The following is a 55675-nucleotide window of genomic DNA, read 5'->3' as shown; positions in this document are numbered from 1 at the left end:
GTCTCAGAGGCTTTGTTTGCGCGGATTTTGCGCAGAAGTCGCTGTCTGCAGAGGCGCAGCACATCCTGCTTTTGCGTGTCGCTGAAGTTTTGCCAGTTAAAACGCTCGTCACGGGTACGCATGCACCCGCGGCAATAACCACGTTCATCTGACTGACAAATCCCCCGGCACGGGCTCTGGATGGGGAAAAACTCCAGTTGCTCTGCCACACTCACCTCCGGTTAACCTCTCTCACCTACAGTGAAGACGCTAAAAGCGCCGCGTGCAAGGGCTTTACCACAGTTTTGTGGCATTAAGGTTTCACTAATCTTTCCTCTTTATACTCGCCACATCATGACAATGACAGGTTTTACGATCGATGTGGTTAAGTAAAAAGTTACAATGTAACGACATAAAATTTACTCTGGGCTGTGCACTCTTTTTTACTCTGCTTAACGGGCTGTTTATCCAGCGCAGCTGGGCTATTATTGCCCCTGCGCATCTGCACGATATTCTCTTCGCCGCATCCGTGCCGGTGGTGCTTTTTTGTGGCTGGGTCATTGTATTTAGCCTGCTCAATATCCCGTATATCCGTAAGCCGCTGATGATCGTCTTAACTGTCGGGTGCGCTGCGGCAACTTACTTTATGTTTACCTACGGCGCGGTCATCGATCAGAACATGATTGTGAACGTGTTCGAAACTAACTCCCAGGAAGCCACCGCGCTGGTGACCCCGCAGATGATTCTGTGGATTGTCATAGCCGGTCTTGTTCCATCCCTGGTGCTGGCGCTGACCCGCATTCGTACCGGTAAATGGTGGTACGCCCTGCTGACGCGTGTTGCCGCGATGCTCGGTGCCCTGCTGGTGATTATTCTTATCGCCGCGGTGTTTTATAAAGATTACGCGTCGCTGTTCCGCAATAACAAAAGCATCGTCAAAATGGTCACTCCGGCGAACTACGTCAGCGCCGTGGTGAAATACAGCAAGATGCGCTGGTTTGCCGGCGATCAAACGCTGGTGCGGATTGGCGAAGATGCGCACAAAGGCGCGCTGATTACGGGTCAGCAGAAGAAAACCGTTCTGGTGCTGGTCATCGGCGAAGCGTCGCGCGCGGCGAACTACTCCCTCAATGGCTACGGGCGTGAAACCAACCCCGAGCTGAAAAAGCAGGATGTGATTAACTTCCCGCAGGCCTCCTCGTGCGGCACTGAAACCGCTGTATCCGTTCCGTGCATGTTCTCCGGTATGACGCGCAGCAAATACGATGCCGACCTGGCGCACCATCAGGAAGGGCTGCTCGACGTGCTCAACCATGCGGGTATCAACCTCCTGTGGCGCGACAACGACGGTGGCTGTAAAGGTGCCTGCGATCGTATTCCCCATACCGACATGACGCAGTGGAAGCTGGATCAGTTCTGCAAAGACCAGTCCTGTATTGATGACGTGAATTTCTACCGCCTGGACAACGTGCTGGACGGTCTGAAGCAGGACACGGTGCTGGTTATCCACCTGATGGGCAGCCACGGCCCGGCGTACTATCGCCGTTACCCGGATAATTTCCGTAAATTCACCCCCACCTGCGACACCAACGAAATTCAGGATTGCGACCATCAGGCGCTGATGAACACCTATGACAATACCATCCTGTATACCGACAGCATGGTCAGCAAAACCATTGATGCGCTGAAAGCCCGTCAGGCGAACATGAACACCGCGCTGATTTACCTCTCGGATCACGGGGAATCGCTCGGTGAAAGCGGTATTTATCTGCACGGCACGCCGTACATGCTGGCGCCGGAGCAGCAGACGCACATTCCGTTTATGTTCTGGCTGTCCCCGGACTATGCGAAAAACTTTGGCATCAACGCGCAGTGTTTACGCGACCACGCAGCAAAAAATGCGGTTTCGCAGGACAATTTATTCTCGACGGTGCTGGGCATGATGGACGTTAAATCAAGCGTTTATCAGCAACAGTTGGACATTCTGAATGCGTGTCGCAGGTAACAGCGCTTGCATTAGACCGAACGGTCTATTAGAGTGAATCCATGAGCAGAAATACTGAACACGACACGCGCGAACATCTCCTGGCGACCGGCGAGCGGCTGTGCATGCACCGCGGCTTCACCGGTATGGGGTTGAGCGAGCTATTAAAAACCGCTGAGGTACCGAAAGGGTCGTTCTATCACTACTTTCGGTCCAAAGAGGCCTTTGGCGTGGCGATGCTGGAGCGGCACTATGCTGCTTACCACCAGCGCCTCGCGACCCACTTCGCCACGGGGGAAGGTAACTATCGGGATCGTGTTCTGAACTACTACCAGGAAACGCTGAACCAGTTCTGTCAGCAGGGCATTATCAGCGGATGCCTGACGGTTAAACTCTCTGCCGAAGTGTGCGATCTCTCAGAAGATATGCGCACGGCAATGGATAAAGGCGCCAGCGGCGTTATCGCCCTGCTGGCGCAGGCGCTGGCGAAGGGGCGCGAAGAAAATACGCTCGCCTTCCCCGGGGATCCCTTAACGCAGGCTCAGGTGCTCTACTCCCTCTGGTTAGGCGCCAACCTGCAGGCTAAAATTTCTCGCAGTGCCGTGCCGCTCGAAAGCGCGCTGGCACATGTGATAAGTACGATTACTGCGCCTGGCGCTTAGCAGGCGTTTTTATTTACGTTATTACTAGTCGACTGGTCTACTCAGGAGTCGTTATGTCAGCTGAAAAATTATTTACCCCCTTAAAAGTGGGTGCCGTCACCGCGCCAAACCGCGTGTTTATGGCTCCGCTTACCCGTCTGCGCAGCATTGAGCCGGGTGATATCCCAACCCCACTGATGGGTGAATACTATCGTCAGCGCGCCAGCTCTGGCCTGATCATCACTGAAGCCACGCAGATTTCTGCTCAGGCCAAGGGATATGCGGGTGCGCCGGGGCTGCACAGCCCGGAGCAGATCGCCGCATGGCAGAAAATCACCGCGGGCGTTCACGCTGAAGACGGTCGCATTGCGGTCCAACTGTGGCATACCGGTCGTATCTCCCACAGCAGCATTCAGCCTGGCGGTCAGGCGCCGGTTTCAGCGTCTGCCCTGAACGCGAACACCCGCACCTCCCTGCGCGATGAAAACGGCAACGCGATCCGCGTCGACACCTCTACGCCACGCGCGCTGGAGCTGGATGAGATCCCGGGTATCGTGAACGACTTCCGCCAGGCCGTTGCTAACGCCCGCGAAGCCGGTTTTGACCTGGTTGAGCTGCACTCCGCGCACGGTTACCTGCTGCACCAGTTCCTGTCACCGTCGTCTAACCATCGCACCGACCAGTACGGCGGCAGCGTCGAAAACCGCGCCCGCCTGGTGCTGGAAGTGGTTGATGCCGTTTGTCAGGAGTGGAACCCGGACCGCATCGGTATCCGCGTCTCCCCAATCGGTACGTTCCAGAACGTCGACAACGGTCCGAATGAAGAAGCGGACGCGCTGTATCTGATTGAAGAGCTGGCGAAGCGCGGCATTGCCTATCTGCACATGTCCGAGCCGGACTGGGCCGGCGGTAAGCCTTATACGGAAGCCTTCCGTCAGAAAGTGCGCGAGCGCTTCCACGGGGTGATCATCGGTGCGGGTGCTTATACCCCTGAGAAAGCCGAAGATCTGATTAATAAAGGGCTGATCGACGCCGTGGCGTTTGGCCGCGACTATATTGCCAACCCGGATCTGGTTGCTCGACTGCAGCAGAAAGCGGCCCTGAACCCGCAGCGTCCTGAGAGCTTCTACGGCGGCGGCGCGGAAGGCTACACCGACTACCCTTCTCTGTAATCTCGCCATTGTTCATTGATAGCGGCGACACTTCGCCGCTATACTAAAACATCGTTTCTGTTCAAAAAAATAGTCTATTCCATTGGTTAATGAGGAAATTATGCGCCTACTTCACACCATGCTGCGCGTTGGCGATCTGCAACGTTCTATCGATTTCTACACTAACGTCCTGGGCATGAAGCTGCTGCGCACCAGCGAAAACCCGGAATATAAATACTCGCTGGCGTTCGTGGGTTACGGCCCGGAAACGGATGAAGCGGTCATTGAACTGACCTACAACTGGGGCGTGGACAGCTATGAACTGGGCACCGCCTACGGCCATATCGCGCTGGAAGTGGACAACGCGGCCGAGGCGTGTGAACGCATTCGCAGCAATGGCGGTAACGTCACGCGCGAAGCCGGCCCGGTAAAAGGCGGCACCACCGTTATTGCCTTTGTAGAAGATCCGGACGGTTACAAGATCGAGCTGATTGAAGCCAAAGACGCGGGTCGCGGTCTGGGCAACTGATCCCTCAGGGCGCAACATGCGCCCGTAGTTTTACTGCATCACCCTGCAAAATTTGCCATAATGCGCACTGCTTTTTCCCCTTGTAAGAGACCCTGATGTCCGATAACGCTCAATTTAGCGGTCTGTGCGACCGTTTTCGTGGTTTTTATCCCGTTGTCATTGATGTAGAAACAGCCGGATTTAACGCTAAAACCGATGCGCTGCTCGAAATTGCCGCCATCACGCTGAAGATGGATGAACAGGGCTGGCTTACACCGGACACCACGCTGCATTTCCACATTGAACCTTTCGAAGGGGCAAACTTACAGCCGGAGGCGCTGGCGTTTAACGGTATCGATCCGCATAACCCGCTGCGTGGTGCAGTCAGTGAATATGATGCGCTGCACGCCATATTTAAAATGGTGCGTAAAGGCATGAAAGAGAGCAACTGCAGCCGCGCCATCATGGTAGCCCATAACGCCACCTTCGATCACAGCTTTACCATGGCCGCAGCCGAACGCGCATCGCTCAAACGCAACCCTTTCCACCCGTTCGTGACCTTCGACACCGCCGCGCTAAGCGGTCTGGCGCTGGGACAAACGGTTTTATCCAAAGCCTGCATTACGGCGGGTATACCGTTTGACGGTACCCAGGCGCACTCCGCCTTATACGATACGGAGCGCACCGCAGAGCTGTTCTGTGAGATCGTCAACCGCTGGAAGCGTCTGGGCGGCTGGCCGCTGCCGATGGGCGACAGTGAAGAATAAAAAAAAGCGACCTCTTCAGGTCGCTTTTTTATTAACGCAGAAAATTATTCAGCGTCCGGCTCTTCCGTTTTGTACTTCGCCGCCGTCTCTTTGATCAGCTGCTGCAGTTCGCCGCGCTGATACATCTCAATCAGGATATCGCAGCCGCCCACCAGCTCGCCGTCCACCCACAGCTGCGGGAAGGTCGGCCAGTTAGCGTATTTTGGCAGCTCAGCGCGGATATCCGGGTTCTGCAGGATATCAACGTAAGCAAAACGCTCACCACAGGCTGACAGCGCCTGAACCGCTTGCGCGGAGAAGCCGCAGCTTGGCAGCTTCGGAGAACCTTTCATATACAGCAGAATCGGGTTTTCAGCGATCTGGCGCTGGATTTTTTCAATAGTGGTGCTCATGTCTTGCTTCCTTTAACTTCTGTTACGGCATTAGTCTGACATTGTAGCGGGTCAGGCTGGCATCGGAAAATAACATTTTCGTCACGTTTATATATTTTACCCCGACTCCACAAAAGTTGCATTGCAAATGGTGTTTACCCCTTCGCCCGTCAGGGTTTTGCTTAGGGAGTGAACAATTGTGCGTCAGAACGATGAATTTTTTTGCACTTGCTAACGAAACACGTTTTTAGATTGAAAAATGCTATTAACTTCTCGGGTTTTTATGGATTAGAATCGACGGGCTTTGTAAATCACACGCGGGTATTATTGATGACCTGCATATATCAGGGGACTGCCCAGTGGCGCGGATAACTAAAATCTCGATCACGCTCTGTGCTTTACTGTTTACATCACTCACGTTAACGCCAGCGGCAAACGCCTCTCAGCAGGCGCGGCAATCTGCTGTACAAAAAAGCCATCTGGTGAAAGCCACAGAACGTAAGAAAAAAACCAGCAACAAGAACGACAAGAAAAAAACCACCGCTCAGACTAAACAAACCGCTTCCAGCAAGACGAAAACAAAATCTTCCCGCACTACCCGCACCGCCAAAAATAAAGCTTCGCAGACCGCCGCTAACCTCGTTACAGAAAAATGCATTACCCGTAAAGGCCATAAAGCAAAATGCACGAAGGTAACAAAGCTGGCGGATGTGCATAAAGTGCGTGTGCAAAAAGCGCAAAAAACCGCGATGAATAAACTGATGGGGCAGATTGGCAAACCTTATCGTTGGGGCGGCAGTTCGCCGCGTACCGGTTTCGACTGCAGCGGCCTCGTCTATTACGCCTATAAAGATCTGGTTAAATTCCGTATTCCACGTACCGCCAATGAGATGTATCACCTGCGCGATGCGTCACCGGTTAACCGGGGTGAGCTGGAAAACGGCGACCTGGTCTTCTTCCGCACGCAGGGTCGCGGTACGGCTGACCACGTGGGCGTCTACGTCGGCAACGGGAAATTCATCCAGTCTCCGCGCAGCGGTCAGGACATTCAGATCACCTCGCTCAGCGAAGATTACTGGGTACGTCATTACGTCGGCGCGCGTCGCGTCATGACGCCAAAAACCATTCGTTAATCCCTGCCCTGCCGCATCTGCGGCAGGGTAAGTTCCTCTTTTGCATACCCTTTCAATTTGCTATCCTGTCCTTGTTGTCTGTAGGGTTATTGGCAACACAAAATACAATAAGGAGAGAAGCAATGTCGTTCGAATTACCTGCACTACCGTATGCAAAAGACGCCCTGGCACCGCACATTTCTGCGGAAACCCTGGAATACCACTACGGCAAGCATCATCAGACGTACGTCACTAACCTGAACAACCTCATCAAGGGCACCGATTTTGAAGGCAAAACGCTGGAAGAGATCGTTCGCAGTTCAGAGGGTGGCGTTTTTAACAACGCGGCTCAAGTGTGGAACCACACTTTCTACTGGCACTGCCTGGCACCGAATGCCGGTGGCGAACCTGCCGGTGAACTGGCAGCCGTCATCAACGCCGCCTTTGGCAGCTTTGCAGAGTTTAAAGCGAAGTTTACCGATGCCGCCATCAAGAACTTCGGTTCTGGCTGGACGTGGCTGGTAAAAGAGGCGGATGGCAAACTGGCTATCGTGTCCACGTCTAACGCGGGTACCCCGCTGACCACCAGCGCTACGCCGCTAATGACCGTGGACGTGTGGGAACATGCTTACTACATTGATTACCGTAATGCGCGCCCGAACTACCTGGAGCACTTCTGGGCTCTGGTTAACTGGGACTTTGTCGCGAAGAACTTCGCCGCGTAAGAGACACGCAGAAGGGGTAACCCTTCTGCGTTTTTGCTTATTCAGCCGTGCAAACCGCTTCAGGCTGTTTACGGCCGGACATCATCACCAGCAGCAGGCCGAGCGCGGCAATAATCGCCCCCATCACCGGCACAAAACTGTACCCCAGACCGCCTGAAATTACGGCGCCTCCGGCGGCGGCGCCCAGCGCATTGCCGAGATTGAATGCCCCGATATTCACGGAAGACGAGAGACCCGGCGCCTCATGGGCGACACGCATCACGCGCATCTGCAGCGGCGGCACCACGGCAAAGGTGGCAGCGCCCCAGACAACCATCGCAATCGCCGCGCCGAATTCATTCTGCGCCAGCCACGGGATCGCGACCATAATGACAATCAGCAGGGTTAAAAAGCCCTTCAGCGTGCCGCTCACGGAACGGTCAGCAAATTTCCCGCCGAGATAGTTGCCAATCGAGAAGCCGACGCCAATCAGCACCAGCATCGCGGTAACAAAGAGTGGCGTTGCGTGGGTAATGTCGTGTAAGACCGGCGAAATATAGGTGTAGAGGGTAAACATCGCTCCTGCCCCCAGCACGGTGGTCAGCAGCGCGGAGAGTACCTGCGGGCGCATCAGCACCGACAGCTCTCTGCGTACATCAGGGCGTTCACCCGCACTGCCTTTTGGCAGGGAGAAGAATAACGCCACCATCGAGACCACGCCCAGTCCGGCCGTCGCCAGGAAGGACATCCGCCAGCCAATGACCTCGCCCAGCCAGGTTGCCGCAGGAACACCGCCGATGTTAGCGATGGTCAGCCCCATAAACATGGTCGCCACGGCGCTGGCCTGCTTGTGTTTTGGCACCACGCTTGCGGCCACGACCGAGCCCAGACCAAAGAAAGCACCGTGGTTGAGGCTGGTCAGAATGCGCGACAGCATCAGAGTGGTGTAATCCGGCGAAATGGCCGAAAGCACGTTGCCCAGGGTGAAAATCGCCATCAGGAAAATCAGCGCATTGCGGCGCGCACGGTGCGAAAGCAGAAGCGTCATCAGCGGCGCTCCCACCATCACGCCGATGGCGTAGGCGCTGATTAACATCCCGGCGGCCGGGATCGAGACGTCCACGCCCCGGGCGATAACGGGCAGTAACCCCATCGGGGAGAATTCAGTGGTGCCAATCCCAAAAGCGCCAATCGCCAGGGCCAGCAGGGGAAAATTGATTTTCATGCGTCAACTCCGGATGCCGTGTCATGTGGTGACACAGAACAAAGAAGCGGAAAGCATGACATCAATCACAAAAAATGAGAAGTTAACAAAATGGCAAAAGATTTTTGCCAGAGAAGTAACAATCGGAGCGTTCGGGAGGGAGAAGGCTCTCCCCCCGCGTAAATCAATGCAGCGCAGCCGTCAGGCCAGCCGCCACAATCAGCGCCAGCACAATAACGGTGGTGAACAGCGAAAACTTCAGATCGGAACTCATCAATTTTTCTCCTTTTAATCCCCCCACGAAAAGTGAGCTTGCTCATTTTTGCACAGTTTACGTCAAAAATCTTCCTGGATTTAAGCTGATAAACACTTTACCTCTTCCCCTTTTCATCAAGATAGGCCAAAATTCCACGCTAAATTTATTAGCGTACCGGCCATTGACCCCCTCCTGACGTCCCGTGTCGTTTTCCCGGCGTGCCGCAATTCAAAATTGCGTGATAAGGGTGAGAGAAGGCAAACGTTTACCTTCAAGTTTTTCAGGAGTTTAGGATATGGTCTGGAGTGACATTTAATGGCAACAATTAAAGACGTAGCAAAACGCGCAAACGTTTCCACTACAACCGTATCACATGTAATTAACAAAACCCGTTTTGTGGCGGAAGAGACGCGCAACGCCGTCTGGGCAGCGATCAAAGAGCTGCACTACTCGCCAAGCGCGGTTGCGCGCAGCCTCAAGGTTAATCACACCAAGTCTATTGGTCTGCTGGCGACCAGCAGCGAAGCGGCCTATTTTGCCGAGATCATTGAAGCGGTAGAAAAAAACTGCTTCCAGAAAGGCTATACCCTGATTCTCGGCAACGCCTGGAACAGCATTGAAAAACAGCGCGCCTACCTGTCGATGATGGCGCAAAAGCGCGTGGACGGCCTGCTGGTGATGTGTTCAGAGTACCCGGAATCCGTGCTGTCGATGCTGGAAGAGTATCGCCATATCCCTATGGTGGTGATGGACTGGGGCGAAGCGCGCGCCGACTTCACCGATTCCGTTATCGATAACGCCTTCGAAGGCGGTTACATGGCGGGCCGTTATCTGATCGAACGCGGCCACCGCGAGATTGGCGTGATCCCGGGCCCGCTGGAACGCAACACCGGTGCGGGCCGCCTGGCCGGTTTTATGAAAGCGATGGAAGAAGCGCTAATCACCGTGCCGGAAAACTGGATCGTGCAGGGCGACTTTGAGCCGGAATCAGGCTACCGCGCGATGCAGCAGATCGTCTCCCAGCCGCACCGTCCAACCGCCGTCTTCTGCGGGGGCGATATCATGGCGATGGGCGCCCTCTGTGCAGCCGACGAGCTGGGTCTGCGCGTACCGCAGGACATCTCCGTGATCGGGTATGACAACGTGCGCAACGCGCGCTTCTTCACGCCAGCGTTGACCACCATTCACCAGCCGAAAGATTCGCTGGGTGAAACCGCCTTCAATATGCTGCTGGACAGGATCGTCAACAAGCGTGAAGAGTCGCAGTCCATTGAAGTTCACCCTCGCCTCATCGAACGCCGTTCCGTTGCGGATGGCCCGTTCCGCGACTACCGTCGTTAATCTCATTGCGGAGCCAGTCAGTCTGGCTCCCGCAGCCACTCCCGGTTAAGCGTTTCGCTGTCCCCCAGATAGTCCAGCAGCCAGGCCATCGCCGGCGAGACATCATTTTGTTGCCAGGTGAGGCAGCAGGCCGCATCCGGGAACGGATTCTCCAGCGTTAGCTCAACCCACTCACCGGTATCGATTCGCGGACGTGCAAAATGGGCGGGCACCATGCCTACGCAGAGCCCGGCGCTGAGGCACGTCGCCGACGATCCCCAGTCAGGGGCGACAACCCGCCGCTGGTTGTCCAGCAGCCAGGTAATTCGCTTCGGCAGCGAGCGGGAGGTATCTTCCAGCACCAGCGACGGCCAGCTGCGCAGCATATCGTCGCTCAGCGGCCCTTCCGTCGCCGCCAGCGGATGATCGCTTGCCACCACGCATTTCCAGCTCAGCATCCCCATATCGCGAAAGGCGTAACGTCCCCCGACCGGGATTGCCTGGGTCGCGCCAATCGCCATCTCTACCCTGCCGTCCGCCAGCGCATCCCAGACGCCGTTGAACACCTCCTGCGAGACCCGCAGTTCTACGTCAGAGAAATGTCGATAAAAATCGACAATCATCTGCCGGGTGCGCTCGGGCTTAACGATGTTATCCACCGCAATGGAAAGGTGCCCCCGCCAGCCGTTCGCGATCTGCTGGCACTGCTCGCGGGTGATCTGCATTTTTTTGATAACAGAACGCCCTTCCTTTAAAAACCACGCCCCTGCGGGCGTTAATTCCACATCACGATGCCGCCGTTCAAACAGCGGTACCGCCAGCCACTCCTCAAGCTGTCGCACCGTATAGCTGATGGCTGAAGGGACGCGGTGCAACTCCTGCGCCGCTCCGCTAAAGCTGCCGTTACGCGCGACAGCATCGACCACTTCAAGAGAATAATCTGACCACATTTTCTGCCTGCAAAAAATTTGAATGCACCCGCCAAATATTAGCGTTTCACAAGCGGCTTTGCACTCCCTACACTCAGCGCCAACGTATACCTGCCTCCTCAGGAGAATAAAACAGTGCAACCCAGGAAAGGTTTTTTAGTCTGGCTCGGCGGCTTAAGCGTGCTGGGCTTTTTGGCCACCGATATGTACCTGCCGGCGTTTGCCGCCATGCAGGAAGATTTGCAAACCCCTGCTGCCGCCATCAGCGCCAGCCTGAGCCTGTTCCTGGCCGGTTTTGCCTTCGCGCAGCTGCTCTGGGGACCGCTTTCGGATCGCTTTGGGCGTAAACCGGTGCTGCTGCTGGGGCTGGCCATTTTTGCCGTGGGCTGCCTGGGGATGCTATGGGTGCGCGATGCCACCTGGCTGCTTGTGCTGCGGTTTGTTCAGGCGGTCGGCGTCTGTGCCGCGGCCGTGACCTGGCAGGCGCTGGTCACCGACTACTACCCCGCGAACCGCACTAACCGTATTTTCGCCACCATCATGCCGCTGGTGGGGCTCTCACCGGCCCTCGCCCCGCTGCTGGGAAGCTGGATCCTCGCGCACTTTGACTGGCAGGCCATCTTTGCCACGCTGTTTGCCATCACGCTGGTGCTGATGCTGCCGGCGTTCGCCCTCAAGCCCGCGCATAAAAAAGAGGCGCACGCAGACGCGAAGCCGATTACCTTCACCTCCCTGCTGAGCGCGAAAGCGTATCGCGGCAACGTTCTGATCTATGCCGCCTGCTCGGCGAGCTTCTTCGCGTGGCTGACCGGTTCGCCTTTTATTCTGCACGATATGGGCTATAGCCCGGCGGCCATTGGCCTGAGCTACGTTCCGCAGACCATCGCGTTCCTGGTGGGCGGGTACGGCTGTCGCGCGGCGCTGCAAAAATGGGAAGGCCAGCAGATGTTGCCGTGGTTGCTGGTGCTCTATGCGCTGAGCGTCATCGGCACCTGGGCCGTAGGGTTTATTCCGGGCGCGGGTCTGGCCGAAATATTGATTCCATTCTGCGTGATGGCCATAGCGAACGGGGCGATCTACCCTATCGTTGTGGCGCAGGCGCTGCGTCCGTTCCCGCAGGCGACAGGCCGCGCGGCTGCGCTGCAGAACACCCTGCAGCTGGGGCTGTGCTTCCTGGCAAGCCTGGTGGTCTCCGCGCTGATCGCCACGCCGCTGCTGACGACAACCAGCGTGATGCTGGCTACCGTTGCGCTGGCCGTCATAGGCTATCGCATGCAGGCTTCCGCTCAGGATGAGAGCACGCAGGTAGAAACCTCGCATGCCTAATCGCGCCAGAAACTATGTTAATTTTCAGTGATTAGGTTGCTAAGAATTTTCTATTGAATCACCAAATTTTGAGGCCTATACTAAATTTGGTTCGATTAAATACGATAAATATTATGTGTTAACGGGAGCCGGAGTGCTCCCGTTTTACCATGGAAGGCATTTCGGCAAGGGTTATCTCCCTTCCTCTGTTCTACGTCGGATACTAGCCTCGCGGTATTTACCGTGAGATTTCTCACAAACCAAAAAAGCGTCTACGCTGTTTTAAGGTTCTGATCACAGTAGGGTGATGGAGAAGCTATGAGTTCATCGTGTATAGAAGAAGTCAGCGTTCCGGACGATAACTGGTCCCGGATCGTCAGTGAACTGTTAGGTCGGGCAGGCATCACTATCAACGGATCATCCCCATCGGATCCTCAGGTTAAACATCCCGATTTTTTTAAACGCGTGTTGCGCGAGGGGTCGCTAGGCCTGGGGGAAAGCTATATGGACGGCTGGTGGGAATGCGAACGGCTGGATACTTTTTTCGCCAGCGTGCTGCGTGCTGGTCTGGAAAAACAGCTCCCCCGTAATCTTAAAGACACCCTGCGTGTCGCCTCTGCCCGTCTCTTTAACCTGCAAAGTAAAAAGCGTGCCTGGATCGTCGGCAAAGAGCATTACGATCTCGGCAACGATCTGTTCAGCCGCATGCTGGACCCCTTCATGCAATACTCCTGCGCCTACTGGAAAGAGGCGTCGACGCTTGAAGAGGCTCAGCAGGCCAAGCTGCGCCTGATTAGCGAGAAATTGCAGTTGCAGCCCGGTATGCGCGTGCTGGATATTGGCTGCGGCTGGGGCGGGCTGGCGTATTTTATGGCGAAGCACTACGGCGTCAGCGTGGTCGGCGTCACCATTTCCGCTGAACAGCAAAAAATGGCGCAGGAGCGGTGCCTGGGGCTTGATGTGGATATCCGCCTGCAGGATTACCGGGATCTGAACGAACAGTTTGACCGGGTCGTTTCCGTGGGCATGTTCGAGCACGTCGGGCCGAAAAATTACGACACCTATTTCGAGGTGGTGGACCGTAATCTGAAACCGGACGGTATTTTCCTGCTGCACACCATCGGCTCTAAGCGGACCGACAATAACGTTGACCCGTGGATCAACAAATACATCTTTCCGAATGGCTGTTTACCGTCCGTACGCCAGATTGCCAACGCCAGCGAATCCCATTTCGTGATGGAAGACTGGCATAACTTCGGCGCGGATTACGACACCACGTTAATGGCGTGGCATGCACGTTTTCAGGAAGCCTGGCCTGAAATTGCGGACAACTATTCTGAACGATTCAAGCGGATGTTTAGCTATTATCTGAATGCCTGCGCGGGGGCGTTTCGCGCGCGAGATATTCAGCTCTGGCAGGTAGTTTTCAGCCGTGGGATTGAACACGGCTTGCGGGTCGCACGCTAGAAAAATAACCCCGGCCAGCCGGGGTTATTTTTTATTCTTCTTCTACAGCTTTAATTATTGCGGCTTCTTTTGCGGCCAGCACGCGCTCAACGGTATCTACAACCGCCTGGGTTTGCGGATCGATTTCGATATTCACGCGATGCCCCAGTTTTTTCGAACCCAGCGTGGTGCGCTGCAGTGTCTCGGGAATTAAATGCACGCAAAAACGCGTCGGAGTAACTTCTCCCACCGTCAGACTAATCCCATCAATGCCAATAAACCCTTTATAGAGGATGTATTTCATTAATGACGGGTCCTGCACTTTAAACCAGATTTGACGGTTATTTTCTGAAGTGACGATTTTCGCCACTTCGGCGGTGGTCATGATGTGCCCGGACATCAGATGGCCGCCAATCTCGTCGCTGAACTTCGCCGCGCGCTCAACGTTGACGGTGTCCCCCACCACCAGCTCGCCCAGGTTAGTAATACGCAGCGTCTCTTTCATTAAATCAAAGCTAATCTGGTTGCCATTAATTTCGGTGACGGTCAGGCAGCAGCCGTTATGGGCAACCGAGGCGCCGGTTTCGATGCCGTCGAGCATATATTCCGGCAGCTCTACAACATGAGTACGAAAATTAGGTTTTTCATCAATGGACACCACTTTGGCGGTGCCCTGCACAATACCAGTAAACATGCTTACAACTCCTGTTTTTTCCGGACGGTGGTGACACCGTTTAATCCCACCACAATAACAGTTGGAAAAACAGGTTGCCAGCGGAGCGCATTTTCTGGCGATTTTTTCACTAGATAAATAGCTAAAGCCCGCTACAATAGCTGGCACCCCCCTGCATTTTCTTCTTGCTGCCCGTTTCGGCGGCTTTTTTAGTCTCTCATATAACTACAAAATAAAGGTGTTCACGTGCAGAAGTACATGAATGAAGCGCGCCAGCTATTGGCACTGGCTATACCAGTGATCGTCGCGCAGGTGGCCCAGACCGCAATGGGATTTGTGGATACGGTAATGGCGGGTGGCTACAGCGCCACCGATATGGCGGCCGTTGCCATCGGCACGTCAATCTGGCTGCCGGCCATCCTGTTCGGCCACGGTCTGCTGCTCGCCCTCACCCCGGTTATCGCTCAGCTTAATGGCTCGGGTCGTCGCGAGCGTATTGCCCATCAGGTCCGCCAGGGTTTCTGGCTGGCAGGGTTTGTCTCTGTGCTGATTATGGTCGTGCTCTGGAACGCGGGTCATATCATCCGCGCCATGCATAACATTGACCCGGCGCTGGCAGACAAAGCCGTGGGCTATCTGCGCGCCCTGCTCTGGGGTGCGCCCGGCTACCTCTTTTTCCAGGTCGCCCGTAACCAGTGTGAAGGGCTGGCGAAAACCAAGCCCGGCATGGTGATGGGCTTTATCGGCCTGCTGGTGAATATTCCGGTGAACTATATCTTTATTTACGGCCATTTCGGCATGCCGGAGCTGGGCGGCGTCGGCTGTGGCGTGGCGACGGCTGCGGTTTACTGGGTAATGTTCTTCAGTATGATCGCTTATGTGAAGCGCGCCCGCTCCATGCGCGATATTCGTAACGAGAACAGATTCAGCACGCCGGACTGGAACATCATGACGCGCCTGGTGCAGCTGGGGCTGCCGATTGCCCTTGCGCTGTTCTTTGAGGTGACCCTGTTTGCCGTGGTCGCCCTGCTGGTCTCCCCGCTGGGCATTGTGGACGTCGCCGGGCACCAGATTGCGCTCAACTTCAGCTCTCTGATGTTTGTTCTGCCCATGTCGCTGGCCGCGGCAGTGACGATCCGCGTGGGCTTCCGCCTGGGGCAAGGCTCGACGCTTGATGCGCAAACCGCCGCGCGCACCGGATTAGGCGTTGGCGTCTGCATGGCCATTTGCACGGCGCTTTTTACCGTAGCGCTGCGCGAGCAAATTGCCCTGCTCTATAACGATAATCCGGAGGTCGTCACGCTGGCATCGCACCTGATGCTGCTGGCCGCGATTTACCAGATTTCTGACTCCATTCAGGTGATTGGCAGCGGCGTATTGCGCGGATATAAAGACACGCGTTCGATCTTCTTTATTACCTTTATCGCCTACTGGGTGCTGGGTCTGCCTACTGGCTACGTGTTGGCGCTGACCGATCTGGTCGTTGATCGCATGGGGCCAGCCGGATTCTGGATGGGCTTTATCATCGGACTGACGTCGGCGGCGATCATGATGATGATGCGCATGCGCTTCCTGCAGCGCCAGCCGTCAACGGTAATTTTGCAGCGCGCTGCGCGTTAACTACGCAGTAGCCGCCAGCTGGCGGCTACTTTCTCTTCACTTTGCGCGGTAATACAGCAATCGCGTGAAATCAGAGAGAAAATTGCATTTTCCCTCTTGCCACCTCGGTGCTGTGCCGCTAATATTCGTCCCCGTTGTCACCGACAACACGTTGCGTTCATAGCTCAGTTGGTTAGAGCACCACCTTGACATGGTGGGGGTCGTTGGTTCGAGTCCAATTGAACGCACCATTCTGCGTCCGTAGCTCAGTTGGTTAGAGCACCACCTTGACATGGTGGGGGTCGGTGGTTCGAGTCCACTCGGACGCACCATTTCAGTCCTGAAATGGTGCAAATCCTCTCCTTTTACCCTGAATTTTCTTAATCGCTTATTTTCATCATTATTCTCCTGCTACGCTTTTCTTATGGAATAAATACAGGAAGCGCATCAATGAAGAATATCGCGATTATCGGCTCCGGCCCCACAGGGATTTACACCTTTTATCATCTGCTTAATAACAGCACCCCGCTCTCCGTATCCGTCTTCGAACAGGCCGATGAAGCCGGCGTGGGCATGCCCTATAACGACGACGATAATTCCCGGCTGATGCTGGCGAACATTGCGAGCATAGAAATTCCGCCCATTTTTATGACCTACCTCGACTGGCTCAAGGAACAGAGCGACGCCCATCTGGCGCGCTTTAAGGTTGATAAAGCCAGCCTGCATGACCGGCAGTTCCTACCCAGACTCCTGTTGGGAGAGTATTTTCGCGACAGCTTGCGTTCAATCGTGAAAGAGGCAAAAAAGCTGGGGTTCCAGGTTACGGTCCATGAATCCGCGAAGGTAACGGACATCATCCCCTCGACAACCGGCGTAACGCTTTCCGTCAACGACACCATTTTGCCCGATCGGTTCGACCTGGCGGTTATCGCCACCGGCCACGTCTGGCCAGATGAGGAGGAAGCCACGCGCACGTTCTTCCCCAGCCCGTGGTCGGGGTTGATGGACGCCAGCATTCCCCCTTGCCGCGTGGGCATTATGGGAACGTCGTTGAGCGGTCTGGACGCGGCTATGGCGGTGGTAATGCAGCACGGTGAGTTTCGTGACGGTAAATTCCTCCTCGACAAGGGCAGCGAAGGGTTAAACATTACGCTGATGTCCCGCACGGGCATTCTGCCGGAAGCCGATTTTTACTGTCCAATCCCTTACGAACCGCTGTCGGTATTGACCGAATTCATGGTTGAACACGAGATAGCCAAAGGATCGGACGGCCTGCTTGACCGCATATTTTCCCTGATGGTGAAAGAGCTCGAGCTCGCTGACCCGGCGTGGTGCGAGAAAATTTCTCTGCGTAACCAGGATGCCGACAGCCTTCGTGAGGCATGGTTTGAGGACCGTAAACGGCACGGGCCCTTTACCTGGGCGGAAGAGAACCTCAGCGAGGTTGAACGCAACAAACGCGAACGGCGCACCGTGGCCTGGCGCTATACCGTCCTTCGACTGCATGAGGTGGTTCAGGAGATTGTGCCCCACCTCAACGAAGAGGACAGAGAGCGCTTTAAGCAGGGCCTCGCCCGCGTGTTTATCGACAACTATGCCGCCATTCCGCCGCAGTCTATCCGCAGGCTGCTTGCGCTTCGCGAGGCCGGCATCATTAGCGTGGCGGCGCTAGGCGATGATTACACGCTCGATGCCGGCAGCGATCGGACGGTAATTACCACCAAAGAGAGCGTTTATCGTTTCGACGTGTTTATTGACGCGCGCGGACAAAAGCCGCTCAAAACAAAGGACTTGCCTTTCCCGACGCTGCGTAAACAGCTGGCAGATACAGGCGACGAGATACCCGACGTTGGCGAGGATTACACGCTTAAAGCGCCTGAAACGGTTCGCGGGCGCATTGCTTTCGGTGCGATACCGTGGCTGATGCACGATAGTCCCTTCGTTCAGGGGCTGGCGGAGTGTGCGGAGATTGCAGAGGCGATGGCGAAGGCGGCTGAAAAACCTGCCTCGGGGAGACGGCGTCGGTTACCGTACGTGGAGAACTGACAGGGCTTCCATGCCCTGCTATCGGTGATTACTCGAAGAAGACCTCCGGGTTTTCCGACAGCGATACGAACGTTTTGGTGTTCTTATCCAGGGCAAGGATTTTGCCGCTTTCAATGTCATACACCCAACCGTGCAGACGAAGCGAATTATTACGCAGGCCCACCGCGACGGACGGATGGGTCTTGATGTTGCTCAGTTGCGCAAACACGTTCTCCTGCACCATCGCATTCACTTTATCGATCGGCTTGTCCCAGCTTTTCTTCTCTACCACGGCTTTCGCCGCGTCGGAATAGCGCAGCCAGTGCGATACGGCTGGCATTGGCTCCAGGTTGGCGTTATCGGCAATCGCCTTCATCGCGCCGCAGTTGGAGTGGCCGCAGATCACGATATCCGTCACGCCCAGCGCCACCACCGCGTACTCGATAGTTGCAGATACGCCGCCCGGCTCCGGCCCGAAAGGCGGGACAATGTTGCCAGCATTACGAATGACAAAAAGCTGTCCCGGCTCTTGCTGGGTGACCAGTTCAGGAACCAGACGGCTGTCGGAGCAGGAGATGAACAGCGCTTTGGGATTCTGGCTGGACGCTAAACTGCGAAAGAGCTCTTTACGTTGCGGGAAAATCTCTTTTTGAAAGCTGAGAAAACCTTCAATGATATGTTGCATAGCAATTTCTCTTTTATCTGTTTTCGTTTAGGTATGATCGCGATCACACTCGTAAAGTTTACCCACCGTACTTTACCTGAGACAAGCAATATATTTCTGGCCCGACCGCTGCACGATGTCGTCGGCGTTCGCCGGAATGTTTTGCCCTTCGAACGCGCCGTAAAGACGAGCGAACGATTTTCCCGCCAGGCGCCGGGTAACGTCCTCAACCGTACGGGCAGGCAGCGGGAGCATATTCGGGTAGCTCCACATAAACGACACCGCATCTTTCCCCGGGGTGACCTGCAAAATATCCCCCGCCAGCAAAACGCCCTCGCCCTCCTGCCAGTGCAGTACCGTTCCGCCCGCAAAATGGCCGCCGAGACGTAGCAACGTGACGGACGGCCAAATCTCCAGCGCCTCCCCCTCCCAGAAATGAATCGCCGGGCTGTTGCGCATCACCCATTCGCGGTCGCTGGCGTGCAGGTAGACCGGCGCATCGAAAGCCGCGGCCCACTCCTGCATCGTGGTGTAATAATGCGGATGCGAAATCGCAATGGCGTGAAGGCCACCGAGCGCGGTGATGAGCGTTTGGGTTGCCGGGTCAAGGTTGGCAATGCAGTCCCAAAGAATATTGCCGTGCGGGGTGCGCAGAAGCAGCGCCCTCTGGTTAATCGCAAAAGCGGGAACCGTTTTGATACTGAACAGCGCGGGCTCCAGCAGCTGCCATTTATTCACGTGCGTGGCCGTCACCGTCGCGTAATCAATCCACGCCTGACCGCTGACCGGGACATACTGGCGTTCATCCTCGCAAATCGGACATCTCTCCGGCTTTCCATCATAGGAGGTACCGCAGGTTTTACAGAGTGTAATCATGAGCGCTCCTCGGTGATAAAGCACTGAGTATGGCAGGGATTATCCTTATGTGCTGCGAGGTACATTGCCGACGTTTTTTACCCTATACTGTGCCAGTATCAAAAACCGAACAGAGCAGGTGCAACATGGAAATTGATCTCGATAACTTAGTTTTTAACGGTCTGGATGAAGCGGAAGAGCGTAACGCGGAACGTCTGGACGACGCGGATAAAAAAGCGCAGGCGATTGTTGCCGACGACGACTGCGGTGATGCCTGCAAGATTTGATAAAAAAAGCACCGGTAAACCGGTGCTTTTTTTATATTACTTTTTCAGCCCGTCAATGGCCGCCTGAGCGCAGGCTTCATCAAGATGACCGCCCGGCGCGCCGCCGATGCCGATCGCCCCAATCACCTCATCGCCTTCTTTTACCGGCAGACCACCTGCCAGCAGCAGGTAGCCAGGAATATCACGCATGTTCTGTGCGCCCGCATTGCTCTGCGCCGCTTCCATCACTTTGCCTGACGCATTCTTTGCGCTGAGCGCCGTAAACGCTTTCATTTCGCTGGCTTTAACCGTGTGAGGACCGGCGTTATCCATACGCTGCACCGCTTTTACCACGCCCGCACGGTCAACCACCGTGACCGCGACCTGGTAATTTTTCGCTGCACAGGACTGAATGGCGGATGTTGCCAGTGCGTTAGCCTGCGTCAGAGAGAGATTTTTTTGGGTCAACGTCTCGGCCTGTGCGGCCAGACTTACGCTACCTGCGACCAGTGCCGCAACCATCATGACTTTTTTCATCGCACTTCCTCGCGTGTTGTTAGACATCCCGGAGGTTACTTAACGGCGCGATGAAACGTAATTCGGTTGATTACGCACTCCACCTGGTAGTTATACGGATTGCAATTTGTCGTACGCCCGGCTCGCCTGTACCAGACTGGTGACGCCGAGCTTGGCAAACGCCGCCGCACGGTGCGCTTCCACGGTTCTCGGGGAAAGATTCAGGCGTGCTGCCACCTCTTTATTACTGCACCCTTCCATCAGTACGGTCAGTACCTCGTGCTCCCGCGCGGTTAGCTGTTCAAAGCGTGCTTTGATCTGCGAAATATCCTGCCAGGCGGCAGACCGTCGCTGACTCTCCTCAAAGGCCAGCCCAACCGTTTCGATGAGTTTATCGGCGTCTAACGGCTTGGTGAAAAACTCAAATACGCCGTTGCGAAACGCGCGACGGCAGGCGTCGATCGTTCCGTGTCCGGTCATGACAACGACCGGCAGCAGCGGCCACGGCCATTCGCCCTCTTCCAGCCACGCCAGCCCGCCTTTACCCGGCATGCGCATATCCAGCAGCAGACAGCCGACAAGCGCCGATTCACCGCTCTGCGCCTGAGTAAAAGCCTCGACGCTCGCAAACGTCTTAACCTGCCAGCCCATCCCCGACAGTAAAAACGACAGGGATTCTCTGATGGACTCGTCGTCATCAATGAGCCAGACCACCTTATCCATGTTTTAACTCCTTTCCTGATGCCAGCTGCAAGCGGATCTGCGCCCCACCCTGCGGGGCATTGCCCAGGGCGATCGAGCCGTTCATGCGCGTCATCAGCGTTTCCGTTAACGTCATTCCCAGCCCAATTCCGCCGGGGCGTCCGCTGAAGAATGGCATAAATGCGTTCTGCAGGGCATCCGGGCTAAACCCGGGCCCGCCGTCGGTCAGGGTAACCAGAATGCCCTTCTCATTTTTCTGACTGTCGATTCGCACCCAGCCGTCCGCGCTCTCCTGCTGCGCCTGAATCGCATTACTGAGCAGATTATGCAGGATCTGCTCCAGCCAGAGTCGGTCCGCCATCACGGTCGTAGCATCCACAGCAAACGCATGGATAACCGCGATACGCCGGGATTTACGCTCGTGCTCCAGTAAATTCTCCACCTGCTGCCAGCACTGCACCAGATCGGTTTCGCGCAGGGTCACCTTTTCCTGTACCACATGCTCGCGAAATCGGGTCAGCAAGGCGCTTATACGCTGCGTTTGCAGCAGCGCGGCCGCGAGCGCCTGCGACACGGCCTGCGGATTATCCTGCTGCTGTCGCTGCGCCCCCTGGATCCAGGTTTGCACGGCGGTCAGCGGCTGGTTGATTTCATGGACAATGCCCGCGGTGATCTCTCCCAGCGTGTTAAGCCTGGCGTGCTGATAATAGAGCGCACGCTGTTCGGCCTGCTGGCGCTGTTTGCGCTGCCAGAGCACGGTTCCTGCGCCCGCAATCACTATCCCCCACGTCAGAAACAGCAGCGGATACGCCAGCCAGGAGACCCTGAACCAGTCCGGATCTGCCGCGGCAGTGAGAATAAAGGGCTGAGTATGCTGCGGGAAGGTGCGCTGCCAGTGCCAGAAAGCGCCCGTTGACCGCGGACGATCGTCATTCGAAAGGTTCAGATGCAGCTCAGCAAAGCTATGGCTCGGCGCAAGCAGCGCGCTTAAATCGATCAGGATGCGGATCTGCCGCCACGGGTTGTATAGCCAGTACTGAACGCCGCGAAAAGACTCCACGCGGGCGGCGTCCAGCGCGCGACCGGTGGTTTTTTCCAGAGCCTTAATGTGGGGGAATTTTTTGCGTAACGCGGTGAGGTCTTCATCGCCGGTCAGAAGCGGAAGTACCGACTCGTTTTGCGTCAGCACGGCGCCGATCCCCGAATACAGCGCCGTAAACTCGCGATCGCGCTCCCAGAACTGGCGGCGTATCTGTTCCGCATACAGCAGCACGCCGCTTATCAGGCAGACCACCACCCACGCAGCGATGCTGCGCTTTATCATCTTTTTTATGCTCATCGCGTTAACTGGCCCGTCATTCAGGCTGTCGACATTACCAGTTAACGTTGATGAGAACAAAAAAACGCGGGCGTAATCAGATCTCCGGCGTTTTGCTAAAGCCGGTCAGCATCAGGATCAGGCTTTGCGGGGAAGACGCCGTCTCAAACTGGTAGTGATTTCCCTGACGATCGCCGCCGATGTACCACGAAATCTCGGTTTTCCCTTCTGCCAGCGCCTTGCGCACCGCCTTATCCACGTCCACCATCCGGTATTCGCGGGAGTGGTTAAGGTAAAGCACCGCATCCGAGCGGTAGTTACAGGCTGGCCGCGACTGCCAGCTCACGCTGGCCGGATCCCAGTCGTTGCTTGCCGGATAGAAGAAAATTTGATCCGCGCCGTTGGTTTCCACTTTCCCGCCATAAATCCGCACGCGGTATTTAAACTGCGAAGGATCCTGTCCGGCAGGCAGCGGGGGAATGTGAAACTTCACCAGCGACAGCGTTTCGCTGTTTTTGGTGCGCCCGCCGTTCTGCCAGTTATCCTGCACCAGCAGGACCTGGGGCTCTGGCTGGGTAAGCGCGGGCTCCAGGCTGCTGAGCCAGACGCTGGCCTTCGCTTTTGAATAACCATACGGAACGGTGGTGCCGCAGTCCAGACCGCGGTTCATGCACAGATCGGTCATAAAGCGCGCGGCGTCTTCCGTCCAGCCGTTCATAAAATCAGCATGCGCCGTATACAGGCTCCCCCACCGCTCTTCACGCTCGTTGCCGTGCATGATGGGATCGAGGGAAAGCTGCGCTTTGCTGGTATCGAGCGAGCTAATCGTCGGGAGCACGTACGCAATGTTCATGTTCACAGTGGGAATTTTCACCGGGAAGTCGGACGGGCACTGCCCTTTGGTGTCGTAGGTGGCGTTGGCCAGACCGTGAGCGGGCTTAAGATTTACCCCGTCCCAGCAGTTCGGAAACTGAATGCCGATATTAAACTGCACGGCATCGTTCGCCTTGCGTAAGCCGCAGACCTCACCCGTTTTGGTGGTGTAGCCCTTGCCGTTAGCGCACAGGAAGGTGATATGTGGATTCGGCGCGGTGCCGTGATGATCGCCCGCCAGCAGCGACAGCCCCGCCGGGAACGGGTGCAGCGGCCAGGTGTCGACGTTCGATGCCTGATAATAGGTTTTTTGATAGGCGGGTTTGACCACCGTTCCGTCAGGCAATTTCAGAGAGGGTGCCCAGTAGGCCGAGCTGTCTGCTTTGTTATCGCAGGTGGTCTTTTCATCTTTACGCAGCGATTCACGGCTGGAGAAGGCATCCGTTTGCACGTTGCCAAAAAAATCGTGCAGCATGGCCTCGTTGGGCATGCCGTGCATCATAATGGCATCGTCGCCGAGCGTGTGGGAGTAACCGCAGACGACGTGCGCCTGTGGCGCAGCGTGCGCCGCCTGCATGGCAATCAGTAGTGCGGTGGCAGAAAGTGCCGGGGTTAATACTGTCCGTTTCATTATCATCTCCTTCTGAGAAAGGAGATATTGGTATCAAAACGGCCAGGGTTTACCGAGGATTTGCCCGCCTATTTTTCCGTTCATCCCTGCTTTACACGGATCACGCACAGCTCATTCCAGTACGTTTCGCGCGTGCGGCGAAGTTCAGCGTGACGTTTTATCATGGAACCACTCCGGGTCGATGTTAGCGACGTCCACGCCATACAGGCTGGCAACAGGCAGTATTGACTCCAGAACACGCTGCGCGCTGTTCTCCGCATTCGCTGGCCGGGTCGCAAAAAACCGCCGTAGCGTGCCGATCCATTTTTTCATTGCCTTTACCCCTCTCGCTTCACCAGCCCTGAGTTAAGCACGCGTTTCCTGGCCGCGGAAATATCAATTCCGGCAGTCAATGTGCAGGAAGTGCAAATAGCTCCTTACATTTACCTGCCGGTAACACACTGTTCACTAATGCTTTTTTGTATAGAGCAAAGAACATTTTCTTATTTGGCGATAGCTTTTGCTTATGGGAGCGTAACGGTGCAAAACAAAAACAACGGGACGAACGATGACTATGGCAGCAAAGATGAAAAGGTTTAAAAAAGGGACGGCAGTTCTGGGACTACTGGCCGCCGGGAGCCTGTTTTCAGCGCAGGCGCTGGCCGATCGGCTGGAAGATATTAAGGCCGCGGGGGTGGTGAAAGTCGCCACGTTTGACGCCAACCCACCGTTTGGCTCAATTGATGCAAAAACGCACGAGATCGTGGGTTACGACGTGGACTTTGCCAAAGCACTGGCAAAATCACTCGGCGTGAAGCTTGAACTGGTTGCCACCAATCCGGCCAACCGCATTCCGCTGCTTCAGTCCGGTAAAGCAGATCTGATCGTAGCGGATATCACCATCACCCCGGAACGCGCGCAGGTGATTGATTTCTCCACCCCCTATTTCGTGACCGGACAACAGTTCCTGGTTCCCGCCAAATCGCCCGATAAGCTGGATGAATACAGCCGGGCGCGCATTGGCGCGGTCAAAGGCACCACGGGTGAACAGGCGCTCCACCAGCGTTTCCCGCAGTCCCGCGTGCTGGCTTATGACGACATTCCTCTGGCGCTGACGGCGCTGCGCAACGGCAACGTACAGGCCATTACCCAGGACAGCACAATTCTTGCAGGCCTGCTGGCACAGGCCCCGGATAAAGCGAACTTTAAAATCCTGCCCGATCTGCTCAGTAAAGAAGAAATTGGCGTCGGGGTGAAGAAAGGTGAAACAGCGCTGCTGAAAGCCGTCAACGATGAGCTGGTTAATCTCGAGAAGAACGGTCAGGCGGCAAAGATCTATGACGTCTGGTTTGGCCCAAACACGCCCGCTCCACAGCCTCGCGCCTTTAAAATAGAAGCCAGGTAATTATGCTCTCAGGTTTATTTTCCCACTCCGCGGCCGGTGCCGCGGATTTTTCACATCTGGAACAGGCCAGCGTTGAGTTTCGTCACGTGGACAAACGCTACGGCGACCATCAGGTTTTACGCGACATTAACCTTACCATCACGCCCGGTGAAGTGGTTGCTATTCTCGGCCCTTCCGGTTCGGGTAAATCAACGCTGATCCGTCTTATCAATCAGCTTGAAACCCTGAGCGGCGGGGAAATCCTGGTCGACAGCAAGCCGACCGGGCAGCTTTCCGGCAGCAGGCTGCGTCAGCTGCGCAGCCGCGTTGGATTTGTGTTTCAGCAGTTCAATCTGTATGCCCACCTCACCGCCAGCCAGAACATCACCCTGGCGCTGGAGCATGTGCACGGCTGGAAGCCAAAGCCAGCTCAGGAGCGCGCGCTGGCGCTGCTGGAGAAGGTCGGAATGCAGGAAAAGGCTCACCACTTCCCCGCGGAGCTTTCCGGCGGCCAGCAGCAGCGCGTGGCGATTGCCCGCGCCCTGGCCTCGTCACCGCAGATCATCCTCTTCGACGAGCCGACGTCGGCGCTCGATCCGGAGATGATTGGCGAAGTGTTATTCGTCATGAAAGCCCTTGCCCATAGCGGGATCACCATGATTGTCGTGACTCATGAGATGCAGTTCGCCCGGGAAATTGCCGACCGGATTGTCTTTATCGACGGCGGGCAGATTCTTGAAACCGCGCCGCCGGGGCAATTTTTCCGTCAACCGTCGCATCCCCGGGCGCAGCGTTTCCTGCAAAAAGTGCTGAACCCGCTGCACCAGGAGCACCTCTGATGCCCGCCCTCGACTGGCAGGGCGTGCTGGCCGGACAGCCTCTGCAGTGGATAATCTCCGGATTTCTCACCACCCTGTGGGTGACGCTGGCGGGGGGCCTGATCGCCAGCCTGCTTGCACCGACCTTTTTGCTCCTGCGTCTTTCCGGTGGACGCATCGGGAATGCGGTCGTCAGCGGCTGGGTATCGCTGTTTCGCAATACGCCGCTGTTGGTGCAGCTGCTGTTCTGGTATTTCGCCGCCTGGAACGGATTACCGCAGGGCTTTCGAGACGCGGTGAATGCGGATCACAGCTGGTCAATTCTGCCCGGCGACGTCTGGTGGTTTACCCCTGAGTTTTTATGTTCTGCCTGGGGGTTGGGCGTTTTTACCTCGGCATTTTTAATTGAGGAAGCGGCATCGGGACTGCGTTCTGTTCCTGCCGGACAGCAGGAAGCGGCGCTGGCGCAAGGGTTCTCGTCGTGGCGTTTATTTCGCTACATCCTTCTGCCGCAGGGGCTCGCCAACGCCTGGCAACCCGTTGTCGGCCAGTACCTCAATTTGATGAAGCTCTCCTCGCTCGCCAGCGGGATTGGCTTCGCTGAGCTAACCTACCAGGTCCGGCAGATTGAAAGTTACAACGCCCACGCCATGGAGGCGTTTATCGTCGGTACGGTGCTCTATTTGCTTACCGGCATTGTCATGGGGATGGTGCTGGTGCGCGTCGGTCCGCATTCAGGGAGGAAAAAAGATGGTTGCAGGATTTAACGTTATTGTCGAAAACCAGGATTATCTGCTGTGGGGACGAACGGCAGCGGGTGAACCCGGCGGCGTACTGCTTTCGCTGCTGATGGCCGCAGGGGCCGCCCTGCTTGCGCTTCCCGGCGGCGTGGCGCTGGCGTGCCTCGCCTGGCGCTATCCTGGGCTGGTGCGCAGGGGGCTTTTTCTGTGGGCAGAGTTGATTCGCGGTATTCCCCTGATTTTTGTGATTTTCTGGATGTGGTACCTATTGCCGCTGATCACCGGCGGGGATCTGCCGGGGGCGCTGACCGTGACGCTGGCGCTGGCCTGGTTTACGGCGGCATCGGTGATGCATTCGGTTTTTGCCGGGCTCAGGGCGCTCCCTGCGGGTCAAAACGAGGCCGCGCTGTCTCAGGGGTTCAGCACGCAGCAAACACTGTGGCGCGTGCTGCTGCCGCAGACGCTGAGAAATATTTTGCCGTCGCTGGTGGGAATTTTTATCAGCCTGCTGAAGGATACGTCGCTGGCATTCATCGTCAACGTCCCGGAGCTAACCACGGTGGCGGGACAGGTCAACAACCGGGTGCAAATCTACCCGGCGGCCATCTTTATCTTTACGGGTGCGGTCTATTACCTGCTCTGCTGCTCGCTTGAACAGGTCGCGAAACGCTGGCGCGTTAGCCGGCCAGCGCCTTAACCACCGTTTCCATCGCTTCGGTTGTCAGTGCGCTGCGCTTGATGCGCTGGTTCGCCAGCGCCGTGCGCAGCACGCCCGCAATGACAATATGCTTCGGCTCCTGCCCTAAATCACGCATCTCCAGCACCACCTTTCCGACCACCCGGCACATCTCCTGGTACAGCGCTTCATCTTTGGTCACGTTACCCATCGTCATCACTCCATTGCCTGTTAAACGTTGAGCTTAAATGATTCTCCCGCCGGATACAAAAAAGAAGCCCGGCGAGGATCTCGCCGGGCTTCATCTGGAAAATCAAACAATTAGTTGTTTACTGGAATGACCGCGCCTTTGTATTTGGTGCGGATCCAGTCCTGAATCTCTTTGGAGTGCAGCACGTTCACCAGCGCGACGATGTCTTTCTTTTTCTCGTCGCCACGATGCACGGTAATGATGTTGGCGTACGGGTTGTTTTCACCGCTCTCGACCGCAATCGGGTCGTGAACCGGATCCAGACCAGCGTCTATCGCATAGTTGGCGTTAATCACCACCGCGTCGCCTTCGTCGTTGTTGTACATCTGCGGCAGCAGGGACGCTTCCACGTTCGGCGTGAACTTCAGTTTTTTCGGGTTCTCAACGATATCGCTGATGCGCGCCGTCACTTTGTCGATGCCCGGCTTCAGCTTGATCACGCCCTCTTTTTCGAAGATGGAGAGAATACGGCCTTCCTCGGAAACCGCATCACGCATGATGATCTTGCCGCCTTCCGGCAGGTCCTTCAGGGATTTGTATTTTTTTGAGTAGATGCCGATTGGCTCAATGTGGATCGCGCCCGCACTGACAAAATCGTAGTCTTTATCGCCCGCATGATCTTTCAGCACGCTGTTCAGGTAAGGAATGTGCTGGAAATAGTTCGCGTCGATGTCATGACCCGCCAGCGCAGTGTTCGGCAGAATGTAGTCCTGGAACGGTTTAATCTCCAGGTCGATACCCTGCTTCGCCAGAATCGGCTTTGCCTGCTCCAGAATTTCGGCGTGCGGCGTGTTGGATGCGCCCACGGTCAGGGTGTCGGCCCAGGAGGCGAAGCTCAGGGCGCTCAGGGTTGCGGCGGCGATCAGTGTCAGTGTCTTTTTCATGATGTGGTTCCTGTGTGTATTTATTAGCGTTTATCTAACAGTGAAGTAATGACATCGCCGCAGAACTGGATAATGAAAACGATGATTAAAATGGTCACCGTTGCCACCAGCGTGACGTCACCATGGTTGCGCTGGAATCCTTCCAGATAAGCCAGATTTCCCAAACCACCGGCGCCAATCACCCCCGCCATGGCGCTGTAGCTCACCAGCGCAATCAGCGTCACCGTAATACCTGATACCAGTGCAGGTGATGATTCCGGCAGTAAAACCCGAAACACGAGCGTGCTCAGTCGTGCGCCCATCGAGCGCGTTGCTTCAATGACCCCTTTGTCCACTTCGCGCAGGGCGATCTCCACCAGACGCGCATAGAACGGCGCGGCACCGACAATCAGGGCCGGCAGCGCCGCGTTAGCGCCAAGGATGGTGCCGACGACGGTCTTGGTGAACGGGATCAGCAGAACGATGAGAATGATGAACGGAATAGAGCGGAACACGTTCACCACTATCGAAATGACGCTGTAGACCGTGCGGTTGTGGAACAAGCCACCGCGCGCGGTTAAAAACAGCGCCAGCCCCAGCACGATGCCCAGCACAAAGGTCGCCACGCCGGACAGCGCGGTCATGTACAGCGTCTCCAGCGTTGCAGCCCAGAGCTGATCCCACTTGAGATGCGGAAAGAGATTCTCAAACATGTTTAATTACCTCGCCTTCAATATCGCTGTGCTGCAGGTCGGCGAGGATATTGTTCAGTTGTTCATCGGATGCCGCCACGTGGACCCAGAGCTGCCCGAAAACACCGTGGGCGGTCTGCGTCATTTTTCCGTGCAGGATGTTAAACGGCAGGCCGTAGCGCAGGGTGAGTTCCCCGACAATCGGCTTGTGCGTGCTGTGTCCGGTAAAGGTCAGCCTGATCACCGTGCCTTCCAGATCGCTTGCCAGTTCGGTATTGAAGGTCTCTTCCTCGGCGTACTGGCTCACCTGGCGGACAAACTGCTGCGTAATCGGCTGCTGTGGATGGGTAAAGACGCTCAGCACGTCGCCCTCTTCCACCACTTTGCCGTTCTCCATCACCGCCACGCGGTCGCAGATTTTGCGCACCACGTGCATCTCGTGCGTGATCAGCACGATGGTGAGCTTGAAGCGGCGGTTAATGTCCAGCAGCAGATCGAGGATCTGATCGGTGGTCTGCGGGTCGAGCGCGGACGTAGCCTCATCGCAGAGCAGCACGTCGGGGTTGTTGGCCAGCGCGCGCGCAATCCCCACGCGCTGCTTTTGCCCGCCGCTCAGCTGCGACGGATACGCATTTTCGCGTCCCTTCAGGCCAACCAGCTCCACCAGTTCGGCGACGCGCGCCTTAATCTTCGCTTTTGGCACACCGGCAATTTGCATAGAGAAAGCAATGTTCTCACTCACCGTGCGCGACCACAGCAGGTTGAAGTGCTGAAACACCATGCTTATCTTCAGACGCGCCTGGCGCAGTGCTTCACCTTTTGCGGCGGAGATATCCTGTCCGTTAATGGTGACGCTCCCGGCGCTGGGTTTCTCCAGACCGTTCAGCAGGCGAATCAGCGTGCTTTTCCCGGCGCCGCTGTAACCGATAATGCCGTAAATCTGTCCCTGCTCTATCGTCAAATTGACGTTATCAACGGCTGTGAGTGCCACCTTTCCGTTGTCAAAAATCTTCGAAATATTGCTCAGTACAATCATTCTTATTCGTTATCCGTGCCGCCCTCGGCGGTTTAGCAGTATGGATGTCCAAACGATAGTAAACAGGCGTTATCAGCTTTTAAATGAACAAAAAAGAATGTGTTATAACTTTCGGAAATAAACAGCGGATTTACCGGGTGGGAAGCATTTAGACCAATTTCAGCAATGATTATCTGCCGGATGCATATCTGCTGGCGGACGCGCGCAAAAAACGGTCATTTTTGCAGCATTTTATCCCGATATAGCCATCCCCACATCCAGACAACTTTACGTCTTGCTGTCCTGACATCCAAAAACGGTATTTATATTCCTTTCTGTTCTAAACGGCAGTGAATGGTTCTTTATTGAGAAAATTTCACCGCCCTATCATCCCGTCATGACATACCGAAAGGAAAACATCATGACGATTTACCACTCTGTCACCGAACTGATTGGCCGCACGCCGCTGATCCAGCTGCATAAGCTTGATACCGGTCCCTGCTCACTGTTTCTGAAGCTGGAGAACCAGAACCCCGGCGGCTCGATTAAAGACCGCGTTGCGCTGTCGATGATTAACGAAGCGGAGCGTACCGGCCAGCTGCAGCCGGGCGGCACGATTATTGAGGCCACGGCGGGCAATACCGGCCTCGGCCTGGCGCTGATCGCCGCCCAGAAAGGCTACTCGCTGATCCTCGTAGTGCCTGACAAAATGAGCCGCGAGAAGATTTTCCACCTGCGCGCGCTGGGTGCCCAGGTGGTGCTGACCCGCTCGGACGTGAATAAGGGCCACCCCGCCTATTACCAGGATTACGCCCGGCGTCTGGCTAACGAGCTGCCCGGCGCGTTTTACATCGACCAGTTTAATAACGTAGCCAACCCGCTGGCACACCGCACCACCACGGCACCGGAGCTGTACGAGCAGCTTGACGGCAGAATTGACGCCATCGTGGTCGGCGTCGGCTCAGGTGGTACGCTCGGTGGCCTGCAGGCGTGGTTCGCCGAGCACTCTCCGCACACGGAGTTTGTCCTGGCTGACCCGGCCGGATCCGTTCTCGCTGACCAGGTGGAAACCGGACGCTACCACGACGCGGGCTCCTGGCTGGTCGAAGGCATTGGCGAAGACTTTATTCCGCCGCTGGCCCACATTGAAGGGGTGAATCGCGCCTGGCGCATCACCGACCACGAAGCCTTCGCCACCGCGCGCGAGCTGCTGAAAACGGAAGGCATTCTGGCGGGCTCCTCCAGCGGCACGCTGCTGGCGGCGGCGCTGAAGTATTGCCAGGCGCAGACCACGCCGAAGCGCGTGGTGACCTTTGCCTGCGACAGCGGCAATAAGTATCTCTCGAAGATGTTTAACGACGACTGGATGCGCCAGCAGGGGCTTATCACGCGCCCTCAGGCGGGGGATCTCTCTGACTACATTGCCCTGCGCCATGATGAAGGCGCTACCGTCACCGCCGCGCCGGACGATACGCTTTCCACCGTACTGGCACGCATGCGTCTGTATGACATCTCTCAGCTGCCGGTCCTGGAGAACGGCAAGGTGGTGGGCATTATCGACGAGTGGGATCTGCTGCGGCATATCGGCGGCGACGGCGACCGCTTTGCCCTGCCGGTCACGGCGGCCATGACCCGTCAGGTGGAATTTCTCGATAAACGTGCCCCGGAGAGCGCCCTGCACGCCATCTTCGACCGCGGTCTGGTGGCCGTCATTAACGACAATGACCATTTTCTCGGCCTGATTACGCGCAGCGACGTCCTGACCGCGTGGCGCAATCGTCTACAGCAATAAAGGATGAAACGATGAAAAACCTGGCAACCCTGAGCGTCCACAGCGGCGCATTCAACGACCCGCACGGCGCCGTCATGCCGCCGATTTACGCCACGTCGACGTTTGCGCAACCGTCACCCGGCGAGCATACCGGCTATGAGTATTCCCGCAGCGGCAACCCAACGCGCCATGCGCTGGAAACCGCCATCGCCGAACTGGAAGGCGGCACGCGCGGCTACGCCTTTGCTTCCGGTCTGGCGGCCATCTCCACGGTGCTCGAGCTGCTGGATAAAGACAGCCATATCGTCGCCATTGATGACGTTTACGGCGGGACGTATCGCCTGATTGAAAACGTGCGCAAACGCAGTACGGGCCTGCAGGTCAGCTGGGTTAAGCCGGACGACTTAGCCGGGCTTGAGGCCGCCATTCGCCCGGAGACCCGCATGGTGTGGGTCGAAACACCGACCAACCCGCTGCTGAAGCTGGCGGATCTGGCGGCCATTGCGGCGATCGCCCGTCGTCATAACGTCATCAGCGTAGCGGATAACACCTTCGCGTCGCCGGTGATCCACCGCCCGCTGGCGTCGGGTTTCGATATCGTGGTGCACTCCGCCACCAAATACCTTAACGGGCACTCTGACGTGGTGGCCGGGCTGGCAGTGGTGGGAGATAAACCAGCGCTGGCGGACCAGCTTGGCTATCTGCAAAATGCGGTCGGTGGTGTCCTGGATCCGTTCAGCAGCTTCCTGACCCTGCGCGGTATCCGCACGCTTGCGCTGAGGGTAGAAAAGCACAGCAGCAACGCGCTGGAGATTGCGCAATGGCTGGCGCAGCATCCTCTTGTCGAAAAAGTGTTCTATCCCGGCCTGGAATCACATCCGCAGTACCAGCTTGCCCGCACCCAGATGGCGCTGCCCGGTGGCATGATTTCCGTCGTGGTAAAAGGCGATGCGCAACGCGCCAGCGAGGTGATTCGCAACCTGAAGCTGTTCACTCTTGCGGAAAGCCTGGGCGGCGTGGAGAGCCTGGTGAGCCAGCCTTACAGCATGACGCACGCCTCGATTCCGCTGGAACAACGGCTGGCAAACGGCATTGTGCCGCAGCTGATTCGTCTGTCGGTGGGCATTGAAGATCCAAAAGACCTGATTGCCGACCTCAGCCAGGCGCTGCAAAAATAAGCAAACGGCGGCAGGTCGCTCACCTGCCGCCAAAAGTTGTCATCATGGCTTAACGCCTTGATAACAATATTATGTGAAACGGCATTGATTAATTCTGAAACACCGTTTCCATTTTCCTTTTATCTTAAAATTAGCGTATAATGCGCGCCAAATCCCTGGTGAATGGTTTCAGCGCTTGGAATACAAAAAACAACGTACAACTTCTCCTCTCCTTCGTTGGGCTGTCACTCAGGCACACTTTCTTCTGCACGCTCATTTGATGTCTCCTATCCTTAGTGCGTGTCATATACTCTTTTGCAACACAGGTTTGACTCCGCGGCGGTGCGCCCCCGGAGCGAGATTTCCATATCCTTCCCAACTTAAAGACTAAGACTGTCATGAAAAAGACGAAAATTGTTTGTACTATCGGCCCGAAAACCGAATCCGAAGAGATGCTGAGCAAAATGCTGGATGCCGGCATGAACGTGATGCGTCTGAACTTTTCCCACGGTGACTACGCAGAACACGGTCAGCGTATCCAGAACTTGCGCAACGTGATGAGCAAGACCGGTAAAAAAGCGGCGATCCTGCTCGATACCAAGGGTCCGGAAATCCGTACCATCAAACTGGAAGGCGGTAACGACGTCTCTCTGAAAGCGGGCCAGACCTTCACCTTCACTACCGACAAATCCGTTGTTGGTAACAGCGAAATCGTTGCGGTCACCTATGAAGGCTTCACCAGCGATCTGTCCGTGGGTAACACTGTGCTGGTCGACGATGGTCTGATCGGTATGGAAGTCACCGCTATCGAAGGTAACAAAGTTATCTGTAAAGTGCTGAACAACGGCGACCTGGGCGAAAACAAAGGCGTTAACCTGCCGGGCGTTTCTATCGCGCTGCCAGCACTGGCGGAGAAAGACAAACAGGACCTGATCTTCGGCTGTGAGCAAGGCGTTGATTTCGTTGCGGCGTCCTTCATCCGTAAGCGTTCCGACGTGGTTGAAATTCGTGAGCACCTGAAAGCCCACGGCGGCGAGAAGATCCAGATCATCTCCAAAATCGAAAACCAGGAAGGCCTGAACAACTTCGACGAAATCCTCGAAGCGTCTGACGGCATCATGGTTGCTCGTGGCGACCTGGGCGTTGAAATCCCGGTTGAAGAAGTGATCTTCGCACAGAAGATGATGATCGAGAAATGTGTTCGCGCGCGTAAAGTGGTTATCACCGCCACGCAGATGCTGGACTCCATGATCAAAAACCCACGCCCTACCCGCGCTGAAGCAGGCGACGTGGCGAACGCCATCCTCGACGGTACCGATGCAGTAATGCTGTCCGGTGAATCCGCGAAAGGGAAATACCCTCTGGAAGCGGTCGGCATCATGGCGACCATCTGCGAACGTACTGACCGCGTGATGACCAGCCGTCTGGACTTCAACAACGACAGCCGCAAGCTGCGCATCACTGAAGCAGTATGCCGCGGTGCGGTAGAAACCGCTGAGAAACTGGAAGCGCCACTGATTGTTGTTGCGACCCAGGGCGGTAAATCTGCGCGCGCAGTGCGTAAATACTTCCCGGATGCCACCATCCTGGCCCTGACCACCAACGAAACCACCGCACGTCAGCTGGTGCTGAGCAAAGGCGTGGTTGCGCACCTGGTCAAAGAGATCGCCTCTACTGACGATTTCTACATTCAGGGTAAAGCAATGGCTCTGGAAAGCGGTCTGGCGCAGAAGGGCGACGTGGTTGTAATGGTTTCTGGTGCTCTGGTACCAAGCGGAACAACCAATACTGCCTCCGTTCACGTGCTGTAATAATTCTCGAACGAATTAAATTTGATAAAAAGCGCCCAATGGGCGCTTTTTTTATTCCCGGCATTAGCCAAATTCATTCAAAAAGCAAATCGGGTTTTTCTATTTAAATGCGATTTATCTAAGATGAATCCGATGAAAAATGCCTTTTTTTACATAGCTTTTTACTCAAAACGCACTGATTCGATGCTTCTTTGAGCGAACGATCAAAAATAGGCGTATTCCCATCAAAAAAATATTCTCAACCCAAAAAAGTTTGTGTAATACTTGTAACGCTACATGGAGATTAACTCAATCTAGAGGGTATTAATAATGAATCGTACTAAACTGGTACTGGGCGCGGTAATCCTGGGTTCTACTCTGCTGGCTGGTTGCTCCAGCAACGCTAAAATCGATCAGCTGTCTTCTGACGTTCAGACTCTGAACGCTAAAGTTGACCAGCTGAGCAACGACGTGAACGCAATGCGTTCCGACGTTCAGGCTGCTAAAGACGACGCAGCTCGCGCTAACCAGCGTCTGGACAACCAGGCTACTAAATACCGTAAGTAATAGTACCTGTTAATAAAATGGCGCACATTGTGCGCCATTTTTTTTGCCTGCGTCAAACTGCTACTGCGTTACCTTTTCCCCTTCCTCTTCTGCTACCGCAGCAGACACCCGGCTGTTCTGCACTGACAACACGCTATTGCTGGCCGACGGGCCGCTACCCGCGGATACGACAACCGGGATCCCGGCACGGCGCGCCAGGGCTTTATCAATTAACGCCTTATCGCTTCCGGCCTGAGAAACAAAGGTGGCAAAGTCTGCCGAGTGGGTAATGGGCGAAATTTGCGGGTTCTCGCCCTCCACCTGCGCCAGCGGACGGTGGACCTCTATATAGCGCTTACCGTCCGGCTCAACCGAGAATTTCACCGGCTCGTTGATGATCTGTACCCGCGTGCCGACCCGCACCTGTTCAAACAGGGCTTTAATATCCGGGGCGTTCATTCGCATACAGCCGGAACTGACGCGCAGACCTACGCTGTCCGGCGCGCTGGTGCCGTGAATAAGATATTCCCCATTACCAATTCCCAGACGCAGCGCATAGCGCCCCAGCGGGTTATTTGGCCCCGCCGGGACGACGGGTGGCAATTTAATTCCCTGGGCCAGGGAACGCGCTCTGATGCCCGCCGTTGGCGTCCAGGTTGGATTAGGGATTTTTTGGCTGACGCGGGTGGTGCTCACCGGCGTTTCCAGCCCCAGCTGTCCGATGCCGAGCGGGAAGACCTGGACAATATTTTCTCCCGGTGGGAAGTAGTAGAGCCGAAGCTCGGCCAGGTTAACCACAATGCCTTCGCGCGGGGTATCCGGCAGCAACATCTGCGACGGGATGGTGATAACGGTACCCGGCGCCGGGTTTACTGGCGCAATGGTATTGTTCGTTTCAAGGATCACCTGCGCCGCCGTATTAAACCGACGGGCGATAGTCTGAAGCTTATTATCCCCTTCCTGTATCGTGTAGGTTTGATTTTGCCCAATCAGACGGCTGCCTGCGGGCGGCAACGGATAGTCCATCGCGCGGGCCGAATTAAACGTACCGAGCGAACTGAGGAGTAATAGAGTTATTAGAGACGCGCGCTTCATGCTGAGATTCCTTATTCACTGGCAGGATGCCAGAAAGCTGAAAAACCAGCGAGGCGGGAACCACCTCGCGAAACAGAATGAATGCTGTTCTGTAAGTCTAGCTAAGGATTGCAGCTTTGGCGCGAATGGCGCGAATCATCGCTTCCAGCCCCTGGGAGCGGGACGGGGTGAGGTGTTGGGTCAGGGCCATTTTTTCAAACCACGGGCGGACATCGAACGCGACGATATCCTGCGCCGACATCCGGTGGTAAAGAATAAATACGACCGCAATCAGCCCTTTTACAATGGCCGCATCGCTGTCGCCGTGCAGGGCGATAGTGCCGTCGTCAGACTGCTCCATCACAATCCACACCTGGCTCTGGCAGCCCTGAATAATGTTTTCCGGGTTATGCGCCTCTTCTCCGAGCGGCGGCAGACGCTGCCCCAGCTCGATGATATAAAGGTACTTCTCTTCCCAGTTTGCACAGCGCCCAAAGTTGCGCAGCAATTTGTCTCTGTCCGGCAGTTCTGCCATCTTTTGCCTCTTCTTAGCCCAGCAGCTGGTGAATGCGCTTAAGCCCCGCCACCAGCCTGTCGACCTCTTCCATTGTGTTATACATCACCAGCGATGCGCGGCACATTGCCGGCACTTGATAAAAGGCCATCAGCGGCATGGCGCAGTGGTGCCCGGTACGGACGGCCACGCCGTAGTTATCGAGGAAGCTGCCCACGTCATAGGCGTGGTGTTTCCCCAGGTTAAAGGCAATCACGCCCTGTCGGTCAGCCGGGCCATACAGGGTAAGGTCCGGCACGCTGGCAAGCTCCTGCAGCGCGTAGTGCATCAGCAGCTGTTCGTACTCCTGGATGGCGTCGAGGCCGATTGCGGAGACGTAAGACACCGCCGCCCCCAGGCCGATAATCCCGCCGGTGTTGGGGGTGCCCGCCTCGAAACGCCAGGGCGCACGGGCGTAGGTCGTCCCTTCCGTCAGGCTGACGGTGGCGATCATCGATCCGCCCCCTTCCCACGGCGGCATCGCCTGCAGGATGTCCTCTTTCACATACAGCACGCCAATCCCGGTCGGGCCATAGAGCTTATGCCCGGAGAATACGTAGAAATCGCAGTCCAGCGCCTGCACGTCCACCGCGTGATGCATCACCGCCTGCGCGCCGTCAATCAGCACCTTCGCGCCGGCCTGATGGGCTTTTGCGATAATCTCTGTCACCGGGTTTTCGGTGCCCAGCACGTTAGAGACCTGGGTGACCGCCACCAGCCGCGTTTTATCGTCCAGCAGGGCGTCAAGCTGCTCCAGCTGCAGCGTGCCATCGTCGTTCAACGGAACGACCCGCAGCTGTGCGCCGACACGCTCGCAGAGCATCTGCCACGGCACAATATTGGCGTGGTGCTCCATCTGGGTGATGATGATGTTATCCCCCGCGCGCACCTGGGCGTTGCCCCAGCTGTTGGCGACGAGGTTAATCCCCTCGGTTGTGCCGCGCACAAATACCAGCTCTTCCGGCAGGCGTGCATTGAGGAAGGCTGCAATTTGCGTGCGCACGTTTTCCATGCGCTGGGTCGCCTCGGCGCTCAGGGTATGAATACCGCGATGCACGGCGGCGTAGCCGTGGCGATAGAACTCGGCTTCCGCATCCACCACCTGATTCGGCTTCTGCGCGCTGGCCGCGCTGTCGAGATAGGCCAGCGGCAGGCCGTTCACTTCACGGGTCAGAACCGGGAAATCGGCCCGCACTTTCTCTACGGGAAAACTCATACTTCGCCTCCGGGCAGACGCTGACCAATGCGGGCCAGCACCTGCTGCTTCAATACGCCATCGTGCAGCGCTTCCGTAAGCTCCGCCGCAAAGGCGTAGATGATCATTTTCTGCGCCGCCTGCTGGTCGATGCCGCGCGAGCGCAGGTAGAACATCTGCTCGTCGTCGATCCGACCGACCGTCGCGCCGTGACTGCATTTTACGTCGTCGGCGTAGATCTCCAGCTGCGGCTTGGTGTCCACTTCCGCCAGGCGCCCCAGCAGCAGATTGTTGTTGGTCATCTGCCCGTCGGTTTTGATGGCGTGCTGGGCCACGTTAATCAGGCCGTTAAACACCGCCCGCCCTTTATCGCTGACGATGGTTTTGTGCAGCTGGCGGCTGTTGCAGTAGCCTTTGTTGTGCTCAAGCCAGGTGCGTGTGTCGCACACTTCTGCCTTCACCGGCATCGCCAGGCTGTTGATGCGCAGCGTAGTGTTTTCACCGTTAAGCTGCGTGCTGGTGTTGTGGCGCAGCACCGCGCCGCCGAGCAGGAAGCTGTGGCTGTACGCCGCGGCATCCTGGCCCAGCAGAAGATCGTTATGGGCAAAATGGTGGCTCTGCGGATTCTCAAACGCCAGCTTAATGTGATGAAGCTGCGCATTGGCGGCAACGTTCATCGTCAGCCGCGACCCGGTAAAGTGACGGGTCTCGTTGAGGCTGACGTAATGTTCGATTACCGTGGCCTCCGCCCCCTCCGCCAGCTCAAGGTGATGGCGATAGTGCGCGGTGTTGATCTCATCGCCCTCCACGCCCTGTGTGATGTGCATCAGCAGCAGCGGTTTTGCCGGACGCTGGTTACGCTTGACCTGAATATGCGTCACGCTGCGGGCCAGGCTCTCGGTCAGGTGGAGGAAAACTTCCGGCTGAACCGGGGCGCTCAGGCTCTGGCGGTCGTCGTTAATGACGATATCGAACCCGCTATCCCGGGCGTCGTCACTCAGTTCTGGACGCCAGACGCCGTCGACAAAGACCAGACGCACCGCATCCACCGTTAGCGCCAGATCGTCGCGCCGGGCCGGGTCAATCTCCGCCAGACGCGTCACAAACTCGCCGTTCAGCAGGCCGTCGAGTGGGGTGTATTTCCAGTTCTCATGCTTCCGCGTCGGCAGGCCGAGGCGCAGCATCTGCTGCAGGTGCTGCTGCGCCTGCTCGGAGCGCGTATTACCCTGCTCCTCAAACAGCCGGTGCCACTGCTGGAGCGCATTACTGCTGTTCGGTAAGCCAGCCATAACCCTGCTCCTCCAGTTGTTTAACCAGCGTAAAATCACCGGATTTCACAATACGTCCCTGGTAAAGCACGTGGACGTAGTCCGGCTTGATGTAGTCCAGAATGCGCTGGTAGTGGGTGACAATAATGAACGAGCGCTTGCCGTCGCGCAGGGAATTCACCCCGTCGGCGACAATCTTCAGGGCGTCGATATCCAGACCGGAGTCGGTCTCATCCAGAATGCACAGCTCGGGCTCCAGCACCGCCATCTGCAGGATATCGTTACGCTTTTTCTCGCCGCCGGAAAAGCCGACGTTGACCGAGCGGGTCAGCAGGTCTTCTGGCATTTTCAGCAGTTTGATCTTCTCTTCCATTAGATCCTGGAAGTCGAAGCGATCCAGCGCCTCCTGGCCGCGATACTTGCGCACCGCATTCAGCGCCGTCTGGAGGAAAAACTGGTTGCTGACGCCCGGAATTTCCACCGGGTACTGGAAGGCCATAAAGATGCCCTCGCCCGCGCGGTCTTCCGGCGACATCTCCAGAAGATCTTTGCCGTTAAATTCGACCGAGCCGCCTGTCACTTCGTAATCTTCGCGTCCCGCCAGCGTCGCTGAAAGCGTACTTTTCCCGGAGCCGTTCGGCCCCATGATGGCGTGAACTTCACCCGGCTTGACGTCAAAATTGAGACCGCGCAGGATCGCTTTCTCTTCCACGCTAACCTGTAAATCTTTAATGCTTAACATGTGCTTTCCTTAACCGACGCTGTGTTCAAGACTAATGGCGAGGAGTTTTTGTGCTTCAACGGCGAATTCCAGCGGCAGTTCAGAGAACACGTCCTTACAGAAGCCGTTCACAATCATCGAAATGGCATCTTCTTCGCTGATGCCGCGCTGCAGGCAGTAGAAGAGCTGATCTTCCCCAATACGCGACGTGGTCGCCTCGTGCTCCAGCTGAGCCGTGTTGTTGCGACACTCGACGTACGGGAAGGTATGCGCCCCGCAGTCGGCACCGATCAGCATTGAATCACACTGGGTGAAGTTACGCGCGTTGGTGGCCGTCGGCATGATTTTCACCAGCCCGCGATAGCTGTTCTGGCTATGCCCGGCGGAGATCCCCTTCGAGATAATCGTCGATTTGGTGTTTTTCCCAATGTGGATCATCTTGGTGCCGGTATCGGCCTGCTGATGCCCGCTGGTCAGCGCCACCGAGTAAAACTCACCGATGGAGTTATCCCCGCGCAGAATACAGCTCGGGTATTTCCAGGTAATAGCGGAGCCGGTTTCCGACTGCGTCCAGGACATTTTGCTGTTTTCGCCTTCGCACAGCGCGCGCTTGGTGACGAAGTTCAGGATACCGCCGGTATTGCCGTCGCCGGGGAACCAGTTCTGCACCGTGGAGTATTTCACCTCGGCGTCTTTGTGAATGATGACCTCTACCACCGCCGCGTGCAGCTGGTAGCTGTCGCGCACCGGGGCGGAGCACCCTTCGATATAGCTGACGTAGCTGCCTTCGTCCGCTACCAGAATGGTGCGTTCAAACTGTCCGGTTTTTTCGGCGTTGATGCGGAAATAGGTGGAGAGCTCCATCGGGCAGCGTACGCCTTTCGGCACGTAGATAAAGGTGCCGTCAGAGGCTACCGCGGCATTCAGCGCGGCGAAGAAGTTATCGTTGCTCGGTACCACGGTGCCGATGTACTTTTTCACCAGATCGGGATGGTCATGAATGGCTTCGCCAAAGGAGCAGAAAATGATCCCCTGCTCGGCCAGCTTTTCACGGTAGGTGGTCGCCACCGAGACGGAGTCGAAAATGGCGTCTACCGCCACCTCTCTCCCCTCGCGCACGGGCACGCCCAGCTGGTTAAACGCCTCTTCAACCTCTTTGCTCAGGAAGCTGTTCTCGGCACCGGTCTGCTGGACCGCGCCGGGCTGCGAGGCGCAGGTATCGTCACAGCTGCCGCAGGAGGGTGCGGAGTAGTAGCTGTAATCCTGATAGTTCAGCTTGTCGTAGTGGGCTTTCAGCCAGTGCGGCTCTTCCATCTCCAGCCAGGCGCGGAACGCACTCAGGCGAAATTCGAGCATCCACTCGGGCTCGTTACGTTTGGCCGAAATGGCGCGCACCACATCTTCATTAATGCCTTTCGCCAGCTCGTCGGTCTGCAGCTGCGTGAAAAAACCCTCTTTATAGTTGAGGTGTCCGCCGCTCCAGGTGTTTACATCACTCGTTGCTTCAGTATTACGAGACATAGTACCGCCTATACCCCAAAGCTTTCGCCGCAGCCGCATTCGTTCTGGGCTTTCGGGTTATGAAATTTGAATAACTGGTTTAAACCTTCCCGCACGTAATCCACTTCGGTTCCATCGATAAACGGCATAGCCTGCAGCGCGACGTACAGCTTTGCGCCGTCGGTTTCAAACACCAGGTCATCTTTTTCCGGTGCGGTGACGGTATCCAGCACGTAGCCAAAGCCCGCGCAGCCGGTCTGCTTAACGCCTAAGCGCACGCCGAGAATGTCGGGATTTTTTGCCGCCAGCTCGTGGATATGCGCCGCCGCCGCAGGCGTGAGCGTTAATCCTCGCCAGGCAAAATCGGCAGGATTGAAGGTTTCTGAATGCAGTTCCATAGGTCCACCTCATCTGATTAGCCATCAGGGCATAACACCATGTTAGTGATAACGATTATCACTTCAACCCTCTGTCAGCAGGGGCATTCGGCTAAACCGCCCTTTTTGTCTACTTTTATTAAGCATAGACCCTGTCAGAAGATGCGGGCGGGATGGATTTAATTGTTCAATACTTTGAAAATTAATGGATTATCTGTTGTAGAAAACAGCGAAGAGAGGAAAAGTAAAATATGTATCGGAAATGCCTATTTTTGAGATAGCTTTTGTTCTGGAAGTGTCTAAAACAATAAAAGGCCCTCAAGGCCTCTGATTATTATTGGTGAAATGAAACGCTAAAACCCTGCTCACGCCAGTGGTCGAGCTGTTCCTGCTGACGCGGTGTTAGCGTTTTTCCCGTCCAGACGAAGATTTTTTGCCCCGGGAAAAGTTCAGGACGCGGAGAATCAATCGGGTCCGCCAGCACGTCAATGTGCCAGCCTTGCTGCGCCAGCCGCGCGGCTTCAAGCCAAAGATGGGTACGGTCATCGCATTCCCAGCCGATAAGCAACGCATCTTTACCCGCTTTCTTGCGCGACTCCGCCAGGCTTAGAACCGCGAATTCAATCAGGACGCCGTCAAGCATGCTCGCCATGTGGCGTACAGTATTTTGATCCTGATTCATTCGCTGGCGGACGGGGGAAATGATGTTATCAATCAGCGCATCCATGGCATGCTCCCGGCGGAACTCACCGATTTTGGCGCGCAGCTTTGCCGGGCTGGCATAACGCAGAACGGTCATCATCTCTTCCTGGAGCGAGACCCAGTTACCCTGAGTCAGGACTTCTTTATTTTCCAGCAAGGCTTTTACTTTTCCGACCGAAACGCCGCTTTTCATCAGGCGTTTGATCTCTTCAATACGCAGGATATCTTCATCGTCAAACTGACGATGACCCCCTTCGCTGCGCTGCGGCTTCAACAATCCATAACGTCGCTGCCAGGCACGCAGCGTAACGGGGTTGATACCGCATCGTTCGGCCACTTCGCCGATACTGTAATAGGCCATTAACTCCCTCACGCTCAGAACTTCCATACCTAACTACACCAACCTTATCAGATTGTACAAACCATTTGTATAACTAAGACCGCATTTTGCTCAGGTGAAAGGGGTCGTTCTCCCTTCACCTGTTAATACATTGTTGTCTAAAGTTTGCTTCTCGTACAGCTAAGTCTGCCGAATTTTGTACAGCTTTATCAAAAATCGAATTTCTTCTCCGGCCATGCAATCGCCGGAATTCCGCCATGCCGGGGGCTTGCAAACAGATGGCCCTGGAACTGGGAAATGCCCGCAGATTCCAGCCACATCCACTCTTCTGCCTTCTCCACGCCGACCGCGCAGAACTGAATTTCAAGCGAGGAACAGCATTTGATAATCGCCTGAATGATGGCCTGTCGAGGGCCACTTTTATGCACGTTCGCGACGAGATCGCGATTAATCTTAATTCTGTCGGGCTGGAATTGGGCCAGTAGCTGTAGTCCCGCAAAGCCGGCACCAAAGTGATCGATCGTCACGCTGATGCCTGCACTTTTTAGCTGTCTGACTGAATCCGTGAACTCGTCAAAACGGGAAATGGCTTCACTTTCGGTAAACTCCACCACAATTTGCTCAGGAACAAAACCGTTTGCTCCAATCGCGGTGAGCAGGAAATCAACGGCGTTAGGAATGTTAACCAGCGTCATAGGCAGCAGGTTGAGGGATAACGTCTGGTTCTGCAACCCGAGTGCGCTGGCCATTGAGAGGGCCACCTGCTTGCTGTGCAAATCAGAGGTATACACGTCGTCACGCGGCAGATTGGCAAAGTAGATCCCCGGTGCGCCGCCGTCAGGCGTGCGGAGAAGTGCCTCCCAGGAGACGACCTGCTGCATAAACGGATCGACTATCGGCTGGAAAGCAAAGCTGCAATCCGCTCCTTTCGCGACCACCTCGGGTTGCGCTGACAAGCGTGTTTCTTCGCGAACAAACTCCCAGGAATCCGCAGGCGGCAGTTCAAAATAGTTAGCTTTTTCCGTGGCCTCGACAAAGGTACGGAAAAACTGCAGCGGACGGTCATTGTAAGTCAGCTGATAGCGTGTTGTTCCCTTGTTCAGCACCTGTTGCAGCACCTCATTCCTGTCGAACTGGCGCAAATCAAAAAGCTCCATCCCCACCTTGCCAAAACGCCGGACGGGGCCGTGATCGCGCATCAGTTCGACTACGTTATGGTGTCGCGGGTCGTTGCAGATCTCCTCATAAATAGCAGAAACATGCTCCACTGGCCCCTCAAGCAACTGAAAAAAATGTGTGCCGTTAAACAGCAAGATCCCCGTGACGTTGGCTTGCCGGTTTTTATTATTTGCAGCAGCGACCATAGCTTCCAGTGCTTTCACTGGAACGTCCTCGCAGATATGACTGCGGTAAATGATGGTTGTAAGCATGCGATTCCTGGGGGTTAAGGGTTTTGACCACAAAAACATGTGGAGAGACTTCTCTTATAGCACATTAATTGCCTCACAAATAATTTACATCTCAATCATTTACGCCCGTTAATGGCACTCTCACAAGTGTTGTACAACTTAACAGCGGCTGTGCGATTTGTACAATATATTCTGTAGCATTACCGTTTCATGAACAACAAACAACTAATTGAAAAATAGAGTATTTATAAAATATATCCTGATTTTATTAAAAATCTGTACATTTTTAATGTACAGATTTAGAAAAAGTGTATACCTTAAATGTAACGTTACTGATTACAAAATTTTACAGGAGCGAAACATGCAGCAGAAAGGTTACGTCGCAGATTCCGCAGCAGCAATCGCACAGTACTTCGAAAAAGCCACGCTTCCCACCCAACAGGAAACGCTGGGTCAGGTCGTTGTTGAGATCCTTAGCGACGGGCGAAATCTCAATCGCAAATCGCTCTGTACCAAACTGTTAAGTCGCCTTGAAAGGGCCGAGGGCCCCGAAGAGGAACAGCATTACCATATGCTGCTTGGCTTGCTCTTCGAACGATAACGTGATGAACAGCAGTGACGCAGACAAACTGACCGATCAGCTGATTGGCGAAGCCGTTCTTTCTCTTTTGAGAGAGCGTGGCCCCGTTACAACTGAAGCTCTGGTTCAGCGTCTGCGGCAGATGAAAACACATGAAAAGAATCCCCGGCGGCGGGAGACACTGGCGAAGGCGATTGCCGATATCGGATCAAAAAGCCTCGGATTAAAACGTCGCAGAACCGCGCAAGGACGAATGAGCAGAGAGGGACCTCTCAATGATAACAGAGGCAATGTAGTGTCGTTGTTTGGAAAGGGAAAGCCGTCCGATCCCAAAAAAATACATTGACTGCATTTTAACAGCTACGGTGAGAACAAATGAGACAAAATATTCAGCTTCAACCCGAATACCACTCTGCTTTTTTAGACAGTGCGCTGGCGGAATATTTCCGTCACGCAGGCGATCGTTTTGCTGAAGAGTCCGCTATTTTTTCTACTGCAGTACGCTGTGTTCTGGCCTCTGAAGGTCATATTTCCAATAAAGCGATCATCCTGTGGCTCATTCAGACGCTGGAAGCGACCAGAGACGTTGTGCAGGCGGATGTTATTCGTAAGACGCTTGAGATCGTTGTGGGCTACACCATGGATGACGTTTAAACGCCCTGCCATTCAGCGATCGTGTCATCGTCAGAATTGTCGAACATGCTGACGATGACACCCCCCTCTCTTCATAACCCCCTGTAAAGAAGCGTTATAAAGATGGCATGGTTTCTGCTTACTCCCTGTTACGGGACTGGGCTTACCAGTCATTTTGCTTCATTTCTTAACAGGTCTGTTATTGATGAAAAAAATCGCCAGCGTCTGCCCTTACTGTGGTGCAGGCTGCAAACTAAACCTTGTCGTTGAGAATAACCGTATCATCCGTGCCGAAGCGGCAGAGGGGGCCACAAACCAGGGCACGCTATGCCTGAAAGGATTTTACGGATGGGATTTCCTTAACGATACCCGCCTGCTCACCCCACGCCTGACCCAGCCGATGATCCGCTACCGCAAGGGAGAGACATTCACTCCCGTGACCTGGGAAGAGGCTATCCGCTACACCGCCCAGAAGCTCAGCAGCATTAAAGCCCAGTTCGGCCCGCGTTCGATTATGACCACCGGGTCGTCGCGCGGTACCGGGAATGAAACCAACTACGTGATGCAAAAATTTGCCCGCGCGGTGCTGCACACCAACAACGTCGATTGCTGCGCGCGCGTTTGTCACGGTCCTTCCGTCGCCGGACTTCAGGAGACCCTCGGCAACGGTGCAATGAGCAACTCTATCAACGATATTGAACACTCCAAATGCCTGCTGGTATTTGGCTATAACTGCGCAGACTCCCACCCTATCGTCGCCCGGCGCGTGCTAAAAGCCCGTGAAAACGGCGCGAAAATCATCGTCTGCGACCCGCGCCGCATCGAAACGGCGCGCATTGCCGATCAGCATCTGCAATTGAAGAACGGTAGCAACATGGCGCTGGTGAACGCCTTTGGCTATGTGCTTCTGGAAGAAGATCTGTACGACAAGAACTACGTCGCGCGGTTTACCGAAGGACTTGAGGCCTATCGGCAGACGGTGAAAGAGTATGCTCCAGAGCGCGTAGAACACCTCACCGGCATCCCCGCCCGCGACGTTCGTCAGGCAATGCGCACCTTCGCGGCGGCCCCTTCCGCCACCGTAATGTGGGGAATGGGCGTGACCCAGTTTGGCCAGGCCGTCGATGTCGTCAAAGGGCTTTCCAGCCTGGCACTGCTGACCGGCAACCTCGGCCGCCCTGCCGTCGGTGTCGGTCCCGTGCGCGGGCAAAACAATGTTCAGGGCGCCTGCGATATGGGCGTTCTGCCGAATATGTTCCCCGGCTATCAGGATGTGACCGATCCGGCTGTCCGGCAGAAGTTCGCCGATGCCTGGGGGATTGACGTCAATAACATGGACGATCGCGTCGGAACGCGCATTACCGAAGTGCCTCACCTTGCGCTGGAAGGCAAGGTCAAAGCCTATTACATCATGGGGGAAGATCCGCTGCAGACGGAAGCCGATCTCGGCCTGGTCCGCAGCGGTTTCGAGGCGCTTGACTTCGTGGTGGTTCAGGACATCTTTATGACAAAAACGGCGGAAGTGGCGGACGTTCTGCTCCCTGCCACCTCATGGGGCGAACACGGCGGCGTTTTTACCTGCGCCGACCGGGGTTTCCAGCGTTTTGGCCAGGCTATTGAGGCCAAAGGCAACGTGAAGCGCGACTGGGAGATCATCAGCCTGCTCGCCACCGAGATGGGCTATCCGATGCATTACGACGATAACCAGCAGATCTGGGATGAAATGCGCGAGCTGTGCCCGCTCTTCTACGGCGTGACGTATGAAAAAATGGGCGAGATGGGCCACGTGCAGTGGCCGTGCCCGACGCTCGATCACCCCGGCACGCCGTACCTTTACAAAGATAATCAGTTCGATACCCCGAGCGGTAAAGGGCAGCTCTTTGCCGCACCGTGGCGCGCGCCGGCCGAGACGCCCGATGATGATTATCCGCTGGTACTCTGCACGGTACGCGAAGTTGGGCACTACTCCTGCCGCTCGATGACGGGTAACTGCGCCGCGCTGCAAAGCCTCGCCGATGAGCCGGGACGGGTGCAGGTGAATCCTGCCGATGCGGACAGACTAGGTATTAGCGACGGTCAACTGGTCTGGGTACGTTCGCGCCGGGGTAAAGTGATCACCCGCGCCAGCATTAGCGAGCGCATCAACGCCGGGGCGGTCTATATGACCTATCAATGGTGGATCGGGGCCTGCAACGAGCTGACGCAGGATAATCTCGACCCCGTATCAAAAACGCCGGAGACAAAATATTGTGCGGTGCAACTGGAGGCCATTGAGGATCAGCACTGGGCGGAGGACTATGCAGCGTCGGCGTATCAGTCCATGAAGTCGCGGCTGATGAGCGCGGCGAACGTCTGAGGAACAGCGTAAATAGCATCAGGTTTACCCGGCACCAGAATGATCATCTTTTTGGCCGGGTAATTCCCTAATGAAACAGATCTAATGCATCACGAAACAAATTGGGGTTACAGCGCTTTTCAAGCAAGCGGTTCAGGAGCTCCAGCAATTCATGCTCACTGCTCAGGTTAAACTTATGCATAACCGCATACTTATGGGCATAGATCGTCTTTGGCGTAAGCATCATCTCCCTGGCTATGTTTTTGACGGATTCCCCCTTGAAAAGACCGGCCATAATATTGAGCTCACGCTGTGATAACGTTTTATGCTTACAGCTTAAACAGGCTTTTGAAAGGACAGGGATAATGGGCGCACTGTATGCACTCCAGGCCTGGCGCAATACCCTCTTCAACAGATAGAGTGACGCTGAGCGCGACACAAAAAAGGTCTGCTGAATGCAGAACGGTAAAAACGATGACGATGGCTCTTCCGCTTCGGTAATACCAATTATGACGCATTTACGCGCACATTTTAATTCCGGGAAACAGGTATAATGTTCGCCCTTGCTGAACGCATAAACGATTATTTCCGCCCGAGCAATATTCTCCACATCATAGCCATTGAGAAAATTGACTTTTTTTGTATATTCATTGTTAAAAAAATCTTCAACAAATGACCTGAGGCTATGGTGATATAAAAAATCATCTTCTTTAATTAAAACATTTATCATTTATCAGACCGAGACATAATCGATACTCAACTTTTTTTCAGGCCAAAGAAATCCCTGCATTAAATTGCATCCAGTATTCTGAGCCAAAGAAAACAGTTCGTTATTTTCGATGCCTTCAATAAGCACCTGATCTACCATCATAGCGCAGTAGGCTATCATTGATTGTAAGGCCCGGGGAGTCAATCTGTTTTCCCACAAGCTCTTTTTATCTACTTTAACACCATCAAATATGCAAATACGTTCACCCAGCGGCGCTAAATGCTCACTTCTAACATCATCCAACCATATCTTTGCACCTGTTTTTTTTATTCTCTGATGCATTATATCAAAACTCTCTCGCTCTTCATTTGTTAGCAAAATAAAATTGCACGGATCTTGTACCTCAATAACGATACCAGAACGCAGGCTGGGCAATATTTCACTGACCAATTCTGATTGGCATAATAATCTTGCGGGGACGTTAATAAAATAGTCATCATCCTCTTCACACAGAGGAATTATACGCAACTGCCAGCGCAGCAAACGAGAGCTTGCACTTAAAGACATCTTTTCAAAAAACGTTTCGCAATCAATTCCCTGACGTAAGGTACTTAGCATCTCCCAAGCCTTTATCTTCTTTTCCTGTGAAGAATAGATAGGCTGGAACCGAACACCGCATATAGCATGCTCAAGCAAGGAATTAATCAACATGAATGTCTCAAACTTATTATTTTAAAAAAGATATTTCAGCCGTTACTGATAGGTAAAATCAACGTTCATTACTGACTGGAAAGTTCCAGCAGTGGAATTTCCCTGCGGCGTAAACATTCTCGCTGACAGGGGAAATGTCGAGCTGCGCGTACTGTTATCGACGTTGACCTGCATTGTGCTGTTTACGCTATATGTTGTCGCATGATCCCTGCTGGCGATACGTAATGCAACATTGTTGCTGGTTCCGCTGTTTTTCCATGCCGTGGGATCTTGCGTATCTGCATTACCGGTAAATTTGGCCGTTACGCTGGTGGTGCCTGCGGGACAATTTTGCACCAGCAGATCAAAGTCAGACCAGACGCCACCGTCACCGGCATTGATGAGATTCTGCTTTGTATCTTCCCCCAGATTGACCACTTTAGAAACGGTGCCCATGTCAACGACACACGGGCTGGCAATGACCTGGCCAGTAACAATGATAGTGGTATCAGCGCAGGTAATTAAAGGGGCTGAACTCAGGAGGAAGGCAAATAAAAAGAGTTTATTATTCATATGATCTAGTCTTTATTGATAACTCATTGTAATAACTATCGCCGTATTAATTGAACCAGGCGTTGTATTACCATGAAGAGAATATGCGCCAACTTTAAACGCCATCGATGCTGTACGGTCGCTCTGGACAGTTTTAAAGACTGTAGTGCCAGGACCTAAATAATCACCAGTTACGCCATCATACAAAACAACAGAGGCATTCCCTGCCGTACCTGAATTCTCATAAAGGTTAGGTGAGTCGTGGGATGCAAGACCACCAATATCTGCTCTGACAGTACTTGTGCCTGTTGGGCAGTTTGTGACTGTCAATGTAAACGGCACTGCAGTAGATGATGAGCCAGGAGCTGCGAGTGCTGTTGCCTGAATATTACCTAAATCAACATAAAGGCTGTTTGCTCCTCCGTTGACAATACAGGGTGATGCCACGATATTACCAGTCACGTTAATATTTACCGCATCTGCTGAATAAGACAAAATCGGTATCATTGCGGACAAGCTCAGGACTAAACATTTAATATTCACATTTATCCCCTTATTGATAGGTAATGTTCAACGTTGCTGTTGCATTTGCTGTTCCGGGTAAAACAGCTGATTTAGTCTGATAATAACGTGCCACGATTGGGAATGACTCCAACCCACCGCCAGATTGCTTAAGGAAAACAGTATTATTAAGATTGAGAGGTGTACCTCCATATAATATTTGCACCCCGACACCTTGCGCTACTCCCGGCCCCCCTTGACCCGATAAGGCTAAAACACTTGTATTGACCACATCAGGATTTTGCTGTCCACTCAAAGAAATATTGATATTTGCTCCAGGATTGCACGTTAGTCCGAGAGTCTGGGTAACCTGAGCATTGGCTGGCGTAGAACCTACTGTTGAACCAAAGCTTGTCGCGGGGATATTACCTATTGGGAAACTCAGCGCTCCCGAAGAAGTACTACACGCAAGTGTTGTAATGCTCCCTCCAGTAATATTCCATGTCGCGATGAAAAATTGGTTCGAAATAGATACGTTAGCAATTTGTCCACTGCGAAGTGCACCGGATACAGCGGGAGCGGTTGTCCTTACCAACTCAACTTTATACATATAAGACGCACTATAGCTGCCAATAGTGAACGACATTGGAAAGTAGTGGTGGAAACCGCCGCCTGTATCATTTTCTGAAACACGCACACCATAGCCACTCACTCCTATATCATAGAGGCTGTTCCCCAGTGAACTTCCGCTCATCGCTTCCTGGTAAGTATTCGCAGAATCAGTACATGAGTAATTCACATTGTAAATACCCGATTGTGCAGCAACAACCGTTCCCGGCGCCACATCACGCTGCGCAGTAATGTTACTAAAATTTAAATTAAAGTTTTGCGCAGAGATATTGTTTGTGCAGCCAGCAAAGCTTTCTATGGATATTAACGTCAAAATCAACAGCAAAAAAATTTTAAGCAGATTCATTTTGTTTCCTATCGACAAACAGTACTGACAACCGCAATGTTATTTTTAACATCGGAAGGTTTTAAAACGTATGAGGCTTTACACTGCTTATCACTACCCTCACCCCATTGCGCGATAAGGTCGACATTCTCGCCTAAGCCTGTGAGATAAACCTGCCCATTATCGCCGACAATAAAGCCGCTATTTTTAATACCACCCACGCTGACAATCGCCCCAAAGGGAATGGGCTGTCCGTTACCGCGCAATAACGTAAACAATGCACGCTGACCAACGTTGGCAGTATATTCAGCGCGAACAATAGCTCCGCGAGTCGGCACAACGGTCCGGGTCGTGAGATCCAGTTCTACATCATCGGACATACTTTCTGGGTCGATTACGATATCGTTTTTACGGTAGACGTTGACGTTATTTACCGTTGTATATCCCCGATAGTCCGTTTTCGCGCCCGTTTGGTTTCGCACTGTCAGACCTTTCGCCCCAGGCACTTTAACCAGGACGTTCGTTTCACCCAGCGGTTGCGATAACGTCACGCCGTCAGCATGCGCAATGACCCCGCCCTGGATTCCGTAGTTCAGACGCTCATTGTTCTGGTCGTAGCTGTACCCTGCCGTCACCTCACCATAGGTACCCTTGTAATCACCGTTTACGTTGCCGCTGTATCCGACATTATCGCTGCCATAGCCCTGCTGAACGTTCCAGTTCAGGGCATTGTTTTCCAGCGCGGTCCCGTTGATGCCAACCGTATGAGTCGTTCCGCTATTTTTACTGTTATTAACGCTGTAGTTTGCCCACGTCTGCGGCAGGAATTTATCCAGCGGCACGCTGATGTTAAACGCCACCATCCGGTCTTTGTCATAGCTCGTAGGGTTACCGTAGGTACCAGGCGTCCCGTTACGCGTTGAGGTATACGTCAAACCGTAGCTGATGCCGTTCCAGAAATTGTTATACCCCAGACTCCAGGACTCCATCGCTCGCCCGGAGTTCCAGTAATCTTCGCGAACGGCGCTCACCATGATCGAGCCTAATGAACCGCCCAGAGACTGGTTCATCGTCAGCTCCATACGGTTACGACGTCTGTTTTGCATCACACCGTTATCGCCATATGAATCAAGCACTTCCTGCATACCGTAAAAGCCTTTGGTCGAATAGCGGTAGCCTGCAATAGCAAAGTTAGTGCCGGTGTTGACAAAGTTCTTACTGTAGCGTGCTCGCCAGGACTGGCCGCTATCGCTCGGCAGATTTTGTGGGGTGGACCATGCCTGAATGACGTCGACAGAAACTGCGCCGAGGTCACCCATATTCTTGCCCATACCGGCAGCGATCGACTGGTAGTGACTCGACGTTTGACCACCGCCGTACGCCGTTAAGCCATACGGTAAGCCATAGATGCCCGTAATTTGCGCAAACGGTGTCTTGTCTACGCTACCGTTATAGGAACGATATTGCCCACCCGTGACGGCGTACTTGAATCGGCCTTCACGCTGCAGTACGGGCAGTGAAGCATAAGGGACGGTGAATTGTTGAATGCTACCGTCAGCCTCTTTAATTGTTACCTGCAGATCGCCTGCCCCCCCGGTCGGATACATATCCGTGATCTCGAAGGCGCCAGGCGCAACGTAGGTCTGGTAAATCTCATACCCATTCTGACGGACAATGACCTGCGCATTGGTACGCGCGATACCGCGGACGACGGGTGCGTACCCCTTGAGGGAGTCAGGTTGCATGTCATCATCTGAGGCCAGCTGCGCACCGCGGAACGGCATACTGTCAAAGACATCGGCAGGAGCAGTGCTGTCCCCGAGGGTCATCTGCGCTTTTAACGGAACGATCGCGCGCTGGGCGTAGGTATATACGCTGTCCCATTTGTCCTTGCCATCTTCATCCCGTGACCAGGTCGTGTAATTGCGCAGACGCCATGGCCCGATATTGATTCCCGGACGTAAATTAGCGTACTGCGTGTTGCTGGTATCACTGCTCCCGTTGTGCGAGCGGTTGTTAGCGCCACTCAGGCTGTAGTTGAGCAGTGCAGCCGTGATTCCGTCATCCCACTGTTCTGGTGGAACGTATCCGCGGGCCTGACGAGAAATCGCCGCCTGTGGAATGCTGATGAGCAGACGCTGTGCGCCAAACTGGAATTCAGTGGATCCGGAAGGTATCGCGTGCAGGTTTGCACAACGTTCGTTGTCCACCGCAAGCGCCGGGAAAAGCTCGGTTTTTACGCCCCACTCTTTAAGCTGCTCCACGGTCAGACAAGGTTCTAATTTCCCCTCATCATTGGGAGCACCAGAGGTTTTGAATTCGATATCGCGCGTATCAACAAGTTCGTTATCCAGCATCACATCGACGTGATAAGTTCCCGGCGCCTGCGAGCCCGCTTCAAACGCAGCGAGATCGGCTTTACCTCCATTTTGCGGATTATCGAGCTCAACCAGGTCCGGGTTGAAGTAATCACGCGCCATGGCATTCTGCATTGAGCCAGCAAGGGCAAATGCAATCAATAAAGCCAATCGCGCAGGTTTAAAATTATTATATTCCCTTACTATCATCATTCACGTCACCTTGGAAACGACATTCCAAAACCAATTATTTTCACAAGCTTGCGCTTTGTACGTCACTCACCGCTCCATAATCATTAATGACTTTATAATTAACAGAGGTTGAGTTAGCGCCAGCAGGTAGCGTGAAATTCATTGATTCCCCAGGAAGTACATACGAAACATTTTCAATTTTTTTACCGCCCAGACTGATTTCATTAAAGTTAATGACATAGCTGGTTGGGTTGGTAACCTGAAGTTGATTACCATTTCGACGCCAGGTTAACTGATGACTCAACTCCTGCGGCTGCTGAGACTTTAAGCCTGCAGGACGGTATATCAGCTTAATGCGCGTTTTAATCGCTATTTGCAGCGTATTATCTTTTTTGGGCGCTGACGGTATCGCTTTAATATTCAGCCAGTAGAGACTTTCTTTATCCTGCGGCAAGTTGCCAGTCACCACGACACGCTCAATGTTTTGCTGACCACCATCGAGTCGATACAACGGAGGGGTAATAATAAAAGGAGCTTTCTCAGCGCCACCATTTAATGTCTCAACCCATGACTGAATAAGGTACGGCGTCTTATCCGGGTTGTTAACATCAATGGAAGCTTCTTTTTTATTGCCATCATAGACGACACGCGTTCCGCCAATAATAACACCCGCATTGGCGGCGGACACGCTTGCTGAAATTACTGCGCAGGCAATTAAAGTTTTGCTAAGAAAATTCATTTTACACCTCGATAAAAAAGGGCCGTATACCGGCCCTCATATATTTTTCCGGTCAGGAAGATTACTGGTAGCTAACGGAGAAGTTAGCTACACCGTTTGCTGGACCTACGCCAACAGTTGCTGACGTTGCTTCGTACTGAGCAAAGAAGTCCAGCGTGTTTGGTACAGTTTCAGCCAGGCTGTAAACGTGGGAGTTAACGCCCGCCAGCGGCAGGTCCTGGCTGTCAGCCGTCATCAGGTTAATAGCAACGCCCGTTGCGCCACCGGTTACAGCCAGCAGGTTGGAGTTTGCTGGGTCCGCAGAACCGTCAAACTTGATGGTTGCGCCTGTTACGGTTGCCGGGCAGTTGGTCAGCACGATTGAGAATTTAGTCGCAGCGGTTTTATCGCCAGCAGCGGTAAATTCAGATTTGCTGTAACGGCCCAGATCAACGGTCTGGTTTACCGAACCCGCGTCAACGGTGCACGCTGCGTCGATGATTTCACCGGTGAAATTAACGGTACCAGCAGAAGCGAATGCATTAGACATGGTCAGAGCAGCAGTCGCAGCGAAAGCAGCAGCAATAATATTCTTTTTCATGATTTAATTTCCTTAATAACTTTATAAATTACCGAAATTTAGGCAGCAACATCCAGATGGATTTAGGCCATTTATTTTTTGCGCCAGACATCTCATTTCCAACGTGCAGTAAGCAGAACGCAAAGATATTTATTCGATAACTTTGTTTTCACCCTCTCACTTGCTGAAGCGAAATTTACAGAAGTTTAATTTTTTCGACAATTGGTTTTTAGCCCAACAGTAGACTTTAATCT

General features: G+C 54.6%; 59 protein-coding genes and 2 tRNA genes (1 of these 61 cut by a window edge). 27 read left to right on the top strand and 34 right to left on the bottom strand.

What is annotated here, in order from left to right:
• A protein-coding gene (locus tag IM265_RS07860) for a DUF1289 domain-containing protein (protein WP_028012898.1) crosses the window boundary here: on the bottom strand, positions 1–209 show its 5' portion. Its footprint begins 31 nt before the window's first position; the window shows 209 of its 240 coding nt (coding positions 1–209); the start codon lies at positions 207–209; the stop codon falls past the left edge of the window.
• 149 nt (positions 210–358) lie between these two features.
• On the opposite strand from IM265_RS07860, the gene eptA reads away from it, so the two are divergent.
• From eptA to rnt, 5 genes are all read left to right on the top strand, one after another.
• The gene (gene eptA / locus IM265_RS07855) at positions 359–1984 is read left to right on the top strand and encodes a phosphoethanolamine transferase EptA (protein WP_048960364.1); all 1626 of its coding nucleotides are present in this window, start codon (positions 359–361) and stop codon (positions 1982–1984) included.
• Between the two features lie 41 nt (positions 1985–2025).
• Entirely contained in the window at positions 2026–2625 is a 600-nt protein-coding gene (locus IM265_RS07850) for a TetR/AcrR family transcriptional regulator (protein ID WP_047368408.1), read from the top strand.
• Between the two features lie 53 nt (positions 2626–2678).
• Entirely contained in the window at positions 2679–3776 is a 1098-nt protein-coding gene (locus tag IM265_RS07845; RefSeq protein WP_059356951.1) for an alkene reductase, read from the top strand.
• A gap of 100 nt (positions 3777–3876) precedes the next feature.
• Entirely contained in the window at positions 3877–4284 is a 408-nt protein-coding gene (gene gloA / locus IM265_RS07840; protein ID WP_013096923.1) for a lactoylglutathione lyase, read from the top strand.
• 95 nt (positions 4285–4379) lie between these two features.
• On the top strand, positions 4380–5030 hold the full coding sequence (rnt, locus tag IM265_RS07835) for a ribonuclease T (RefSeq protein WP_028012894.1): 651 nt from the start codon (positions 4380–4382) through the stop codon (positions 5028–5030).
• A gap of 44 nt (positions 5031–5074) precedes the next feature.
• Here rnt and grxD read toward each other — a convergent pair whose 3' ends face one another.
• Complete coding sequence (grxD, locus tag IM265_RS07830) at positions 5075–5422, bottom strand: monothiol glutaredoxin 4 (RefSeq protein ID WP_003832760.1); 348 nt, start codon at positions 5420–5422, stop codon at positions 5075–5077.
• A gap of 338 nt (positions 5423–5760) precedes the next feature.
• Between grxD and IM265_RS07825 the strand changes: the two genes are divergently transcribed.
• Entirely contained in the window at positions 5761–6534 is a 774-nt protein-coding gene (locus tag IM265_RS07825) for a C40 family peptidase (protein ID WP_047368407.1), read from the top strand.
• Between the two features lie 122 nt (positions 6535–6656).
• Complete coding sequence (gene sodB, locus IM265_RS07820; protein WP_193031239.1) at positions 6657–7238, top strand: superoxide dismutase [Fe]; 582 nt, start codon at positions 6657–6659, stop codon at positions 7236–7238.
• Positions 7239–7275: 37 nt separating this feature from the next.
• Here sodB and IM265_RS07815 read toward each other — a convergent pair whose 3' ends face one another.
• Together IM265_RS07815 and IM265_RS07810 are read right to left on the bottom strand one after the other, a co-directional pair.
• A complete protein-coding gene (locus IM265_RS07815) occupies positions 7276–8442 on the bottom strand; it encodes an MFS transporter (RefSeq protein ID WP_100170409.1) in 1167 nt (388 codons plus the stop codon).
• Positions 8443–8605: 163 nt separating this feature from the next.
• Positions 8606–8695 (bottom strand): YnhF family membrane protein, encoded by a 90-nt coding sequence (locus tag IM265_RS07810; protein ID WP_020688313.1) that lies wholly within the window; start codon positions 8693–8695, stop codon positions 8606–8608.
• Between the two features lie 297 nt (positions 8696–8992).
• Between IM265_RS07810 and purR the strand changes: the two genes are divergently transcribed.
• A complete protein-coding gene (gene purR / locus IM265_RS07805) occupies positions 8993–10018 on the top strand; it encodes an HTH-type transcriptional repressor PurR (protein WP_008500597.1) in 1026 nt (341 codons plus the stop codon).
• Positions 10019–10035: 17 nt separating this feature from the next.
• Here the strand turns inward: purR and punR are convergent, their stop codons facing one another.
• Positions 10036–10947: a DNA-binding transcriptional activator PunR gene (gene punR / locus IM265_RS07800; RefSeq protein ID WP_100170410.1), complete on the bottom strand. Its 912-nt coding sequence runs from the start codon at positions 10945–10947 to the stop codon at positions 10036–10038.
• Positions 10948–11061: 114 nt separating this feature from the next.
• Here punR and punC point away from each other — a divergent pair, with 114 nt between their 5' ends.
• Positions 11062–12252 (top strand): purine nucleoside transporter PunC, encoded by a 1191-nt coding sequence (gene punC, locus IM265_RS07795; protein WP_047368404.1) that lies wholly within the window; start codon positions 11062–11064, stop codon positions 12250–12252.
• Between the two features lie 297 nt (positions 12253–12549).
• On the top strand, positions 12550–13698 hold the full coding sequence (gene cfa, locus IM265_RS07790; RefSeq protein WP_028012888.1) for a cyclopropane fatty acyl phospholipid synthase: 1149 nt from the start codon (positions 12550–12552) through the stop codon (positions 13696–13698).
• Between the two features lie 31 nt (positions 13699–13729).
• Here the strand turns inward: cfa and IM265_RS07785 are convergent, their stop codons facing one another.
• Positions 13730–14371 (bottom strand): riboflavin synthase, encoded by a 642-nt coding sequence (locus tag IM265_RS07785; RefSeq protein ID WP_028012887.1) that lies wholly within the window; start codon positions 14369–14371, stop codon positions 13730–13732.
• A 225-nt stretch (positions 14372–14596) separates the two neighbouring features.
• Here IM265_RS07785 and mdtK point away from each other — a divergent pair, with 225 nt between their 5' ends.
• The 4 genes from mdtK (at position 14597) to IM265_RS07765 (ending at position 17995) form a co-directional block, all read left to right on the top strand.
• Complete coding sequence (mdtK, locus tag IM265_RS07780; RefSeq protein WP_182035452.1) at positions 14597–15970, top strand: MdtK family multidrug efflux MATE transporter; 1374 nt, start codon at positions 14597–14599, stop codon at positions 15968–15970.
• 153 nt (positions 15971–16123) lie between these two features.
• Positions 16124–16200: transfer RNA gene (locus IM265_RS07775), tRNA-Val, on the top strand.
• A 4-nt stretch (positions 16201–16204) separates the two neighbouring features.
• Positions 16205–16281: transfer RNA gene (locus IM265_RS07770), tRNA-Val, on the top strand.
• 118 nt (positions 16282–16399) lie between these two features.
• Positions 16400–17995 carry an FAD-NAD(P)-binding protein gene (locus IM265_RS07765; RefSeq protein ID WP_182035453.1) on the top strand — a complete coding sequence of 532 codons (1596 nt, stop codon included), beginning with the start codon at positions 16400–16402 and terminating at the stop codon, positions 17993–17995.
• Between the two features lie 28 nt (positions 17996–18023).
• On the opposite strand, the gene IM265_RS07760 is transcribed toward IM265_RS07765, so the two are convergent.
• Together IM265_RS07760 and IM265_RS07755 are read right to left on the bottom strand one after the other, a co-directional pair.
• A complete protein-coding gene (locus IM265_RS07760; protein WP_028012884.1) occupies positions 18024–18659 on the bottom strand; it encodes a carbonic anhydrase in 636 nt (211 codons plus the stop codon).
• Positions 18660–18731: 72 nt separating this feature from the next.
• Positions 18732–19514, bottom strand: a complete 783-nt coding sequence (locus tag IM265_RS07755; protein ID WP_100170413.1) for an MBL fold metallo-hydrolase — start codon at positions 19512–19514, stop codon at positions 18732–18734.
• A gap of 125 nt (positions 19515–19639) precedes the next feature.
• Here IM265_RS07755 and IM265_RS07750 point away from each other — a divergent pair, with 125 nt between their 5' ends.
• Complete coding sequence (locus tag IM265_RS07750) at positions 19640–19780, top strand: hypothetical protein (protein ID WP_003857665.1); 141 nt, start codon at positions 19640–19642, stop codon at positions 19778–19780.
• A 36-nt stretch (positions 19781–19816) separates the two neighbouring features.
• On the opposite strand, the gene IM265_RS07745 is transcribed toward IM265_RS07750, so the two are convergent.
• The 5 genes from IM265_RS07745 to IM265_RS07725 form a co-directional block, all read right to left on the bottom strand.
• A complete protein-coding gene (locus IM265_RS07745; protein WP_047368400.1) occupies positions 19817–20296 on the bottom strand; it encodes a heme-binding protein in 480 nt (159 codons plus the stop codon).
• A 90-nt stretch (positions 20297–20386) separates the two neighbouring features.
• A complete protein-coding gene (locus IM265_RS07740) occupies positions 20387–20998 on the bottom strand; it encodes a response regulator transcription factor (RefSeq protein ID WP_047368399.1) in 612 nt (203 codons plus the stop codon).
• Positions 20991–22301: a sensor histidine kinase gene (locus IM265_RS07735; RefSeq protein WP_226839365.1), complete on the bottom strand. Its 1311-nt coding sequence runs from the start codon at positions 22299–22301 to the stop codon at positions 20991–20993. Before IM265_RS07735 ends, IM265_RS07740 begins: the two co-directional genes overlap by 8 nt.
• Before the next feature lie 91 nt (positions 22302–22392).
• Positions 22393–23799 (bottom strand): DUF1996 domain-containing protein, encoded by a 1407-nt coding sequence (locus IM265_RS07730; RefSeq protein ID WP_049000829.1) that lies wholly within the window; start codon positions 23797–23799, stop codon positions 22393–22395.
• A gap of 144 nt (positions 23800–23943) precedes the next feature.
• Positions 23944–24111: a hypothetical protein gene (locus IM265_RS07725; RefSeq protein ID WP_032644868.1), complete on the bottom strand. Its 168-nt coding sequence runs from the start codon at positions 24109–24111 to the stop codon at positions 23944–23946.
• 241 nt (positions 24112–24352) lie between these two features.
• Between IM265_RS07725 and IM265_RS07720 the strand changes: the two genes are divergently transcribed.
• Genes IM265_RS07720 through IM265_RS07705 form a run of 4 tightly spaced genes read left to right on the top strand, consistent with a single transcriptional unit; the run spans position 24353 to position 27417 of the window.
• Positions 24353–25183 (top strand): ABC transporter substrate-binding protein, encoded by an 831-nt coding sequence (locus IM265_RS07720; RefSeq protein ID WP_071993779.1) that lies wholly within the window; start codon positions 24353–24355, stop codon positions 25181–25183.
• Between the two features lie 2 nt (positions 25184–25185).
• Positions 25186–26001: an amino acid ABC transporter ATP-binding protein gene (locus IM265_RS07715; protein ID WP_069732389.1), complete on the top strand. Its 816-nt coding sequence runs from the start codon at positions 25186–25188 to the stop codon at positions 25999–26001.
• Complete coding sequence (locus IM265_RS07710) at positions 26001–26747, top strand: amino acid ABC transporter permease (protein WP_193031236.1); 747 nt, start codon at positions 26001–26003, stop codon at positions 26745–26747. Before IM265_RS07715 ends, IM265_RS07710 begins: the two co-directional genes overlap by 1 nt.
• Complete coding sequence (locus IM265_RS07705; RefSeq protein ID WP_193031234.1) at positions 26731–27417, top strand: amino acid ABC transporter permease; 687 nt, start codon at positions 26731–26733, stop codon at positions 27415–27417. The genes IM265_RS07710 and IM265_RS07705 overlap by 17 nt, the downstream gene beginning before the upstream one ends.
• On the opposite strand, the gene fumD is transcribed toward IM265_RS07705, so the two are convergent.
• The 4 genes from fumD to IM265_RS07685 all read right to left on the bottom strand — a co-directional run bounded on the left by fumD (position 27398) and on the right by IM265_RS07685 (position 30237).
• Complete coding sequence (fumD, locus tag IM265_RS07700) at positions 27398–27607, bottom strand: fumarate hydratase FumD (RefSeq protein ID WP_028012876.1); 210 nt, start codon at positions 27605–27607, stop codon at positions 27398–27400. The genes IM265_RS07705 and fumD overlap by 20 nt on opposite strands.
• A gap of 110 nt (positions 27608–27717) precedes the next feature.
• Positions 27718–28530 (bottom strand): MetQ/NlpA family ABC transporter substrate-binding protein, encoded by an 813-nt coding sequence (locus tag IM265_RS07695; RefSeq protein ID WP_028012875.1) that lies wholly within the window; start codon positions 28528–28530, stop codon positions 27718–27720.
• Between the two features lie 23 nt (positions 28531–28553).
• On the bottom strand, positions 28554–29222 hold the full coding sequence (locus IM265_RS07690; RefSeq protein ID WP_049138910.1) for a methionine ABC transporter permease: 669 nt from the start codon (positions 29220–29222) through the stop codon (positions 28554–28556).
• Entirely contained in the window at positions 29215–30237 is a 1023-nt protein-coding gene (locus tag IM265_RS07685; RefSeq protein ID WP_192978988.1) for a methionine ABC transporter ATP-binding protein, read from the bottom strand. Before IM265_RS07685 ends, IM265_RS07690 begins: the two co-directional genes overlap by 8 nt.
• A gap of 400 nt (positions 30238–30637) precedes the next feature.
• On the opposite strand from IM265_RS07685, the gene IM265_RS07680 reads away from it, so the two are divergent.
• The 4 genes from IM265_RS07680 (at position 30638) to lpp (ending at position 35501) form a co-directional block, all read left to right on the top strand.
• Positions 30638–32008: a cystathionine beta-synthase gene (locus IM265_RS07680; RefSeq protein WP_193031233.1), complete on the top strand. Its 1371-nt coding sequence runs from the start codon at positions 30638–30640 to the stop codon at positions 32006–32008.
• A gap of 11 nt (positions 32009–32019) precedes the next feature.
• Complete coding sequence (locus IM265_RS07675; protein WP_193031230.1) at positions 32020–33165, top strand: PLP-dependent aspartate aminotransferase family protein; 1146 nt, start codon at positions 32020–32022, stop codon at positions 33163–33165.
• Between the two features lie 377 nt (positions 33166–33542).
• On the top strand, positions 33543–34955 hold the full coding sequence (gene pykF, locus IM265_RS07670; RefSeq protein WP_014883536.1) for a pyruvate kinase PykF: 1413 nt from the start codon (positions 33543–33545) through the stop codon (positions 34953–34955).
• A 309-nt stretch (positions 34956–35264) separates the two neighbouring features.
• Positions 35265–35501, top strand: a complete 237-nt coding sequence (lpp, locus tag IM265_RS07665) for a murein lipoprotein Lpp (protein WP_001082307.1) — start codon at positions 35265–35267, stop codon at positions 35499–35501.
• A gap of 60 nt (positions 35502–35561) precedes the next feature.
• Here lpp and IM265_RS07660 read toward each other — a convergent pair whose 3' ends face one another.
• The 9 genes from IM265_RS07660 to IM265_RS07620 all read right to left on the bottom strand — a co-directional run bounded on the left by IM265_RS07660 (position 35562) and on the right by IM265_RS07620 (position 44640).
• Positions 35562–36575, bottom strand: coding sequence for a L,D-transpeptidase family protein (locus tag IM265_RS07660; protein ID WP_028012870.1), 1014 nt, complete (start codon positions 36573–36575; stop codon positions 35562–35564).
• Positions 36576–36672: 97 nt separating this feature from the next.
• Positions 36673–37089 carry a cysteine desulfuration protein SufE gene (gene sufE / locus IM265_RS07655; RefSeq protein ID WP_028012869.1) on the bottom strand — a complete coding sequence of 139 codons (417 nt, stop codon included), beginning with the start codon at positions 37087–37089 and terminating at the stop codon, positions 36673–36675.
• 13 nt (positions 37090–37102) lie between these two features.
• A complete protein-coding gene (gene sufS / locus IM265_RS07650; protein WP_028012868.1) occupies positions 37103–38323 on the bottom strand; it encodes a cysteine desulfurase SufS in 1221 nt (406 codons plus the stop codon).
• A complete protein-coding gene (sufD, locus tag IM265_RS07645; protein WP_193031229.1) occupies positions 38320–39591 on the bottom strand; it encodes a Fe-S cluster assembly protein SufD in 1272 nt (423 codons plus the stop codon). Before sufD ends, sufS begins: the two co-directional genes overlap by 4 nt.
• Complete coding sequence (sufC, locus tag IM265_RS07640) at positions 39566–40312, bottom strand: Fe-S cluster assembly ATPase SufC (protein ID WP_041910384.1); 747 nt, start codon at positions 40310–40312, stop codon at positions 39566–39568. Before sufC ends, sufD begins: the two co-directional genes overlap by 26 nt.
• A gap of 9 nt (positions 40313–40321) precedes the next feature.
• The gene (gene sufB / locus IM265_RS07635) at positions 40322–41812 is read right to left on the bottom strand and encodes a Fe-S cluster assembly protein SufB (RefSeq protein WP_028012865.1); all 1491 of its coding nucleotides are present in this window, start codon (positions 41810–41812) and stop codon (positions 40322–40324) included.
• An 8-nt stretch (positions 41813–41820) separates the two neighbouring features.
• Positions 41821–42189: a Fe-S cluster assembly scaffold SufA gene (sufA, locus tag IM265_RS07630; protein WP_193031227.1), complete on the bottom strand. Its 369-nt coding sequence runs from the start codon at positions 42187–42189 to the stop codon at positions 41821–41823.
• A gap of 313 nt (positions 42190–42502) precedes the next feature.
• Positions 42503–43231 (bottom strand): MerR family transcriptional regulator, encoded by a 729-nt coding sequence (locus IM265_RS07625; protein ID WP_193031220.1) that lies wholly within the window; start codon positions 43229–43231, stop codon positions 42503–42505.
• 188 nt (positions 43232–43419) lie between these two features.
• Positions 43420–44640 carry a diguanylate phosphodiesterase gene (locus tag IM265_RS07620; RefSeq protein WP_047368385.1) on the bottom strand — a complete coding sequence of 407 codons (1221 nt, stop codon included), beginning with the start codon at positions 44638–44640 and terminating at the stop codon, positions 43420–43422.
• Positions 44641–44980: 340 nt separating this feature from the next.
• Between IM265_RS07620 and ycgZ the strand changes: the two genes are divergently transcribed.
• From ycgZ to fdhF, 4 genes are all read left to right on the top strand, one after another.
• Complete coding sequence (gene ycgZ, locus IM265_RS07615) at positions 44981–45220, top strand: regulatory protein YcgZ (protein ID WP_028012861.1); 240 nt, start codon at positions 44981–44983, stop codon at positions 45218–45220.
• Positions 45221–45224: 4 nt separating this feature from the next.
• Positions 45225–45545, top strand: coding sequence for a hypothetical protein (locus IM265_RS07610; RefSeq protein ID WP_047368384.1), 321 nt, complete (start codon positions 45225–45227; stop codon positions 45543–45545).
• Between the two features lie 29 nt (positions 45546–45574).
• Positions 45575–45853, top strand: a complete 279-nt coding sequence (locus tag IM265_RS07605; protein ID WP_047368383.1) for a biofilm development regulator YmgB/AriR family protein — start codon at positions 45575–45577, stop codon at positions 45851–45853.
• Positions 45854–46037: 184 nt separating this feature from the next.
• Positions 46038–48188, top strand: a complete 2151-nt coding sequence (fdhF, locus tag IM265_RS07600; protein WP_193031218.1) for a formate dehydrogenase subunit alpha — start codon at positions 46038–46040, stop codon at positions 48186–48188.
• Between the two features lie 67 nt (positions 48189–48255).
• On the opposite strand, the gene IM265_RS07595 is transcribed toward fdhF, so the two are convergent.
• The 8 genes from IM265_RS07595 to IM265_RS07560 form a co-directional block, all read right to left on the bottom strand.
• Positions 48256–48897 (bottom strand): LuxR C-terminal-related transcriptional regulator, encoded by a 642-nt coding sequence (locus IM265_RS07595; RefSeq protein WP_100170421.1) that lies wholly within the window; start codon positions 48895–48897, stop codon positions 48256–48258.
• 3 nt (positions 48898–48900) lie between these two features.
• The gene (locus tag IM265_RS07590) at positions 48901–49587 is read right to left on the bottom strand and encodes an EAL domain-containing protein (RefSeq protein ID WP_193031216.1); all 687 of its coding nucleotides are present in this window, start codon (positions 49585–49587) and stop codon (positions 48901–48903) included.
• Between the two features lie 42 nt (positions 49588–49629).
• Positions 49630–50139, bottom strand: a complete 510-nt coding sequence (locus tag IM265_RS07585; RefSeq protein WP_193031214.1) for a fimbrial protein — start codon at positions 50137–50139, stop codon at positions 49630–49632.
• A gap of 12 nt (positions 50140–50151) precedes the next feature.
• Positions 50152–50661 (bottom strand): fimbrial protein, encoded by a 510-nt coding sequence (locus IM265_RS07580; protein WP_126326128.1) that lies wholly within the window; start codon positions 50659–50661, stop codon positions 50152–50154.
• Between the two features lie 10 nt (positions 50662–50671).
• Positions 50672–51595 carry a fimbrial protein gene (locus IM265_RS07575; protein WP_193031212.1) on the bottom strand — a complete coding sequence of 308 codons (924 nt, stop codon included), beginning with the start codon at positions 51593–51595 and terminating at the stop codon, positions 50672–50674.
• Between the two features lie 8 nt (positions 51596–51603).
• The gene (locus IM265_RS07570; protein WP_226839363.1) at positions 51604–54144 is read right to left on the bottom strand and encodes a fimbria/pilus outer membrane usher protein; all 2541 of its coding nucleotides are present in this window, start codon (positions 54142–54144) and stop codon (positions 51604–51606) included.
• Positions 54145–54184: 40 nt separating this feature from the next.
• A complete protein-coding gene (locus IM265_RS07565; protein ID WP_028012853.1) occupies positions 54185–54862 on the bottom strand; it encodes a molecular chaperone in 678 nt (225 codons plus the stop codon).
• Between the two features lie 61 nt (positions 54863–54923).
• Positions 54924–55442 (bottom strand): fimbrial protein, encoded by a 519-nt coding sequence (locus tag IM265_RS07560; protein ID WP_100170423.1) that lies wholly within the window; start codon positions 55440–55442, stop codon positions 54924–54926.
• Positions 55443–55675 lie beyond the last annotated feature (233 nt).

The sequence above is a fragment of the Enterobacter cloacae complex sp. P17RS genome (genome assembly GCF_014895885.1).
Classification (GTDB): Bacteria; Pseudomonadota; Gammaproteobacteria; order Enterobacterales; family Enterobacteriaceae; genus Enterobacter; species Enterobacter bugandensis.
This window is presented reverse-complemented; position numbering and strand designations above follow the sequence as displayed.

Bases quoted from the DNA above. Each gene is read 5' to 3' on its own strand.
- purR (WP_008500597.1), top strand. From the start codon at position 8,993: ATGGCAACAATTAAAGACGTAGCAAAACGCGCAAACGTTTCCACTACA.
- sufS (WP_028012868.1), bottom strand. From the start codon at position 38,323: ATGAGTTTTCCCGTAGAGAAAGTGCGGGCCGATTTCCCGGTTCTGACC.
- IM265_RS07585 (WP_193031214.1), bottom strand. From the start codon at position 50,139: ATGAATAATAAACTCTTTTTATTTGCCTTCCTCCTGAGTTCAGCCCCT.
- IM265_RS07815 (WP_100170409.1), bottom strand. From the start codon at position 8,442: ATGAAAATCAATTTTCCCCTGCTGGCCCTGGCGATTGGCGCTTTTGGG.
- sufE (WP_028012869.1), bottom strand. From the start codon at position 37,089: ATGGCAGAACTGCCGGACAGAGACAAATTGCTGCGCAACTTTGGGCGC.
- IM265_RS07595 (WP_100170421.1), bottom strand. From the start codon at position 48,897: ATGATAAATGTTTTAATTAAAGAAGATGATTTTTTATATCACCATAGC.
- IM265_RS07705 (WP_193031234.1), top strand. From the start codon at position 26,731: ATGGTTGCAGGATTTAACGTTATTGTCGAAAACCAGGATTATCTGCTG.
- IM265_RS07590 (WP_193031216.1), bottom strand. From the start codon at position 49,587: ATGTTGATTAATTCCTTGCTTGAGCATGCTATATGCGGTGTTCGGTTC.
- IM265_RS07675 (WP_193031230.1), top strand. From the start codon at position 32,020: ATGAAAAACCTGGCAACCCTGAGCGTCCACAGCGGCGCATTCAACGAC.
- pykF (WP_014883536.1), top strand. From the start codon at position 33,543: ATGAAAAAGACGAAAATTGTTTGTACTATCGGCCCGAAAACCGAATCC.
- IM265_RS07725 (WP_032644868.1), bottom strand. From the start codon at position 24,111: ATGAAAAAATGGATCGGCACGCTACGGCGGTTTTTTGCGACCCGGCCA.
- fdhF (WP_193031218.1), top strand. From the start codon at position 46,038: ATGAAAAAAATCGCCAGCGTCTGCCCTTACTGTGGTGCAGGCTGCAAA.
- IM265_RS07575 (WP_193031212.1), bottom strand. From the start codon at position 51,595: ATGAATCTGCTTAAAATTTTTTTGCTGTTGATTTTGACGTTAATATCC.
- IM265_RS07660 (WP_028012870.1), bottom strand. From the start codon at position 36,575: ATGAAGCGCGCGTCTCTAATAACTCTATTACTCCTCAGTTCGCTCGGT.
- IM265_RS07850 (WP_047368408.1), top strand. From the start codon at position 2,026: ATGAGCAGAAATACTGAACACGACACGCGCGAACATCTCCTGGCGACC.
- fumD (WP_028012876.1), bottom strand. From the start codon at position 27,607: ATGGGTAACGTGACCAAAGATGAAGCGCTGTACCAGGAGATGTGCCGG.
- IM265_RS07845 (WP_059356951.1), top strand. From the start codon at position 2,679: ATGTCAGCTGAAAAATTATTTACCCCCTTAAAAGTGGGTGCCGTCACC.
- IM265_RS07750 (WP_003857665.1), top strand. From the start codon at position 19,640: ATGGAAATTGATCTCGATAACTTAGTTTTTAACGGTCTGGATGAAGCG.
- IM265_RS07785 (WP_028012887.1), bottom strand. From the start codon at position 14,371: ATGTTTACTGGTATTGTGCAGGGCACCGCCAAAGTGGTGTCCATTGAT.
- IM265_RS07685 (WP_192978988.1), bottom strand. From the start codon at position 30,237: ATGATTGTACTGAGCAATATTTCGAAGATTTTTGACAACGGAAAGGTG.
- IM265_RS07765 (WP_182035453.1), top strand. From the start codon at position 16,400: ATGAAGAATATCGCGATTATCGGCTCCGGCCCCACAGGGATTTACACC.
- sodB (WP_193031239.1), top strand. From the start codon at position 6,657: ATGTCGTTCGAATTACCTGCACTACCGTATGCAAAAGACGCCCTGGCA.
- IM265_RS07740 (WP_047368399.1), bottom strand. From the start codon at position 20,998: ATGGATAAGGTGGTCTGGCTCATTGATGACGACGAGTCCATCAGAGAA.
- IM265_RS07625 (WP_193031220.1), bottom strand. From the start codon at position 43,231: ATGGCCTATTACAGTATCGGCGAAGTGGCCGAACGATGCGGTATCAAC.
- grxD (WP_003832760.1), bottom strand. From the start codon at position 5,422: ATGAGCACCACTATTGAAAAAATCCAGCGCCAGATCGCTGAAAACCCG.
- IM265_RS07605 (WP_047368383.1), top strand. From the start codon at position 45,575: ATGAGACAAAATATTCAGCTTCAACCCGAATACCACTCTGCTTTTTTA.
- sufD (WP_193031229.1), bottom strand. From the start codon at position 39,591: ATGGCTGGCTTACCGAACAGCAGTAATGCGCTCCAGCAGTGGCACCGG.
- rnt (WP_028012894.1), top strand. From the start codon at position 4,380: ATGTCCGATAACGCTCAATTTAGCGGTCTGTGCGACCGTTTTCGTGGT.
- sufB (WP_028012865.1), bottom strand. From the start codon at position 41,812: ATGTCTCGTAATACTGAAGCAACGAGTGATGTAAACACCTGGAGCGGC.
- IM265_RS07755 (WP_100170413.1), bottom strand. From the start codon at position 19,514: ATGATTACACTCTGTAAAACCTGCGGTACCTCCTATGATGGAAAGCCG.
- IM265_RS07810 (WP_020688313.1), bottom strand. From the start codon at position 8,695: ATGAGTTCCGATCTGAAGTTTTCGCTGTTCACCACCGTTATTGTGCTG.
- IM265_RS07620 (WP_047368385.1), bottom strand. From the start codon at position 44,640: ATGCTTACAACCATCATTTACCGCAGTCATATCTGCGAGGACGTTCCA.
- eptA (WP_048960364.1), top strand. From the start codon at position 359: ATGTGGTTAAGTAAAAAGTTACAATGTAACGACATAAAATTTACTCTG.
- IM265_RS07745 (WP_047368400.1), bottom strand. From the start codon at position 20,296: ATGAAAAAAGTCATGATGGTTGCGGCACTGGTCGCAGGTAGCGTAAGT.
- IM265_RS07720 (WP_071993779.1), top strand. From the start codon at position 24,353: ATGGCAGCAAAGATGAAAAGGTTTAAAAAAGGGACGGCAGTTCTGGGA.
- lpp (WP_001082307.1), top strand. From the start codon at position 35,265: ATGAATCGTACTAAACTGGTACTGGGCGCGGTAATCCTGGGTTCTACT.
- cfa (WP_028012888.1), top strand. From the start codon at position 12,550: ATGAGTTCATCGTGTATAGAAGAAGTCAGCGTTCCGGACGATAACTGG.
- ycgZ (WP_028012861.1), top strand. From the start codon at position 44,981: ATGCAGCAGAAAGGTTACGTCGCAGATTCCGCAGCAGCAATCGCACAG.
- gloA (WP_013096923.1), top strand. From the start codon at position 3,877: ATGCGCCTACTTCACACCATGCTGCGCGTTGGCGATCTGCAACGTTCT.
- IM265_RS07565 (WP_028012853.1), bottom strand. From the start codon at position 54,862: ATGAATTTTCTTAGCAAAACTTTAATTGCCTGCGCAGTAATTTCAGCA.
- IM265_RS07735 (WP_226839365.1), bottom strand. From the start codon at position 22,301: ATGATAAAGCGCAGCATCGCTGCGTGGGTGGTGGTCTGCCTGATAAGC.
- IM265_RS07715 (WP_069732389.1), top strand. From the start codon at position 25,186: ATGCTCTCAGGTTTATTTTCCCACTCCGCGGCCGGTGCCGCGGATTTT.
- IM265_RS07730 (WP_049000829.1), bottom strand. From the start codon at position 23,799: ATGAAACGGACAGTATTAACCCCGGCACTTTCTGCCACCGCACTACTG.
- IM265_RS07560 (WP_100170423.1), bottom strand. From the start codon at position 55,442: ATGAAAAAGAATATTATTGCTGCTGCTTTCGCTGCGACTGCTGCTCTG.
- IM265_RS07680 (WP_193031233.1), top strand. From the start codon at position 30,638: ATGACGATTTACCACTCTGTCACCGAACTGATTGGCCGCACGCCGCTG.
- IM265_RS07695 (WP_028012875.1), bottom strand. From the start codon at position 28,530: ATGAAAAAGACACTGACACTGATCGCCGCCGCAACCCTGAGCGCCCTG.
- sufC (WP_041910384.1), bottom strand. From the start codon at position 40,312: ATGTTAAGCATTAAAGATTTACAGGTTAGCGTGGAAGAGAAAGCGATC.
- sufA (WP_193031227.1), bottom strand. From the start codon at position 42,189: ATGGAACTGCATTCAGAAACCTTCAATCCTGCCGATTTTGCCTGGCGA.
- IM265_RS07710 (WP_193031236.1), top strand. From the start codon at position 26,001: ATGCCCGCCCTCGACTGGCAGGGCGTGCTGGCCGGACAGCCTCTGCAG.
- IM265_RS07570 (WP_226839363.1), bottom strand. From the start codon at position 54,144: ATGATGATAGTAAGGGAATATAATAATTTTAAACCTGCGCGATTGGCT.
- punR (WP_100170410.1), bottom strand. From the start codon at position 10,947: ATGTGGTCAGATTATTCTCTTGAAGTGGTCGATGCTGTCGCGCGTAAC.
- IM265_RS07690 (WP_049138910.1), bottom strand. From the start codon at position 29,222: ATGTTTGAGAATCTCTTTCCGCATCTCAAGTGGGATCAGCTCTGGGCT.
- IM265_RS07760 (WP_028012884.1), bottom strand. From the start codon at position 18,659: ATGCAACATATCATTGAAGGTTTTCTCAGCTTTCAAAAAGAGATTTTC.
- IM265_RS07610 (WP_047368384.1), top strand. From the start codon at position 45,225: ATGAACAGCAGTGACGCAGACAAACTGACCGATCAGCTGATTGGCGAA.